The following is a 40,545-nucleotide window of genomic DNA, read 5'->3' as shown; positions in this document are numbered from 1 at the left end:
CTATCTCAACCAAAAGCCTAAAGCCTCTTTCTAAATCCTGGAATGAGGCTTTAGGCTTGATCGCTTTCCTGATGTCTATAGCAATCATTGTAGCATTTGAAATAATCCACGTCGCGTAAAGTTAGAGACAACAGCTTTTGTTCTCGCTGCACTTGTTGCCGTAGAGAAGTGACACGAAAAGGCATGGTATGACGCGGTTGCATCCTTGTATGTGCGATCTCTTCGAGTTACCCGCAAGGGGTCGCTCCAGACCCTGACAGTAAAACCTGGCTTAATGAATCCCGCTTTCTGATCTTGGGATACTCCACTGGGCAAAGACTGCTTCTTGTCGTTCACTGCGATCGCGACAGTAATATTCGGATCATCAGCGCCCGTCCTGCAACCCCATCAGAGAGGCAAAACTATGAACGAGGAACCTAGACACAACGCCAGTGAGGGCGCGATCGCAGACGATGGAATGTTGAATGAGTAAGACTTCAGCCAAGCCGTTTGAGGGAATCCTTATCGACATTTGAGCCAAGCCCCGATCAAAACTAACACCAGCGAAGGTAACCAGGAGATTCAAATCAAAACGGTTGAACTGTTTGCTGCCGGTGCAGCGAGTAGTTAGTGCAGGGTCTGGTGTCTCGAAAATGGCATCGTTGGGCAGGGACACACTCAGCACACCGCAATTCAAAAGCTCAAAGCAGCGATCAACTCAGGTCTAATGGTCTAATGGTCTATGTACTTCTCCAAAGAAGCTGACAACTTATGCCTCTTCCCCCCGGAAAAACTGGGTTACCTTTGATTGGCGAAACGCTGCAATTCGTCCTTGATCCTAACTTTGTGCAGAAACGCTATCAGCAGTATGGGCCAATTTTCAAAAGCCATATTATCGGTAGACCGACTGTGTTTATGGTGGGTGCTGAGGCGGTTGAATTTTTGCTGTCGAGTCACTTTGATCACTTTTCGTGGCGAGAAGGCTGGCCCGATACGTTTAAGAGTTTGCTGGGTCGATCGCTCTTTGTGCAAGAAGGCGAAGAACACCGTCGCAATCGAAAACTGATCATGCCAGCTTTTCATGGAGCAGCACTGGCGCGATACTTTTGTAGCATGGATGACATCACTCAGCGCTATCTACAAAAATGGGAGCAGCAACAAGAATTCATATGGTACGACGAATTCAAAAAGCTCACCTTTGATATCGCCAGCCAAATCTTTTTGGGAACCAATCCAGGAAAGGAAAGCGATCGCCTCAGTCAGCTTTTTACGACACTAACGAATGGCTTATTTAGCTTAAGCAATCTGCCAGGAAGTTCTCTCAGAAAGGGACTCGCCGCTCGTCAGAAATTGCTCGACCATCTAACCACTGTCATCGAACAGCGCAGATCTAACCCCACCGATGACGCGCTTAGTTTGTTGATCGGAGCGATCGACGAAGACGGAAACCGTTTGACGCTAGAAGAAATTCGCGATCAGGCAATGCTGCTGTTGTTTGCAGGTCACGAAACCACCACCTCGATGCTGACCTGGTTTTGTCTAGAGCTTGGTCGCCATCCCGAAGTTTTGCAACAAGCCAGAGACGAGCAGCCACCAGGAAATGTGACCGTTGAGCAGATCAGCAAAATGCCCTACCTGGATCAGGTTTTTAATGAAATCGAACGGCTGCATCCTCCTGTAGGCGGCGGGTTTCGAGGTGTGATCAAACCCTTTGAATTTAACGGCTATCACGTCCCGGCTGGCTGGCTGGCGCAATATTCGATTCTGTTGACTCACCGTTTGCCAGATCTGTATCCTGACCCAGAACAATTTAACCCCGATCGCTTTTACAACACCAAACAAAAGCCCTTTAGTCTAATCGGGTTTGGAGGCGGTTCGCGTATTTGTATCGGACTTGCCTTTGCCAAACTTGAAATGAAACTCGTCGCCGCTCACCTCTTGCGAAATTATCACTGGAAACTATCGCCCCATCAGAGTCTCAAAGCGGTGCTGATTCCCACTCGTCGCCCCAAAGATGGACTCAAGGTGAAATTTGAGCGATTGGGCTGAAGATCCCACACAAACTACTGGCTATGGGGAGAAGGTTCTCTGAGGCGCTGCTGGATGGTGTCACGGCGGGCTTGAGCGATCGTCTGATAAATCTTCTTACGAGCCAGATTGACGCTGCCTAGGGGTTCGTGATCGGGCAGCGTGTGCCACGGTGAAAAAGACAGCCCTTCGTCTAACCGCTTTCGCTCCTCAAAGTCAAACACCTGACTGGGAATTCTCAACGTCGCCACCTTTAAGTAGGGCGCATCTTCAGCTTTCCATTCTTGCATGGGGTCTTCGATCGGCGTTTTCTCCTCATCCACAAATCGTTGTACCAAGAAGTCAAACTGAGCATCTTGCTCACTCAGATGGGCGACCATTGCCTCGCGCAAGTAGTTTTCCGAATCGGGTATCGTGCCGCCTGTGTCTGAAGTGTGAGGTTTTACAGAGAATTTGATCGCTTGGTTACCGAGCTTATAGGGGGTTGTACTCCAATATTCAATGTGGAGCGGATTTGTAACCGTCTTGCTGCCAATCTGCTGCAAAATTGCAAACGTGGGCTGCATTGCTTTGGCCACTTCTGGATCGGTGCTGGCTCTGGCCAGGTCAATGTAACCTTGAACATTTCGCACAAAAAAAACGGGATGATTTAACAGGATAAAGTCCTGCGTTTTTTCTTCATCGTCCAGAACTTTTTCGCCTTCGACATTCATCAGTTTGATAGCCAGACCGCGGGCATCGGGTTCGCGATCGCTCTTCAGTTTGCCCCGTTTTTCAGGCTCCGATCCGTTAGAAAATCGCACCCACGCGGGATAGGTTTGAGCGTTGGCAAAAATCCCGACTTTGAGCGAGTCTGGTAGCGTTTCTGTCACTGTAAATTCTCCCCAGACGCAGCCGTGACTTTTGGAGTGAACTTGCCGCAGGTCAGGCCCTTTTTCTTGCTGTGCTTTTAGATTGGCTGCCAACACTGCGTCGGTCATGACGGATTCAGAGGTCGGATCGCTATCGCTCATCGTCTTTTTCCTCAAGTAAATGGGGTTAAACGCGCACGTTATCGATTTTTGCCAGGTTTCCTCCAAAGGCAAAGTCCTGTACCATCGGACTTTTGAGAAAATCGTGGGGAAACCCTAACTCGATCGCGCTGACTTGATTCAATCGTTGGAGCTGTTCTGATGTTAGCTGAAACTCGGTGCAGGCGAGATTTTCTTTAAGCTGATCAAGCTTGCGCGACCCGACGATCGGAATCACTCCCAACTTTTGCTGAATCAGCCAATTTAACGCTACTTGTGAAGGGGTTCGCCCGATCGCTTCGGCGATGTGAATCACTTCTTGGGCAATGCTCAAATCGCGCTCGCTCACCGGAGAAGACATATTGGGATTGCTTAAGCGTCCGTCGGCAGGTTCGGGTTTGTTGTATTTGCCTGTTAAAAGTCCGCCCGCTAAAGGACTCCAAGCCGTCACGCCAATATCAAACGCCTGCGCCATTGGCAGCAAGTCGCGTTCGGGTGTGCGTTCTTTGAGGGAATATTCGATTTGCAGTCCGATAAAGGGAGTCCAGCCGCGCAGATTCGCGATCGTGTTGGCTTGAGAAATAATCCACGCAGGCGTATCCGAAATGCCAATGTAAAAAATCTTGCCCGATCGCACCAGATCATCAAAGGCACGCATCACTTCTTCGACGGGCGTTGTGGAATCCCAGGCATGTAGCCAGAGTAGGTCAATGTGTTCGGTATTTAGGCGTTTGAGACTCGCTTCGACGGCTTGCACCATGTTCTTGCGGTGATTGCCAGCGGCGTTCATTCCAGCGTTGCCCATATTGAGCGAATACTTGGTCGCGATGACCCATTTTTCACGATCGCTGGCGATAAATTCACCGACATATTTTTCGCTCGTGCCATTCGTGTATAGGTTAGCGGTATCGATAAAATTGCCGCCCGCTTCGCCAAAGGCATCAAACATTTTTCGACTTTCTTCATACGAGCCGCCCCACCCCCAATCTTCACCAAACGTCATCGTGCCGAGACAGAGTTCAGAAACTCGTAAACCACTGTGTCCCAAAAGTTTGTATCGCATCGTGACCTCTAAAGTAATGAGTTTAGGAATGAATCAGACTACATGAGCAATAAACCACCATCAACTGGTAAAACAACGCCAGTCGTATAAGGATTTGTCATCAGATAAATAACACCTTGAGCAATGTCTTCCGCCGTCCCGACTCGACCCACTGGAAGCGACTGCTGCATAGACGTGAGCATAGAATTGTAATCGGCTTCGGGAAGGCTATCCCACACGGCAGTATCGACGACACCAGGAGCCACGACATTTACACGAATGGGAGCCAACTCAACCGCCAGCGATCGTCCCAGGGTGGCGATCGCTCCATTTACTGCGGCCAAAACCGCCATTCCCTCTTTTGCTGGCTTGAAGGCAGACACCCCCGAAAAGAAAGTGATCGAGCCACTCGATGAGAGTTTGGGAGCGGCGGATCTGGCTGCGTAGAAGTGGCCCCAAAATTTATCAAAACTGCGCTGTGCTTGCTCGGTGGTCAACTCAGTCAATCGTCCTCGACGGTCAAGTTCGTTAGCGGCCGCTGTAATCACCAGATGATCGAGGGTGCCAATCTGAGTAAATAATTGAACCACCTCAGATTCCTGAGTCATATCGACTGCAAAGCTTTCGACATTGCCGAGAACGGTCGCTTTTGCCTGATTGAGCGTTTCTGACGATCGGCTACACATGACCAGGTTTGCGCCTTCACGGGCGACCGCATGAGAGACGGACAGCCCAATTCCAGAACTCGCCCCAATGACCACCACTTTTTGATTTGCAAGAGACACAGCATTCCTCACGGAGACGTTTGGAGCCATTCTACAAAGGATCGAGCGGAAGCAGGTTTAGCCGCCGTAGGGGTTGCTCAGGCGATCGACAAAGACATTGTGACTGACGGGGTAGCGACCCGGATCTTTGCGGGGTTCTGCGGCAAATCCAACCGGGATGACGACGGCGATCGCGATGTTGGGCTGGTCGGCTGCCCCGATCACCGCTTTGACCTGATCTTCGACCCAACCGTTCATAAAGCAGGTCGCCAACCCGTAGCTTTGGGCTGCCAGAACGAGATGCGTTGCAGCGATCATGGCATCTTTGACGGCGTACTCTCGGTTCTTTTCGCCCAGGGCGGACTGAAACTGTGGGATCGCGTCTTGCAGATATTCCACCGCTTGAGGAGTCAAGTTTCCGAGTTGAACCGCCGTTTCGTAGAAAGCTGTCCGGTCTTCTTTCCAGGCATCTGAGTCAGCAGCAAACACAAAGGTGACAGGGGCTTGGGTGATTTGAGGTTGTCCCCAACAGGCGGCACTCAGGGCGGCTTTTTGAGCCTCATCTTGCACCAACACAATTCGCCAACTTTGTAGATTAAAACTACTCGGAGCGGCGATCGTCAGGTCTACCAGTTGACGCAGTAAAGCTGGAGGAATTTCGTCTGGCTTAAAGTTTTTGATGGCTCGACGCTGAACGATCGCGGCCGCCACATCAAGCGGGCCGGATTGAGAAGTGGGAAGGTTCATGAGTTGCTCCAGGGGATTGTGAGTTGAAACTGACTGATAGATGCGATCGGGTCTACACCAGTATTAATTCACAATTTTAGATAACCTGCCAAAGAAAATTAGCTGACCAACTGGGTAACTTTAGCTTGCAGCATCGCCACCTGGGGGTCACGTTGAATGGCCCGATAAAGCTGTCGCGCTCCCAGAGTGCCTGTTTGAGACGGTTGCAGGAGCGATCGGGCTTCGTCGATCAGTTGGTTGGCTTGAGCGATCGTCATCGGTTCTTTGGCGCTGGTGGCTTCGTCGATTTTGACGATCAGTTGCGAAATGGGACGCAGCCAATTAAACCATTCGTGCTCGGTTACAAGCTGAAAAAATTCGACGTTGGTTTTGATGCGCCCGTGAAACTGTTCATATACAACCCGCTCTGAGTCGAGCAGTGCTTTGTGAAGGTGCAGCATTGCCAGACGCAGTTCTCGGAGTCGTTGGAAGGGTAAATCAAGCGATGAAGGAGTTGAAGACATCAGACTGTGTTGCCCGCAAAAACTTTCTTCATCTTGTCATAAATTTTTAAGCGTCAGCTTCTCCAAATGCTCTGATTTGTCTGGAAAACCGACCAGCAGCGCAGTCTCTTGTCTGACAAACAACGGGCGTTTGAGCAACATGGCATCTTGAGCAAAAGCGGCGATCCACTGGTCATCTGTCCAGGTTTGTTTGTCGTCTGCGACCCCTTGCGGGTAACTCGAAGAGATCGCTCGATAAGATTGCCCAGAGGTATTTCTCATGGGTTTGCTGCCGAGGGTTTGTACCCAGTTTGTGATTTGTGCTCGATCGGGTGGATGATTTTTGGTGTTGATAAATTCAAATGCGATCTCATTTTCTTGCAGCCATTTAAGTGCTCTTTTGCAGGTGTTGCAAGTCGGAATTCCGTAAACTTTCAGGGTCATGAGTTCGTGTGAATGGATGATTCTCAACAAGGGTCGAAGATTGAATTAAACCGGGCGAATGAATTTGCAATTAGAACAAAATCTGCCTTCGCAGGTTAAAGCATTCTCTCAGAGTCGCTCTCAGGATGGTGAATTCAATAAATCCAGAAGTTCAATCAATTTGCGGCTATCAGAACGAAACCTACACAAGTTAAAACGCTTTTCTGGTCTGTGAGGGCAGACTTCGTTTTGGTGAGCGGTTTTATCGAACTCGCGAAGCTAATCGCCCGCTTGAGTGACTGTCAACTGCCCATCTTGAACTCTGAGCACCCGATCGGCTCGTCGCGCAATGTCAGGATTGTGGGTGGCCATTACCAACGTCTTATTGGTCGCACGAACCAGATCTAGCAGAATCTCTAAAACGCGCTGTCCGGTTTCTTCGTCGAGGTTTCCGGTGGGTTCGTCAGCCAGCACCAAAAGGGGACTGTGCGCCAAAGCACGCGCGATCGCCACCCGCTGTTGTTGTCCACCAGAAAGTTTGTCTGGAAAGGTGTCTTTGCGATCGGCGAGTTCGACCTGTTCTAAAAGCTTCATCGCCGACTGTTGAGCGACCTGCGACGATCGCCCCGCCAATTCTTGAGGCAGCATCACGTTCTCTAAGACGGTCAGCGTCGGAATGAGATTAAAGAATTGAAACACAAAGCCGATTTGGTCTCGACGTAAAAGAGTGCGCGATCGTTCGTCTAGCTCAGTCACCGAAACGCCATTCACTTTGATAATCCCTGACGATGGCTGATCGATGCCGCTAATCAGGTTGAGCAGAGTGCTTTTACCACTACCACTGTGACCCAGCAGCACCACAAATTCTCCCGGCTCAAAGGTCAAACTAACCTGATTGAGAACCGTCCTCTGCATCTCCCCTTCTTGAAAGGTTTTGCTGAGATTCTCGATTTGCACCAGAGCGCCCCCGGTGGGCGTAGAGAATTCTGATGAGTTTTCTGATGAGCTTGAAGAGGACTTTGACCCCGGTTTCACTGTCATGTTGAGCGTTCCACTGATTGAACCTTCATAAATCTTAAGCAAATTTGGTCAGTTCGATCGCGCCTTCTTTAGTCCATCTCGATTTGGAAACCGTTGATCGCGAATCTCAGCTTAGAATAGGAATTCCCCTTATCTTGATCTCGCCGTGATCCCGCAAATTGAGCCATCTGCCAGCTACAAGCCCTTAGTTGGCGCATCCGTTGCAGAACTGACCGATTGGGTGCAGCACTATCAACAACCCGCTTATCGATCGCGGCAGCTTCACCAGTGGATTTATCAAAAAGGGGCGCGATCGCTGACGGAGATTTCTGTGTTCCCCAAACAGTGGCGCGAAAATTTGGCGGACTATGCGATCGGGCGCTCCAAGATTCACTATCAGGCGAAGGCGCTTGACGGCACGATCAAATTTTTGCTGCAACTGCGCGACGGGCAAATTGTCGAAACCGTAGGCATTCCGACTGAGAAGCGGCTGACGGTCTGTGTGTCGTCGCAGGTGGGTTGTCCGATGGCGTGTGACTTTTGTGCGACGGGCAAGGGCGGCTTTACGCGCAATCTAGAACGTCACGAAATTGTTGACCAGGTGCTGACGGTGCAAGAAGTGTTTCAGCAGCGAGTCAGCAACGTCGTGTTTATGGGCATGGGCGAACCGTTGCTCAACAGCGACAATGTTTTGGGTGCGGTCAAATCGATTAACGAAGACATTGGCATCGGTCAGCGGCTGATCACCATTTCCACCGTTGGCATTCCCGGTAGAATCCAGCGACTCGCCGACCATCACCTGCAAGCGACCCTTGCTGTCAGTCTTCATGCCTCCAATCAAGCGCTACGCGAACAGTTGATTCCTAGCGCACGCCAATATCCGCTAGAAGCGCTCCTCGATGAATGCCGCGAATATGTCAAACTCACCGGGCGGCGCGTCACGTTTGAATACATTCTGTTAGCGGGATTGAATGACTGCGAAGACCATGCGATCGAGCTTGCCGATCACCTTCGAGGCTTCCAGAGTCACGTCAATCTGATTCCTTACAATCCAATCAGTGAAGTTGACTATCAAAAACCGGATCAGCGTCGCATCCAAACCTTCGTCAATGCGCTCAAAAATCGACATGTTGCGGTGAGCGTGCGGCGGCCCCGTGGATTAGAAGCAGACGCAGCCTGTGGGCAGTTGAGAGCCTCCAAGACGGGTGGTTAGAGTCATCGCTAGTCTCCCAGAATTGGCGGCTTGGAAGTCAGAAGTGCCTGGTAACGAAGCGAAACCCCTTTGTCGAACTGACGCTCAATAGGCGATCGAGTCCTCAATCAAGGAAGATTGCACTTGGCTCACCATAGAATTTTCACCCTCTGGCATAACGGCACCGCGCAGATGAGCCTGAGTTAGGTTTGCATCCTTGAGATTGGTATCACTCAAATTTGCATTCGTTAAGTTTGCCTTAGTTAAATTGGTTTCGGTTAAGTTTGTCCCGGTCAAAATGGCATTTGTGAGATTTGCTCGACTTAAATTGGTGCGAGTCAAATTTGCTTTGGTGAGGTTTGCTCCAGTCAAATTAACGCCACTCAAATTTAGATTTCTCAAATTTGCGGCCATCAAATTCAGGTCTTTAAAGTCTCGTTGTCCGGCGTGATATCGACTCAAGAATTCTTTGGTATTCATAGGAAATTGGGGATGAGGAATGCAGGATGAATTTTGATTCGCGAATCAGATTTTAGAGCCGCCCTTTTGACCATCACCTAATAACGAAACTTCCGCTTACGTTGTTTGTGCATGGCGAGGGTTTTGCGTTTTCGCTTCTCGATCGGAGTCTCAAAATGTCGATGTTTTCGCATGTCTGGAAAGATGCCTGCTTTAGAAACTTCTCGTTTGAATCGGCGTAACACGGACTCAATCCCTTCACTTTCACCAGGAGTCACTTGGGTCATCCGATTTCCTCATTAAGTTGGCTGATCCGGGTAAGAGGGCACGAATCAAAATCCGAAATCTAACCTCTCCCATCTCCATAAAAAAAGGGCAGACTCTTCGTCCACCCCCAAGACTTTAGAGTAGAGTGCTCTTGGTCTTAATCCTTAATAACGACGAGAAGAACCACCTTTGTTGCCCCAGCTTCCGCCACCTGAAGATCCTCTCTCTTCGCGGGGTTTAGCTTTGTTGACCTTGAGATCGCGACCCATCCATTCAGCGCCATCAAGGGCTTCGATCGCTGCGGTTTCTTCGGCCTCGGTGCCCATTTCTACAAATGCAAAGCCGCGCAGACGACCCGTTTCACGATCAGTGGGAAGCTGTACACGTTTGACATCGCCATACTCAGCAAAAGTCCGCGTGAGATCGTCTTGAGTGACCTCATAAGAAAGGTTACCAACGTAAATAGACATGGAGTATCTCCAGAATCAGTGAATGTAGAGAGTAGATTCGGAGAAACGCTTAAAAAACGGATTACACGGCCGAAAATAATTCCTAACCAACAATCTAACACAAGATTAGGGATCACACGGTTGATAAACTAGATGTAATAAAAGTAAACGTCTCTCATTTTGTCATTTAACGCTTGATTGAATTGCTGTGAAATACTATCGCCAACACTCCAATGCCTTTCCGGTTGCTTACTTGAATGATCTTCGTGGAGAAATTTTAGCTTGTCCTTATTTTGCACTTAACAATTTGAATCGTGATTTTGTCAATACAAAGGGATTTTCTGTGGTATTTCAACAGTCTGGAAAAGAAAAAGTTGAGCGAATGTTTCCCTTTTTCAAACTTTATTTAGACCTGGCGCTTCAGCCCGATTGCAATGCGTTTTATCTCAATCCGTTGCTTCTCAAAGAAGGGTCACGGGTCGATCCTCATATCGATCGCTCCCTACGGTCTTATTGCAAGACAATTCTGCCCCCTGCGATCGTCAGCGTTCTTTATGTGCAGGTAGTTTCAGACTTGCAGGGTGGAGAATTGATCTTACAAAATCACAAGCAACAAGTTGGGCAGATCAAACCTCAAGTCAATCAGCTTGTCCATTTTCAGGGCGACTTAACTCACTCGGTCAATGCGGTCAAATCTACCGGAACTCGGCTCAGTTTGGTTTGTGAACAGTACCGCTTGAGTGATACCGAACTGCAAGAGATCCCCGAATTTACAGTAGAGTCAAGAGCTGTGGGAAAGCGATCGCCTGCGGGTATCTCAAAGCGATCGAAGTCTGAACCATAGACATTACAGAATAAGAGGCAGAGGGACAGCACTCTCTCATCCCTCCTCGCGAAGCGGATTACCCCCACAGGGGGAACAGATCATCGAAGTTCTCCCTCACCGCCGCGCATAGATCCCAGGCGCGTAAGCTTCGATCACTTTGCCCGTCTTCGCGCAGGTGATCATCAAATAATCACAAGTAGGGCACTGAGTACGGGTCAGGTGATTACTTTCGAGGTGGTGACGCTCGGCGTGACTGCCACAATTTGGACACCGAACTGTTTGTACCGTTTGCATTTTAAACCTCAGCAATTTTCAAAAATTTGAACTTGAGAAAGACGATTTCACCCAAAAATGACCCATCTGGATTGTCAAAAACAAAAAATGTATCTAAAACTACTTAGTCGAGCGACTTTCGTGAAAGTTTATTCTGTGTTGACCTCTTTATTATGATAAGTATTTATGCCTTGTGTCAGCAATGTTTATATTAATTTTAAGATTGGCGAATCCTGGGGATCACCTATCAATAGAGTGATCCCCGAATTTATGATCTTACGATCGCTTCTCAGAATCCAGTGACTAAAAAACAGGTATTTGAAGAAATTCTCAATTTTTAACGGGAAGACTACCTACAAACACTTAATCTTAGAATCGAAAAGTCCTTAATATTACTCAGTGTATAAACTCTCTAAATAGATGCAATACACTCAGAACTGAGTAAATTTTTTGACTCATTAAGTTTAACGATCGCTCAGAGTTGGCTGCTGAGTTTCAATGACAACTTCCTGAATTCCTGGCACTTTGACCAGTTGGGTGACGACCAGTTTTGCTCGATCGTTGGCTCTTTGTAGCACTCCGTCGGTCACCGCCGCTGCCTGAATTTTTTTGAGCGCTTCCTTCTGGGCCAGGTCTTGCAGCACAGGCGCGACATCCGGCCCCAACCCCAAAACTCCCCGGTTGTAGTCGTAAACTTTGGAGCGATTTACGTCAATTTTGCTGTCTAACACACGAGGCGGCGGTAATCTTAACTTCAACCTTTGCCCCACAACCTGCACATCTTCAGGCTTTAAAGCACTCAGATCTACGCCCGCCCGCACCTCTCCGTAAGCAATGTAGAGAAGTTTTGTCGTCCCCACTACAAAGCCGCCCACTGTCGCATCTTGCTGTGTTGGCACAACTGCTTCCATTGTGAAGACCGCGGTCGTCAACTCGCTGGCATCTCGAATCTGCTGAATAACAACCGATCGCGCTTCTACCTTCGGCTCAGGCTGAGGATTGCTAAACAGCGTGCCCACTCTACTAAAGAACTGATCGCCTGATCGCAAAACGCCGATCGCGGTCATCGTCCCCACAACCAGCAGGCTACCCGTCACAATCAGCCCCAGATTTTTGAATCGCACAAATCCTTGAGTGCCCCGTTTCTGGCGATCTTTTTGCCGCATTCTCTCGTGCCTCTTACGCCAATCACAGGGCATTGTAACTGTTTAGGCTGAGATTTAGTGTCAAGTGGAGATGTAGAATTTGGTGGAGATTAAGCAATGGATGCTAGACCTTGGACGCTAGAAGACGTTAGAAACTTTGAGGCTGTTTGGTTTAATATCTAGAGTCCCAAGCCCAAATCAAAGCCTTCTAGCTATCACAATTCTTCATCGGGTCGCCACACTCGAATGCCGTCACTGCCACTACTGACGATCGTTCGCCCTCCTAGCCCAAACTCGACCGATACGCTACTGTGCCAAGAGCCTCGTAGAATACCAGAGAGTTGTTCGTTATCGAGCTGCCAGAGTTGCACGGTTCCACCCGTTCCGGTGGCCAGCGTCACGCCATCAGGACTCAATGCCAGATCAGATGCGCCCGAAGAGAACGTGTGTGTCAGGTCTCCCGATCTGACATCCCACTGCTTGATGCGACTGCTGCCCGTTAGTAACGCTTCGCCATCAGGGGTAAAGAGTAGCGCTGTCAAATCACCTGAATTGAGGGTGTGCAAAAGGTTTTGAGTTTTTAGCTGCCAGATTTGAGTTTTGCGATTTCCGATCGCGAGTTGGGTTCCATTGGGGCTGTAGGCGATTGCGGTCACGGGCTGATCTCCCAGACTATCGATCCATTGGCGAGTTTCTACATCCCAAAACTGTACGCCCATCCGACTATAGGAGCCATCTGCCCATTTAGAAAGTCGGCTGCCCGTCGCTAGTGTGCGACCATCGGGACTAAAAGTGAGACAAGTGACGCGCCCAGTGTAGAAGGTCGCCAAAAGTGCGCCCGTTTTGAGGCTCCACAACTTGACGCTGCGATCGAGGCTGGCGCTTGCCAAAATTTGACCATCGGGACTAAACGCGATCGCGCTCACCCAATCTTTGTGCCCTTTGAGCGTGGTAAACCGTTCGGTTTGCAAATCCCATAGATAGATGGTCGATTCGCTGGTGCTGGCCAAAAGCTTGCCATTGGGACTGGTGGCGATCGCCGTGGTTTTCTGACTAAAGAGTAGTTTGGGTTGTCGATAACAGAGAATTCCCGCTTCGTAGGCAGAGACACAGACGCTTTGGGGCAGACGGGCAGCAATACTTTGACCCAACAGGAAATAGGAAACCGTCAAAACTGCGATCGTTGCAACGACTCCTAAAATCAGCCACCCACGTCTTTTAAGCACGTCTGTCTGTATTTCTCAATAAAAGAACCTGAATCTGAGCGATCGCCCCTGTATCTAGAGGATGAACGCTTTCTCAAAAAACGATCGATTACCATCGATCGTTTTGCGCTTCCCAAAGTTAACCGATTTGCTGCAAAAATAAGCCTCTGTCACGGGTCAGATTATGTCACGTTGGCCGATGTTATATTTATATAAAATTATTCAAAAAACTACGTGAAGAAAGCAGGAATATTGACGGCGAGTGCTTTATTCTGCGCGACTTATTTGAGCGTTGCTCTCGTTAATCTGGGGTTAGATAAGTTTCACTACATTTTGGCGGGTGGAAAGAAATTTGCGACTTTTTCGAGCCTGGCCAACCAAATTGAGATCGGAGGCACCTATCTTGTGCTGGCAGTTCTCTATCTAATCTGGTTGTTTGACGACTCGCGATCAACGACTCCCTCTCATTTCTTCACCCTGTTGCGAAAGTCCGCCACTTTTCTTTTACTCGCTTTTATCGCTTATCCGCTGGGGAATGATGTCTATCTTTACCTCCATGCGGGGCTGATGAATCTGAGTCATGCCAACCCATTTTTGGTGAGGGCTGGGGTGTTTGTATCCGAATTGTCTCCCTTTGTGGATTGGGGACAAACCTCGACCTATGGGCCTGTTTCTCAGTTCTTTTTTACACTATCGGCCGCAGTTTTATCGCTCGATCCGACTCTCAGCGTTTACAGTTTCAAAGCGATCTGTTTGGGATTTCATATTCTCAACGGCTACTTAATTTGGCGATCGTTGCCGATGAATTCTCAAGGAAATTTGAGCCGCGATAAAGTCACGATCGCTTACTTAATCAACCCCCTATTGTTGATGGAGCAGATTGCTTCTGCACACGTAGATGTTTTGGTGTCTACGAGTCTAATTGTGTTAGCAGTCAGTCTGCTGCGACAGCACTATTGGGGAAGCTTTGTGGCATTGTGGGCGGGCTTTCTCTCCAAAACCATTCCATTAGTTTGGATGCCTCTGGTAGCTGTTTTTTTGATTCGTCAGCGTCGTTGGCAAGCCTTAATTAACGCAATAGTGTTCTCAATAGTCTTGATCGCCTTGTTATCGGTAACTGCCTTTCCTGAAATTCAAGCCTGGAGCAGTTTGCTTAATCCGGGTGTCGCTGGCCAATATCAGTCGTCGCTGCATACGATCGCTAAGTTTGGGCTAGATCTCGTGAGAATTTTTTCTCCTGAAACGCTGACGCTTGCCCAACAGCAGGTTATTCTTCTGGGAGTTGTCCGGGTGACTCTCGCAGGATTTGCGGGGTTTTATGCCTGGATACTTTGGCGAAGTTGCCGACGCTGGGAGGACACACCGCTGCATCTAACCGAGGATATTGGCTGGGTCACGCTCGTTTTGTTGTTGTTCGCTACGCCCTGGTTGATGCCTTGGTATGCTTCGATCGTGTTGACGATTGCTGCTCTGATTCCTGCTGCTCGCCTGTTTGGGTTGACGAGTCTAGCGTTTGGGCTTTCGAGTAGCGCTCAATACTTACTACAAGGGCACGCCAGTTTGAAAGGATTGGTGTCGATCGGCATTCCTATTACGGTGCTTATTTTAGGAGTCAACCTGCTCAAAAGTGCAAGCCAAAGTCGATACCCGTCTGAGCAAGGGGCGATCGTCAAAATTAGCAATCACTAAGTTTTCCTTTCAAGGAACCTCACAGAAGATCAAAGCTATTTTCTGAAGCGATCATTCTGCATCCAAATTGGTGAATAAGCTGATCGACATTTAGATCGATAGCCCGCTTCTTCATTGTAAAAGGGTTGCAGAGTTAGCTTGTGCAAGTTGAAAGTCGATTAGCTTATCGCTATCCCTTTTGAGTTGTGAAAATTGGCGTTGCTGATTGGAGGGATGAATACGTGGGAAGTGTCAATCTTTTCGCCCCCTAAATCCCCCACAGGTGAGGGACTTTGAACATTGAGTTTCCCTCCGCTTTGAGGCAATTCATCCCACGATTCAGCAATGCCTGAAAATTCTGTGACTGTCCTTTAGTGGTTAGCCCTCTGTTAATGGCCAAGAGCGAGTCACTAAAAACGGACTATTTCAAAATTCTCACAACTGAGTTATGACGGCTATATCTCATTTTCTACGAATAGCGATCGTATAAGACGGTCTTTGTTTGGCTTCACGCTGCGTTTTCACTAAGCGAAAGTCGTGATCTACATAAAGATGTTCAAACTTTGGCGTTGCCAGGTAAGTCTTTTCAAACTTTTTGACCGTGTTTTTGTCTAAGTTTTCTAACTTCAGCGTTTCAGGAAGTTCTGTTTTTTGATTGCTTAGACGAGACTGGACAACCGTGTTAAACCACTCTTCAGCTTTCTCGATTGTCAAAGGCGCTTCTCTTCGTTTGAAAGCCTGCTCGATTCCCACATTTTGGATGTACCATTCCCCTTCTCTAACCTCAAACTTTTGCAGCACCATAAAGTCGTAAGCCGCTAGAAAAGAAGAGAATCGATTGAGCAATTTGACTTGATGACCTGGCGCATAGCGAGCAATGTTGCCATAGTAGCCCCGGTTGCCAAAAATCTGATAAGAAGCGTCGTGAATGCGACCTGGCAAAGCATCATGAAAGGGAATGGTTGACCAGTAGGGAGTCCACACGCCCAACACGACGGGGATTTGTTCGGCAGCGATCGGATAAGGATTTCTTTGCCTCAATTCCTCAAAATAAGGAGACAATTCGTTTTTGTGAAACAGAACTTTCTCGTTTAAGGGGTCAGCATCTCGGTCGTGTGTGAGCGCTAAAATTTCGTTTTTTAACTCCTCAGTTGTCAAACGATTTAGTCTACTTGCATCTACCAAAATCCCAGTCATATTTTGCGCTCCACAAGTGAAAGATTGAGGGCAGAATCAATCTACACGAACTGATTCATTCCTTAATCTGAATGTAGTGTGCTCACGCTAGTTTTCGCTCTATCAAGAGTCACGTCAGGTATGCTTTAGCAGTCTACTTTAAGAGATGTTTCAATCGACAAAACCTATGCCTTTTGGGGGAAGCAATCGGATCTTAGCTTAAGTTTCAAAAGTGCTTCAATCTAGAAATCCCCGCCTTACTTGAGTAGACGAGGAGTGGGCTTGATGTGCGATCGACAAGCTTTAGGTCTAATTTCCCTGCACAGTTAGTCGATAGTTGCGTCGGTTACCGGATTCGATCGAGCCGACCCAAACTCGATAAGTGCCTGGCTGCCAATCCGTATCTTCAAGGTGGGCATCTTTACTATCAGAATCACTGCTACAGCGGATAGTGTTATTAGGGCCAGAAACGACGATTGTGGTGTCATTTCCTCCATTGTTAATACTCAACTTCAGTCGAGAAAAAGGCTGTTGTAATACCAATGTGTGATCCGGTTTGGGGTCAGCAAATCCCAGGCATGTATTATTATTACGATCGCGATTGCTGACGATCGCAGGCAGCGAAGTTGAGCCTCCTGTAGAGCCTGACAAAACTCCCGATCGAGTTTCAGAATTGAGTGTTAGAGTGCCAAAATTTGCGGGTTGTGCCCCAACAGGAACGGCTCCAAAGGTAACGAGTCCTGCCAAGATACTGCTCCACTTAAATCGATTTTTAGCCAAATTTGTCATCATCAACTATCTCACACACTAAAAGTTTTACAAATTGCTTGAATCGTCTATTGAGGTGGGCTTTTTGCCCGTACTTTTTTCTGAACTTAGCTATTTTTAGTTTACTGCTCTTAACAGTTCTATCCGTGTTTATTTCACATAGAAATAATATAAATACTACGCAAAGTAGAAAATAGCTCCGGAGAAACTACTTAGCGTTCAGAGTTAAACCAGCTTGAGCAAATGAGCATTAAAAACGAAGGGTTGCTACAACTAAAAAGACCTCTGACTGATCATCAGACAGCTTTGGTGTTTTGATGCGATCTATGATCAAAGTCATTCTTCAGCAAAACAAGAACGATGCCTTTAGTCGGTTTAGTTGTGGTTCTCTTGGCAGGATTGTCGCTTGCTCAAATTTTGGTTCTAGTTCCCTTAGAATTTGTTTTTGCGCTAAAAGTTCCCCTTTGGCTAACAGGATTGGGAATTTTGATCGGATTCGCCTGGTGCTTTGGTGAGTAAAAGAGTGCTTTGGAGGGACGATCGAGCTTGAAATCGAAAGGTCTGCCGAAAGACGGCTACCTGGATAGTTGAACTTACGACTGCTAAAAACTATCCCAGGTAGGCTTGTCTAATGCGATCGTTGCTCAACAAGTCTTCAGCGCACCCCGATAGGGTGATGCAGCCAGCTTCTAACACGTAACCTCGATCGGCGATTTGTAGCGCGAGATTAGCATTTTGTTCGACTAAGAGAATCGTCATTCCTGTGGTTCTTAGGTTTTGAATGATAGAGAAAATTTCTCGCACGATCGCTGGGGCCAATCCTAAACTCGGTTCATCTAAAAGCAACAGCTTAGGACGACTCATCAGGGCACGAGCGATCGCCAACATCTGCTGTTCTCCGCCGCTCAAGGTGCCTGCAAGCTGATTTTTGCGCTCGGCTAATCGTGGAAACTGTAAAAACTGCTGCTCAATGTCTGACTTGATGCCCAGGCGATCGGCTCGACTATAAGCCCCTAACTCCAAGTTATCCAACACCGTTTGACGAGTCAAAACCCTTCGCCCTTCTGGACTGTGAGCAATTCCTAGTTTGACGACTTGGTGAGGCTGCCGCCGCGTAATTTCTTGACGGTGATAGAGAATGCTGCCCTGACGCGGGTTGACGATGCGCGAAATGGCTCTCAGTGTGGTGCTTTTTCCGGCTCCATTTGCGCCAAGTAGCGTGACTACTTCTCCAGGGTAGATGGTCAGATCGATCGCTTGCAGTGCTTGAATTGCGCCATACCAAACGCTCAGGTTTTGAATCTCTAAAAGCGGCAGATTTTCCATCCGTTCATCCTCCCAGATAAGCCTCGATCACTGCCGGATCGTGCTTGACCTCCGCCGGATCGCCCAGCGCAATGAGTTGCCCAAAATCGAGAACCGCAATGCGATCGCACAGCCCCATCACCAGCGGCACATGATGCTCGATCAGCAAGATTGTCAAATCAAACTGATCCCGAATCGTGCGAATAAAGTCACTCAACTGTTGCTTTTCGGGCGGATTCATTCCCGCAGCAGGTTCGTCGAGCAGCAAGACGGAGGGTTCTAGCGCCAAAGCACGGGCGATTTCTAGCCGACGCTGATCGCCATAGGGAAAATTGCAGGCTTTTTCTTGGGCACGATCGCTCAGTCCGACTAGATTCAACAATTCGCTGGCTCGCGATCGCGTTTGCTGTTCTTCTCGCGGCCCAGGTGACAGCCCCAATACTCCTCGAAAAAGTCCGCTTTTGGTGTGAATATGTCGAGCAATCATGACATTTTCTAGAGCCGACAGGTCTGAGAACAAGCGAATATTTTGAAAGGTTCTGGCCACTCCTTTTTGGGCGATCTGATGGGGTCGCAGGCGAGAAATATCGGTTCCTCGATAAAGCATTTGTCCACTAGATGGCTCAACCAGCCCCGTCACCAGATTAAACAACGTCGTTTTGCCCGCGCCATTGGGGCCAATGAGTCCAAAAATTTCGCCTGTGTTAACGCTGAAAGAAACTTGATTAACCGCGACTAATCCCCCAAAGCGACGAGTCAAGGCTTTTGCTTGTAAAACTGGATGGGGCGATCGGGCAGCAATAGAGTGAGACATTGGTGAATTCTAACCTTAAAAGGATTGTCTCAAAGATCGACAACCTGCGATCGACGAATCTTTCTAGCATTCGCACAAATACAGCAGGTTTTAAGTCTGTGCAATTAAGCAGGCGGCCCCTCGGTTCGGAAGATAGCAGCTCAATTTGAGGTCACTAAAGCTTTTATGCAGAAGATGCTCAAACAACAAGTCGAAGGACATCTCAACCCAAGGAAGCAAGGGAGAGGGATGAAGCGTGAGTTAGCAGGCTGTGAGGCTCAGTTAGCCTTGATCGTAGAGCAACACCCGGATGCGACCCTATCAGAATACTGCGAATATTGGGGGCAGACCCAGCAACAATATAAACCTGAAATCTGCTGTAATTCTTGATCAATTAACTGTACACAAGTAGTAAAGCCACATATCTGTATTAGAAGACAACTCAGTTTCACAAGTAATTTCTAGACAACTTTGCCAGGAATAAATTTGCACATTGCTAAAGTCTATTTCTAGTTGAGTGATCTGTGCTTGAGGTCTAATGTAGTAAGTATTGAGGCGAAAGTTGTGAGATTCATCTTTGATGATTGCATGAGGAGCAGTCTTGAGTTGATCAAGCTCGATCGACCGATTAAAAAAGCGTAGTAGAGCCAACATCACCAGATTGACATAGGTAGCCAAAGGATTGAATTTAATTCGATTTCTCCAATTAAATTCTGGTTCAATTCCATTGAGATTGTGGCTTGAGAAGAAGAAATAGGCTCCTGGCTTACCGACTCTGCTAACTTCTCGGAAAATTGTCAAGCGATCGCTCTGTGGAACATAATCAATTCCATTAAAGCTAAACAAAATAAAGTCAAAAGAGTTGTCTGCAAATTGACTCATATTTCTAGCATCGCAAACCTCAAATTTCAAAGACTGAGGAGAAGCTGAAAAGCGCTTTTGGCAAGCTTTAACCATCTCTGTGGAGTAGTCGATGCCAACATAGTCTCTTACAAGTTGAGAGAAGTGTTGAGTGGTACGTCCCCCGCCTACTCCGATGTCTAGCATCTTCATCGTTGACAGTTGATCTTTCAGCAAATCTAGAATCATTTGTTCGGCAGGCTGGAGCAAATTCAACTGAGTGTAATATTGCACGATGCTACGATCGCCATAGATTTCTCGATTACTTTCACCAACCTGATGAGCCTTATTTAATCGATCGCCGTCATCTTTCTGCATATCATTTTTCAAAGGCAAAGACCCAATAGAGGCTTAAAATGCTGTTGTCCGAAGTCTAATGTTTAATGTCTAATGTTCAATGTCTAACAGTTAATTCCCACGCTCTGCTACTTCGTCTCCATCCAGTTTTGTCCCGCACGAATTTCTACCAATAGCGGCACACTTAATTGCACAGCGTCTTCCATTGTGGATTTGATCTGAGGCTCCAAGCTTCTCCAGTCGTCGGGGTGGATTTCAAACACAAGTTCGTCATGCACTTGCAGCAATAGATTTGCTTGATAGTCTTTGAGTAACTCGTGCAGGCGGATCATAGCAATCTTGATAATGTCAGCACTGGAGCCTTGAATAGGAGCGTTGGCGGCGGCTCGCAACAGTCCCGCATCAAACTGATCGCGTAGTTTAAGTTTATTTAACTCGATCGCATCGGGCTTTCGACCGCGCAGTTTTTGTAATGACTCGCTGGCAAACCTGAAGTAGCGTCGTCGTCCCAAAATCGTCTCGACATAGCCATTGGCGATCGCTTCTCGCTGCATCTGTTGTAGGTAGGCAAACACACGGGAGTAGCGATCGTTAAACCGTTCGATAAATTCTTTGGCAACAGAGGGAGACACGCCTGCCTCTCGTGCAAACCGCTGAGAACCCATGCCGTAAATCACCCCGAAGTTAATGATTTTTGCTAGACGGCGTTCTTCAGAACTGATCTCTTCTTTGTCAAGCAATAGTCGAGCCGTCAGCGTATGAACGTCTTGATTGTTGCGGTAAGTTTCTAGTAAGACAGGCTCTTGACTCAGGTGAGCAAGAATTCTCAACTCGATTTGTGAATAGTCTGCCGCCACCATCAGCCAGCCGTCTTGCGGAATAAATGCCTTGCGAATCTGACGACTAAACGCCGTGCGAATGGGAATATTTTGCAGGTTGGGATTAGAGGAAGACAGTCGCCCGGTTGAAGTCGCCGTTTGGTTAAAGTCTGTGTGAACTCGATGTGTATCGGGTCGAACCAGCGTCGGCAAAGCGTCTACATAAGTCGATTTCAGCTTTGAGAGCGTACGATGTTCTAAAATCAAATCGACGACGGGATGATCGCCCTGTAGCTTCTCAAGCGTTGCCGCATCGGTGGAATAGCCCGTTTTAATTTTGCGTGATTTTTTGCGATCGAGTCCCAGGCGATCGAACAGCAATTCACTCAGTTGTTTGGGCGATCCGAGGCTAAATTTCTCCTCCGCAAACTCATAAGCACGTTGCTCAAGGCTGTGTAAATCCTGCTCCAGATTTTTCGAGAATTCTTTGAGATACGCCTGATCAATTCGCACACCGCACGCTTCCGTTTCTGCCAACACAGGTTCTAACGGTTGCTCAACTTCCAATAACAAGCGATGCAGTTGAGGAAGGGCCTGTAGCTCCGATCGCAGTTTTGGCACGAGATGAAACGTCGTATACACATCCAATCCGCAATAGATGGCGACTTTGGAAACCGGAATATCCGCGATCGTTTGTCCCTTAGACACCAGATCTTCGTAGTCTTGAGATTGGGTACTGAGATAGCGCTGACTCAAATCGCTCAGTTTGTGGCTACTTTCGGGATTGATCACATAGCTGGCCAACATCGTGTCAAAGACGACCCCTTCTAGATGAATAGACTGAAAGCGCAAAACAAGGCGATCGAACTTGGCATTTTGCAACACTTTGGGATATTGACTCCCTTCCAAAATCGGACGCAGCGCTTCGAGGGTCGTGGTTTTATTGAGATTGCCGCCCGACGTGTGCCCCAGAGGAATGTAAGCAACCGAGTCAAACTGATCTGCCCAACAGCAGCCAATTCCCACCAAATCAGCATCTCGCGGCTCTAGAGAATTTGTCTCAGTGTCCCAGGCGACCGGAATTTCTGGATTGGTACAGGTTTGCAGAATTTCGATCAGGTCAGCCAGTTTTTCGGGCGTGTCAATGATCTGAGGTGAAATCGTGACCGCTTCGATCTTTTCGGCATTTTCGGTATCTTCGGCGCTAAAAAACCACAGATCGTCACTCTCAAATCGAGGAACATTAGCAGACGGCTGATCTGGCTCGGCAACAGGCTTGTCTTCCACAAATTCGCCGCTCAACTGTTGTTGCCATTTTTTAACCCGATTGAGAAAGGATTTGAACTCTAATTTCTCGAAAAGAGGTAACACAACCGCTTCATCAAACCCGTGTAGCTGACAGGATTTGAGATCAATCTCCAACGGCACATCGAGATGAATTTGCGCCATCCATTGCGAGTGTCGAGCGTCTTCAATTCCGGTTTCCAGTTTTTTCTTGACGGCTCCTTTGATCTCCTCGATCGACGCATACACATTTTCCAGCGTTCCGTAGGTCGTCAAAAGCTGCACGGCCGTCTTTTCGCCAATCCCTTTTACGCCGGGAATATTGTCCGACGGGTCGCCACACAGCGCCTTAAAGTCCACCACCTGAGACGGCAAAACGCCCAACTTGTCTTTAACCTGCGCGATGCCAAACTCTCGTGGCGGCTGAGTTCCCTTGCCGTAGACCGTACTCATGTAGAGCACTTTCACCTGTTCTTCGGGATCGATGAGTTGAAACAGATCGCGATCGCCACTCAAAATTTTGACTTGAAAGCCTTCCTGCTTGGCCTTGCGAGTCAGCGTCCCAATCACATCATCAGCCTCATATCCCGGCGTGACGACGATCGGCAGATTCATCGCCTTGAGCAATTCCTGAAGGTTTTCCAGGTCAGGCATAAAGTCTTCGGGCGCTTCGGGTCGGCCGGCTTTGTAGGTATCATCGGCATCGTGGCGAAAGGTCGCTCCCCCCAGATCGAAGGCGATCGCTAGATAATCGGGGCGTTCGAGGTCGATCGTTTCGAGCAGCGCTTTGAGAAACCCATAGGAGACGCTAGTCGGAATCCCAGTCGAAGTCCGAAGTCCGCCATCTCGACCTTTGGCAAACGCGAAATAAGAGCGAAAGGCCAGGGAGTGACCATCAACAAGAACAATTTTGGGAGAAGTGGCAGTCAAGGGAAAGGCTCGGCAGGGGACAGATTCTATTTTAGCGAAGAGCGTCCGGGGGAATCGGGGGATTGAAGAAGACGTTAGACGGTGAACAGAGAGCGTTGAAGGTCAAATATTACACATTGAACCTTAGACCTTAAACTAAAATTTGCTCTGTCCAAAGTCCAAGATCCGGCGTTGCTGATTGAAGGGATGAATCTGTGGGAAGTGTCCATCTTTTCGCTCCCTAAATCCCCAATTTTGGGGGACTTTGAACCTTGGGGTTCCCGCCGCTTTGGGGCACACCCCCTGATTCAGCAACGCCCAAGATCCAATGTCCGAGGTTCAGAGTCCGAAGTCCAAAGTCCAACCGTGAGGAGAGGCTGAATGCCAGAAACAGCGAGCGTGATTGCTGCGATGACTCAATATTTGCAGGATGTTTTAGAGCAGCCACATCCCGTATTTGGAGGTTTGCCGATTTGTCCATTTGCCAAGCAGGCCCGGCTGCACCACAAAATTGACTTTCAGGTGCAGCGATTTCGATTGGATGATCTCACGTCGTCTTCGCCGTTGATGCAGATGATTCATCAATTTGCTCAAACCAGACAGCATGACGTTTTGCTGTTAATCCATCCTGACTGCCAGGTGACGAGTTTTGACCGCTTTCAACAACAAGTCGATCGTTTGAATACACACCTTCAGCCACTTGACTTGACTGCATTTGGAGGACACCCCGACGATGCTTTTAACATTCAGGGCGTTCGGACTCGACAAGACCCCTTTCTCAATTTGACCATTCAATCGATCGCCAAACTCACGCAAGCCTCGACTCGATTGGCAACCACCCACTACTACGACAATTGGACACCCGAAGCGCTCAACTCAGTGGGCTATCCGCGATCGACTCCTGCAAAAGAAGATCCTTGAGTCCTGCGATCGGTCTACACAGGAGTTTGCAGCGTTGATCCTTTAAATGTTTCTGTACTTAGTTAAAAAAGCGATTTTTGTAACCTAGTCTGACCCATAAAGCTGTCGATCGTTTCTCACGAAAACCTTGACAGTGTTTTTGAATGAAAGTTAGCTTTTTGGCGTAAAAGCAAGTTTGGACGGTGATGACTATGGGGGCACACAAAACCGAGATTATTCTCAAGTCTGCTGTAGGCTTCTGGTTCAAACAAAATCTCATCGGGTCTGCGATCGCTGGGGCAAATCTTGTCGATTCGATCGGCACTTTGTCCAAACTTCTCAATCTCTACATACTCTCAGGAACCATACCCATGAAGAAGGCTCTTGTTGTCATGTCTGCGCTGTTTGTTGGGTTAGATGTTGTCGCAATGGCGACTTACTTTCCGAGCATAGCCAATGCGACTCCTGTTATTAAGATCAGCCAAACGCGACAACCTTTACCTCCCGCTTCTGCAACCCCGGCTCTGACCTTTGGGTTGGCCGATGGTACTCCAATCAAGCTCAAGTTTAAGCAAACCGTTTCTTCAAAAAATGCGGAGAAGAACGACCCGATCGAGTTTGAAGTCGCAGAAGATGTGATTATCAGCAATGCAGTGGTGATTGCTAAAGGTGCCAGCGCCAAGGGTGTTGTCACCGATGTCAAACGCTCTGGAATGCTCGGACGCAAAGGCAAACTAGAGATCGCCATCAAAGAAGTCACCTTGGTCAGCGGTGAACGGGTGGCCCTGCGCGGCAGTAAAGAAGGCGGCGGCGGTACGTCAGGGGGGATCATTGCAGTTGCGGCGATCATCAACCCACTGGCACTGCTATTCAAGGGCAAAAACATGACCTACGAAGCAGGCACCGAAGTAGGCGCATTTGTGGATGGAGACTTTGCCCTCGATCGCAACAAATTTAGCGCGTCCCCTCGCCGACCGTTCTGAGAAAAAGGAACGCGAGTTTATTAACCTGAAATTTTCCAAATATGCCTGGTTAGCTGATTTTGGCTTCGTTTCAATGGGTTGCAGCCCCCTAAATCCCCCAAATTTGGGGGACTTTGAAGCTCAAACCCATTTTGAATTCCAGAATTTTTTGGTCTCAAAGTTCCCCAGACTGGGGGATTTAGGGGGCGAAGTCACTTGGCAGTAAACGACCTTATTCAATTCTCATTCCAATGCGAGTCATCTTATCGGCGGCGTTCCTGAAGTTTGCGATAGACGGCTTTGAGATCGACGTTGTGGTAAGCGATCGCGACTAATGTGTGATAGAGCAAGTCGGCAGCTTCTCCGGCGATCGCATCGGGATCATCATCTTTACAAGCCATTACGACTTCGGCAGCTTCTTCGCCAATCTTTTTGAGAATTGTGTTGTCGCCGCCATCCAATAGCTTGCGAGTGTAAGAGCCTTCACTGGGATGATCCCGACGATCGCAGATCACCTCAAACACCTGAGACAGCGTATCGGCAGGCGGCGGCGTAATCGTGCCATTCACCTGATGAAAACAACTGCGCTCTCCTGTGTGACAAGCAATCTCACCAATCTGCTCTACAGTCACCAACAAAGCATCGCTGTCACAGTCATACCGAATTGCTTTGACCTTTTGAAGGTGTCCCGACGTTGCGCCCTTGTTCCAAAATGACTGGCGCGATCGACTCCAAAACCAGGTTTCGCCCGTCTCCAAGGTCTTTTGTAGCGAATCCGCATTCATCCAGGCCATCATCAAGACAGTGCCATCAAGATAATCTTGCACGATCGCAGGAACCAGACCCCGATCGTCATACTGAATTTTTTCAACCGGGATCGACTGCGCGGAAAGAAATTCGGAAGCTGACATGGCAAAGAGACACTAATCATTCACCTGCTCACGATATCATTTGCGAGTTTCATTGACTGAGGACGTTTCAGATCGATCACGGCAAAGAGGATTTTCACAATCTCTCCATCTCTTGTTACGATTTGTTTATCCTCCCCAACCGATTCCTCTGGAGCCTCCCAACATGCTGCGACTCGAACACGTCAGTAAGATTTATCCCACTGGCGAAGTATTAAAAGATATTAACTGGGAGGTCAAATCCGGCGATCGAGTCGGTCTGGTCGGCGTGAATGGGGCTGGCAAATCGACGCAGCTGAAGATCATTGCAGGCGAAATGGAGCCGACGACGGGTGAGGTGATTCGTCCGGCGAGTCTACACATCGCTTACCTGACCCAAGAATTTGAAGTCGATCCCACACGCACCGTTCGAGAAGAATTTTGGCGAGCCTTTGGAGAAGCCAACGACGTTCATGAAGCGCTGTCCAAAGTTCACCATGCGATGGAGACGGCTGACCCAGAAGAATTAGATAAGCTGATCCACAAAATGGACAAGCTACAGCGACGGTTTGAAGCCTTAGACGGCTATGGCTTGGAGTCTCGCATTGAGAAAATTATGCCGGAACTGGGGTTTGAGAGCGAAGACGGCGATCGCTTAGTCAGTGCCTTTAGTGGCGGTTGGCAGATGCGAATGAGTTTGGGCAAAATTCTTCTGCAAAAACCCGATCTGCTGCTCTTGGATGAACCGACTAACCATTTAGATTTAGAAACGATCGAGTGGCTCGAAACCTACCTCAAAGGGCTGTCTACCCCGATGGTGATCGTCTCTCATGACCGGGAATTTCTCGATCGCCTCTGCACCCAAATTGTCGAAACTGAGCGCGGTGTATCTACCACCTATCTCGGTAACTATTCCGCCTACTTAGCCCAAAAAGCCGAACTGCGGGATGCCCAAATGAGCGCCTTTGAGCGGCAGCAAAAAGAATTAGAAAAACAGCAAACCTTTGTCGATCGCTTTCGGGCCAGTGCCACCCGCAGTACTCAAGCCAAGAGCCGCGAGAAACAGTTAGACAAAATTGAGCGGATTGAGGCACCTGATTCAGATGTGCGATCGCTGCATTTTCGCTTTCCTCCGGCTCCTCGTAGTGGTCGAGAAGTGGTGATCATCAAGGATCTCGTGCACACCTACGGCGAAAAGATTTTGTTTTTGGGGGCTGAGTTGCTGATCGAGCGGGGCGATCGCATTGCCATTTTGGGGCCCAACGGAGCCGGAAAATCGACCTTGCTGCACTTAATTATGGGTATGGAAAACCCCAGCGACGGCAGCATTAAGTTAGGGGATCATAACGTTTTGCCCAGCTATTTTGAGCAAAATCAAGCCGAAGCACTCGACTTACAAAGAACCGTTGTCGAAACCATTCACGATGAAGTTCCGAAGTGGACGAATGAAGAAGTGCGGACGCTGTTGGGTCGATTTCTCTTTAGTGGAGACACCGTGTTCAAAAAAGTGGAATCTCTCAGCGGGGGCGAAAAAGCTCGGCTTGCGTTGGCAAAAATGCTGTTGCGTCCCGCCAATTTATTGATCTTAGATGAACCGACCAACCACCTTGATATTCCTGCCAAAGAGATGCTCGAAGAGGCGATTCAAAACTACGATGGCAGCGTGATTATTGTGTCGCACGATCGCTATTTCATCTCACAAACCGTCAATAAAGTCGTCGAAATTCGAGACGGAGAACTGCGTCTTTATCGGGGAGATTATCACTACTATCTCGATAAAATTGCTGAAGAAAAAGAGAAAAATAAACTAATGGCGATCGAAGCCGAAAAAACCGCAAAAGTGGAATCTAAGCGAGAAAAACAGAAAGAGAAAGAAAAGGCAAAGAAAACGCAAAAGGCTCGCTGATCTAAGTACAAAGGTAGAGGTTAAACAAAACAGACAGTCTGTAATTTAACCATTTATTAGTGATTGCTAAGATTGCCTTGAGCGATTGGGTTCAATCCTTGTCGCTTTCTTAACCCACTCTTTACTCCTCAAACAGATTAACTTTGTCGGGAGTTTGGGCGTTAAAGGGTCTCAGTTGCAGTGGTATCATTTGCGGAGAAATATTTAGTGGAAGGGCGTTCAACTATGGCGCAGGTGCCTGTCTCTCCTGTAGTGCTAATTATTTTAGACGGCTGGGGTTATCGCGAAGACAAAGACGGGAACGCCATTGCTGCCGCTAACACACCCGTGATGAACAGCTTGTGGGAAGTCTACCCTCACACGTTGATTCGGACTTCTGGCAAAGATGTTGGGCTGCCGGATGGTCAAATGGGCAACTCAGAAGTGGGACATCTCAATATCGGGGCGGGTCGAGTCGTTCCTCAAGAACTGGTGCGAATCTCAGATGCGGTCGAAGATGGTACGCTGCTCAAAAATCCTAAGTTAGTCAAGGTTTGTGAAGACGTGCGGCAGAGTAACGGCAAGCTACATCTGGTGGGCTTGTGTTCTGAGGGAGGCGTACATTCTCATTTGACTCATCTGTTTGGGCTACTTGAATTGGCTAAAGCACAAAACATTCAAACAGTCTGCCTGCATGTGATTACCGACGGGCGAGACACCCAGCCCCACGATGGATTGGAGGCGGTCGGCCAGATTGAAGCCGCGATCGCTCGTATCGGCATCGGACAGATTTCAACGCTCAGCGGTCGTTATTATGCAATGGATCGCGATCGCCGCTGGGATCGGGTACAACTCGCCTATGACACGATGACCCAGGACGGCTCTGGCGATAGGCGTTCTGCTTTGGAAGTACTGCAAGCCTCCTACGACGCAGGCAAAACGGATGAATTTGTATTGCCCACCCGCATTGCCCCTGGCGCACTAGAAGCGGGAGACGGCGTGATCTTTTTTAACTTTCGCCCCGATCGGGCCCGCCAACTCACTCAGGTCTTTGTCGATCCCAAATTTAATAGCTTCGATCGTCAACAGATTCAACCGCTCTCGTTTGCCACATTCACCCAGTACGATCCCCATTTCCCTGTTTTGGTGGCCTTTGAGCCGCAAAATTTGAATAATATTCTCGGTGAAGTGATTTCTCAACACGGATTGCGCCAGCTTCGTACTGCGGAGACTGAAAAATACGCCCACGTCACCTACTTTTTTAACGGCGGACTAGAAGATCCTTTTCCGGGTGAAGATCGAGAGTTGGTGCCGAGTCCGATGGTGTTGACCTACGACAGTGCGCCCGCAATGTCTGCCGAGGCTGTAACCGATGTGGCCGTCGCCGCCGTTGAAAAGAAAGTTTATTCTCTAATTGTGATCAACTACGCCAACCCCGATATGGTCGGTCACACAGGACAAATGGATGCGACGGTGACTGCTCTAGAAGTGGTCGATAAATGTCTCGGTCGTCTATTAGAAAACGTCAATCGTGCTGGGGGAACGGCGATCATCATTGCAGACCACGGCAACGCAGAACTGATGTGGGACGAGCAAGGAAACCCCTGGACGGCGCACACGACAAATCCCGTTCCGTTTATCCTGGTAGAAGGGGAAGGGCTAAAGATTCCGGGACACGGGACGGATGTGGCGCTGAGAGAAGATGGTCGTCTGGCAGATATCGCCCCCACGATTCTCGACATTCTCAGGCTGGATCAACCTTCTGAGATGACGGGGCGATCGATTATCGAGTCTGCCGGGTTTGAGGTTCGTAAAAATCGGACACCTGTGAAGATTGCCAGGTAATCTGGAATTATCAGTTGTTTTGTGGAATTGTGACGATGACAGCAGTTTACGTTTTGAAAGCGATTTGGATGTTTTGTGCGGCGGGGATGATTGTCCTCGTGCTGTTGCATAGTCCCAAAGGGGATGGACTGAGTGGTTTGGGTGGGCAGGCTCAACTCTTTACGAGTACCAAGAGTGCCGAAACGACCTTAAATCGAGCAACCTGGATTCTCACCGTTTTGTTTATCGGAATTACGGTGATCCTCAGTGCTGGCTGGTTAGGAAAATAGGCTTGAACGTCTGGAAAGGGCAATTCTGCAACAGATTTCTCAGAGCAGTTGTGCGTCTGGGAACTTTCTGCTGTCTGGGGTGCCTACTTCTCTTGGGACTGAATCCCTTGGAAGCGAATCTGTTGCCCGCGCCTCAAGTGCATCCGCTACCAAGAACGCTGGCGCAACAGGGCGATCGGTCTCAGGGCGACTATTTTGATCAGATTCAGAAGACTCAGCCAGAGTATTTGGTTTGGTCACAGTTTCCGATCGCGGTTTATATCGAACCTGTCACGGATGGAGACAAGCGGGCCCAAGCCTGGGTAAAAGCGGTACAAACGGCGATTCAAGAGTGGACTGTATTTTTGCCGTTGCAAACTGTGAGCGAACCGGATCAGGCAGATATTCAAGTGTTACGATCGTCCATTCCTTTACGGTCTCAAAATCTTCGTACGGCTCGTGTGCGATCGGCTGAGACGAGATATGAACTGTACACGAAGCAGATTTCTAATTCTTCGGCCATCTTGGCGCATCGCTGTACGGTGATCGTCAAGCCAAATCAGGCGATCGACTATGTGTTGGCCTCTGCCCGCCACGAGTTGGGTCATGCATTGGGAATTTGGGGGCACAGTCCGCTACAAACGGATGCCCTGTACTTTTCTCAAGTCCGCAATCCGCCTTTGATTTCTCCGAGAGATGTGAATACGCTTAAGCGAGTTTATGAACAACCGACGCGATCGGGCTGGCCAATTCCCAAAACGGGAAAAAGCTAACGGTTGCTGTAACAAACTCTCATATCTGCATATCAACCCTTTTTAACTTTCAGCAGGCTGGCTTGATCGCAGGTCTTTCACACTTTTGTCAGGTTTGTCCTCAAGGATCGTGGGTTGAGACGGGGCGTGGGGTTCAGTCAAAATTAGACTTGTGGGACTGGTAGGCGATCGCAGGGCAACCAATGCACTTTTGATCACAACCGCAGTCGGCACCGCAATCACAACTCCCAGCAGTCCGCCGACCCTCGCTCCTGTGAGAATTGCCAAAAATACCCAGACCGGATTTAGCCCCGTCACACTGCCAATAATTCTGGGTGCAATCAGGTTTTCGACAATTTGTTGGACGATTAGCGCAGAAATTAGCACTTCAACGCCCACTCCAATGTCACGCAGCGCCACCAACAAGGTGACCAGGGCAATTCCAACAGAGCCGCCAAAAGGAACAAGCGCCATTGTGCCGATCGTCAGCCCAAACAGCAAGCCAAAGGGCACCCGTAAAAACAGAAAAATGATTGTCAGCGCAGACCCCATCATCGTTGCGGAGATCAACTGCCCGAAAAAGAAGTTTTGAAAGCTAAGGCGCAACGTTTCAGAAAAGGGCTGACGAATCTTAGCGGGCAACCACTCTACCAGGCTGGCCCAAAGTTGGTCGCTGTGCTGCAAGAGATAAAACGTCAAGACCAGTGTTAGCAACACATCTAGCAGACTGGTTACCGTAAAGACGGCCAGATTTAAGACTTCTGAGGTCAGACCTTGTAGCGAACTTTTGAGGCGATCGTTGATCTGTTCTGCCAAAATATCCAAATTGATCGGAAACCCTGCCCCCTCAAGCTGGTCGTTGAGCAAAACTAGCTGTCTTTGACCAGAGTCGATCCATTCTGGCAACCGGACGACGAGTTGTTGAGCCTGCTCGATCGCCAGAGGCACCAGCGTCACGCCCAACCCCAACAGCACCGACAACGCAAACAGAAAGACGACGATCGCCGCCCGTCCGCGCGTTGCCCCATGCTGCTGCATCAACCCCACCGGATAATTGAGCAAAAAAGTCAGCAGGGATGCCGCGATCAAGATGACAATTAACGAGTGGAAGTAGTCAAATATCGATGAGAAAGCCCAGGCATTTAAGACCAAAAGCGGGGCTGTAAGCGCGATCGTGACCACACGGGCCACCGGAGTAATTTCGTTCCACCAATTGAGCAGCTTGTTGCTTTTGTGCATGTTGCAGCCAAAAATAACAGTAGCGATCGATTCACATCAACCTTACGTTTATTATCCCTCTCCTTCACACTCTGGCTCATCCTCCCTAATTCTGACTTTTGGCTATGCGCGATCTTGATTCCTTTGAAGACGACGACATTCAACACCTCAAGCTGTTTTTGTATCTGCTGCCTGTGTTTGGTTTTTTTCCGGCTCTGTGGACGCTTTATCGACATCAAGGAACGAGACAGGAGCGATCGTTGAGTCGGTTGGTGATCAAATTGGCGCTGGGCTGGTTGGTGGCTTATTTTTTGGTCGGTTTTGGGGCAAGCACGTCTGAATCGTTGCAGTTGCCGCTATTGGTCACGGGTAGCCTTCTGACATCGGGCTATTTTTTGGTGAATTTGTGGCTGATGGTGCGCTTGTGGAAACGTAAAGCGATCGAGCTTCCGCTATTGGGACGAGTGGGAAGGCTTCCTTAAGTTGGGTTGTTTGCTTCGTTAAAGGCGCTCCTGCCCCCCAACCCCCCATTCTGACGTGAATTCGATAAGAGGTTTTCCGCTTCGTTGTTCACGGCTTCTGCCCCCCAACCCCCCAATTTTGGGGGACTTTCAGAGAGGAATTCTGGTTCAAAGTCCCTCACTCGTGGGGGATTTAGGGGGCGTTCCTGGATCTAAAAGCGAAGCGAAGCGTTCATCGAACTGACGTCATTCTGGGGGACTTTAAGAGAAGAACTGCGGTTCAAAATCTCTCACTTGTGACCAAAAAATCGAATTCACATTGGAGAAATTACTTTTGTAGCGCTTTTAGTAAGTGTCGCATTCCAATCTTGGGTTCTGAAGAGTCGGCGATCGCCCAAACAGCAGCCGATCGGGCCACCGTTTGAATTTCGCCACCTGTTAAGGGAAATTTGTTCGCTAAAAAATCCCAATCAATATCGTCACTAAGCGGAACTTTTAAGGAAAAAGCTTGGTGCCAAAGGCGCGATCGTGCTTTCGCATCAGGAAATGGAAATTGCAAAATTGAGAGCGGTTTCCAGGCTTGTTGAATTGCAGGCATTCTCTCAACAGTCATAAATGTTAAGTATTGGGGTTCTTGCCGTGCTTTAAGAAATTGATGCACTTCTGATCGAGTTAGGGGCGACTGTCTTCCTAACCAGATGTGAGCCGACTTGATGAGTAGAATTTTGGGCGATTCGGTCAAGATTTCTGTAAGCAATTCAGTATGGTGAGTGATTTCTAATAAGTTGACGGATGTTAAAGGAGTTTGTAAAGTGTGGGCGATCGTTTTAGCAGCGATCGTTTTTCCAGTTCCTTTAGCGCCTACCATCAGAGCCAAGATTCCTTTGGGTGGCCCAAATTCCCAGGCTTCGACTTGTGAAGAAAACTTCATTTGAAAACAAAAATTTTGCAGCGTTTCGATTAGAGAATCTGGCAAAACCAGATCTGAGAAAGTGTGAGGATGTGAGGCGTGAGGCGTGAGGTGTGAAGTGTGGGCTTTTGAATTTAATAGTTGATCTAAATCTGACAGAGTGGGACGATCGCACAGCAAAAAATTCACTAATGAATCTGATAGTTTGATCAGTCGATTTAACAACGGCGCTTCTTGCGAGAAAACCAGTTCTACCAATTGATGCTGAATTAATGGACTGCAATTTGTGAGAGACGATCGCGCTGCTTTCCACTCGTCATCTTTTCGACAAAACAACCGCAACGCCAGATCAACACTGGGAAGATTGGCGTGAGTGCCGTCTTTTCCCTGCAAATATTCATACAACTGGGCATATCGACGATGCACTTCTGGCGCGATCGCCATCAAAATTAGATTCTTCTCAAACGGGGTTAGATTGAGTCGATCGCACAGAGTTGGTAACGCCAAAATGATGCCCTGCTGCTGACTCGCCTTGACTCTCGCCTCAATTTGCTGCTGGTAGTTGCCTTTGGGCGCTTCGGAGGACTCTACTTTTTGGGGCACAGGCGACTCGTAAGCGACCAGTCCATCCAGGCTGACCATGCCTTTCCACCAGTGAGCCGTGGCTCGATCGGCGCGAGTTTGAGCGATTCGATCGACTTCCTTAGACTCCTTTTTTTGTCGCGTCACAGCTAATAAAAGCAACCGTTCTAGCCAACTTAGTTCTACTTTGAGATACGTCCAATTGTCTGAGAAAGGTTCGGGCATGGAAGTTTTGATGAAGAGCAACTCAGGGCGATTTCATTTCACGAATCAATTCTAGAGGCAAGCCATCCGCATCCGCGATAAAGGCGACTTCGTAGACCCGATCGCCAATCATTTGCTGGGTCGGCTCCAAAAGCACCTTCAAAGAATCGTCCTGCTGCTTCAAACTCTCTAACCAATCAGGCAAACTATCCGTGATTTCGCTCAAGTCAAACGAGAGATGATAGTACCCTACATAATGCTCATCTCCAAAGGCATCGGGAGCAGGGTGCGGCTCAGGAATCTGGATCAACTCAATGCGGCCGAGTCCTTCCATCCAGCAGGCCAGCGTATAGCCCGTCGTAAATCGCTCCTGCACGGTGAACCCTAAACGCTCGTAGAAAGCGATCGCCCGAAAGATATCAGCCGTCCGAATCGAAACGTGATGCATAAGAAATAGGGAGGAGGGAGGAGGGAGGAACTTTAAGTTTGGTTTTCGTCCTCGATCGCTGAATCCCTCTGAGTTTTATTCAAATAGTTTTATTCAAAGAGTCGAAAGTAGGGATAGCGGACAGGGGCACCGGGTTCTTTTTCTAAGTCAAAATTGATGACATCCCAACACGGTTCTTCTTTGGGATCGGGGCTAAACTCAACCGGGAGACCATAGAGACGGGGTTTTTGAGCATCGTTTTGTCCACGCCAGGGAGTGCTGCGCTCTAGATAAGTGCTGATTAGCTCTTTGTAGCGCTGGGCGATGATGACTCGTGTGGCTCGATAGCCCTGAGTGTAAAGACGATCGAGGGCCTCATGGATCTCAAATCGAATCCCATCTGGGTGGGTGTGTTGTCGATACCACTCATCTTTCCACAGTCGCCAGTGTCGTCCAGACTGAAGATGAATGAGTTCGCCTGTTTTGGGGTCTGACTCAAATGCACCATGACGCTGGCACAGATAGGTGTCTGTCAGAGTCAACGCCGGGATTGTCTGACGACAGTGAGGGCACTGAATCTCTGGGCCAAAAATTGGATATTGAAAACCTGGGCTGGTCATGAAGTGCAAGCGATCATGTAATTGTGCATGGAGAAGCGTGAAATTATTATAACTAGGGAAGTTTCCTCCTCTAGCCCCATTCTGCCGAACTGTGAATAACTTCAACCAATCTTTTCGATTTACCCCATCTTATTGGTCGCCTCCCGATCTCTCTCAAGCGGCTTTTGTCGCCCCCAATGCGACTGTGATCGGTCAGGTAGAAGTGGCCGCAGGGGCAAGTATCTGGTATGGCGCGATCGTCCGAGGCGATGTCGAACGCATTGTGGTTGGAGCCAGCACTAATATCCAAGACGGTGCAATTTTACATGGAGATCCGGGCAAACCGACGGTTTTGGAAGATTACGTAACGGTGGGCCATCGGGCAGTCATTCATAGTGCCTATGTCGAGCGAGGTAGTTTGATTGGGATTGGGGCGATCATCTTAGATGGGGTGCGCGTCGGAGCAGGGAGCATCATTGGGGCAGGGTCAGTGGTGACGAAGGATGTAGCGGCGCGATCGCTTGTCGTCGGCGTGCCTGCCAAACCATTGCGCGATCTGTCTGAGGCTGAAGTTACTCATCTGATCGAACATGCTCAACAGTACGAAAAGCTGGCTTTAGTTCACGCTGGAAAAGGGAGCGATCTAGGCTTTCATCAGTCAGCTTCACAAAAATGAAAGTACTTTGAAAACGTACCCAAATGCGGTACAACTGAAAGATAACAAAGCCTTTAGAGAGAACACGGTTATGGATTTCGACTTTCGTGTATTGATTGTTTTGTTTCCGATTTTGGCTGCTGGAGGCTGGGCAATTTCTCGAATTCTTCCTGCCGCCATCAAGCAAGTGCAAGCTTTCTTGGCCAAATAGTCAGATTCGCTTACGGTTAGATTGTTGACAGATTATTGACAGATCCGACTTTTCTGAAATTAGGGAGAGCCGGATTTGTCTTATGAGATGGAGTGCAATCTCCTTACCCGCAAGGGGTTGCCCCACGTAAAAAATAATGATCTCCAGGATTTCTAGCTTGTTAAGCTTAATTTTAGAGACTTCAATCAGGTGACTCGATGTTGGATGAACAGGCTAAAAAGACCATGCTCCGCAAAATCCCCCACGGGCTGTATGTGTGTGGTGTAAAGGACGGAGAAGAGGTGAATGGTTTTACAGCAAGCTGGGTGATGCAGGCTTCTTTCACGCCGCCGCTGGTGGTCAATTGTGTTAAGCAGGATTCTGGCTCTAATGCGATGATTCGATCGAGTGGCGTTTTTGCCCTGAGTATTCTCGAAGCGGGTCAGAAAGAAATGGCGCAAAAGTTTTTTAAGCCTCAGCGTCGAGTCGGCAATAAGTTTGAGGATGTTGATTTTTATCTCGGTGAAACGGGCTGCCCGATTATTTCAGACTCGCTTGGCTATGTCGAATGTCAAGTTGTAGGCATGGTGGATAAAGGCGATCACACCGTTTTTGTAGGCGAAGTGATTGCCGCAGGCATTCATCGAGAAGGCGACCCGCTACGACTCGAAAGCACAGGCTGGCAGTACGGCGGTTAGCAATGGGTTAGCAATGGAATGAACGGGTGAAGAGATCTGTATTATTGACATGTATTCATCCCTCATCCTTTGCTTATGCCGTTCATCAAAGTTCAGACTTCGATCGCCTCTCCCAATCCCACGACGATCGCCACTCTACTCAAAACGCTTTCTGCCAGTCTCGCCAAACAAACTGGAAAGCCCGAATCTTACGTGATGACGCTACTCGAACCCAGTGTCGCGATGACCTTTGCGGGCACGACCGATCCAGCTTGCTATATCGAAATTAAGAGCATTGGTTCGATGAGTGCTGTTCAGACAAAAGAGATGAGCCAGACGTTTTGTCAGCAGGTGAATGAGGGGTTAGGTGTGGCGATCGATCGGATCTACATTGAGTTTACTGATGCCAAGGGTGCAATGTGGGGCTGGAATGGCACAACGTTTGGGTAAGTCAGCCCTTAATGGAACGTGAATTCGATAGAGTTTTCTCACTTCGTTATTCAGCACTTCTGCCCCCCAACCCCCCAATTTTGGGGGACTTTGAGACAATATTTCTCGTTCAAAGTCCCTCACTTGTGGGGGATTTAGGGGGCTGAAGCCGATTGAAACGAAGCGAGTCACTCTCATCGAACTGACGTTAATGGAAAATTGAGCCTCTAAAAAAACTGGGGCCGCTTTCGTAGAAGTGCAGTCGCCCAAAGCCTAGAAACTGACCGTGGGACTTTTCTCCAGTTGGAAAGGCCGTCACGCCAAACAGATAAACGCCGCCATAGAGGGGATTTTGGTCAGGGGATAGGGCGATCGTCACCAGTCTTCCCGGTGCCACAGGCGGATCGAAGGTGATGGAAACCGATCGAGCTTTGCGATCAACCGTTGCCTGAAGGGGAATTTTTGCGCCCAAACGGTTTCGTTCTCCTTCAAAGGCCTCAATTCGCTTGGGGTCAAATCGGATGGTGTCGGTGCCTTCGTCCTGGGCAATGGTGACGCGCTGTAACGGCTCGCCTGCATTCTCCAGCAAATTCATCGTGAAGTAATAAGTGGCTGACCACGCTTGCACTGAGTTAAATGTGGTAGAGGCTCCGACCAGTCGAGGGGGCGATGTAAAGTAAACCGTGCCATCAGCCAATTGGACAGCTTGAGCAGGTTGGGTCGCATCTCCCAGATTGGCTCCGATAGACGAAATAATGGTGGCTGCGATCGACAGGGCAAGACGTTTGAGCATGACTGATTTTAAGGTTTGTTTAATTGTAATTTTGGGAAAGTGATCGGTCTAGAAGTGCTGTTTTTAGTCTAAGCGATCGCTTTTTGGACTGCTTTGTGTCGCAGTTTAAGCAAATATTACCTTCTATTAAATTGGATTTTTATCCATTCACGATCGCCAATTTTCCAAATCGTGGATGCTACTGTTTATACAGACACAAAGAGACATCACTTCAGTCTCTCTAACCAACCGCTTTTTGGGACGTGTCTCCTTCCCAAAGCAACTGCAACTCTCAAGAAGTACATGTTGGCTACTGTTCTTATCTAGTTTGTACGATCGTTGATCAGGAGGGATTGAAATTATTTTCAGACCTTTTGAGTTGCAGAAAGCACACACTTAGTAATGTACCTGGCTCTCCAATATTTTTGTAGTAGACCTGACAATCTTCCGTCAGGTTTATTGCTTTTAAAGCTAATCTTTTAACCCAAAAAGAAGAGCCGTTCTTTTACTAAGTTTCTTGTGGATTGTCGCAGTTTCAAACAGATTTTTGTTAGCCTACAAATGAGACATGAAATAGAGGCTTTTATGACGGTTAGTTCTAAGGTTGATTTCAGACCTGCTTCCTCCCAGTCTGTCGCATGGCACAAGATCTTGACCTTAACTTTGGCGTTTTGGTTGGGTGCCAGCCTGTTTTTGGATTTGGTGATCATGCCGAGTCTCTACGCTTCAGGAATGATGTCTCAGCCTGATTTTGTCCCCGCAGGCTATGGGATTTTTTGGATCTTTAATCGAATCGAATTGCTCTGTGCAGCGCTAGTGGTGACGGGCGTACTCGTGCAGCGCAAAATGACTGCAAACAGCAAACGAACTAGTGTGTTGTTATCACTTTTGCTACTGTCGTCGGCGATGATCTGCACCTATTTCATCACGCCAGAAATGGGGGCTTTAGGGATACAACTCGATTTGTTTGAGTCGTCGATCGCGACCCCCGACGGGATGAATCAACTTCACATCAGCTATTGGATTTTGGAAATGATCAAGTTTGTAGCGGGAGGCGTGCTTTTGGGTTGGACGCTTGATCGTCCTTCCGAACCACTCAGATAAGTTTGGTACAACAGAATGCGGTGAAACTCCAAATTGCCTCCGGTTCGCTGGGGGCTTTTATTATGACGTTTCTTCCTTGAATGTTAGGGCGTTTCTTCTGACTCGCGGTTAAACCACAGTAAACGAATGGCTAAAACGGCAAACCCAAAAGCAGCGATCGCCTTGGCGAGACGAGCAGGCAGCACTTGAGCCGTTCCTTCACCGACTATCACCCCAATCAAGCTGGCCAGAATGAGAGCAGCGATCGTCCCTAAGAAAACCGCTTTGGGATACTTGCAGTTGCTACCACTGAGGGCGATCGCTGCTAGTTGACTCTTATCGCCTAACTCTGCCAAAAAAACGGTGATAAAGCTTAAACCTAAAAGGTGCCAGTCCATAAAGCGAATCTCAAAAATAGGGGGCTACGGTTGAATCACGTCGAGCAGCAGCAACAAAGAAATGAAGAGTAAAAGCGTGCCTGTTGCTTTCTCTAATGTTTTGGGGGAGAGGCGAGTGCAAAGCCAGCGACCAATCAGAACCCCGATCAAGCTGGTGGCAATCAAAGCCGTGGCCGAACCTGCAAAAACAACCCAGGGCGCGTGAGATTCGGCGCTCATTAACAGGGTGGCGATTTGTGTCTTGTCGCCCAATTCTGCTAGAAAAATTGTGACGAATGTGGAACCAAAAACGCTCCAGAAACTCCACTTTGAGGGCTGACTGAGATCGGGTCGAGAAACGACAACTGCCGTCGCAATCACCTGATCAGCTTCTAAATCAGACTCAGCCAACTGAGCAATCGAGAGTTCTGTAAGCGCCATAGCTACATTTTGGTTTTCACATTTCTTTCATTATCCAGGACTTCTCTCTGATTGGCAATCTTTCTTCAAATTCCGACAGCTTGATCAAATCGCACCATTTCTAGACTGCGATCGCCATACACGCCCTCAATCTGCTGGCGACAACAGTCGATCGCAAAGTTATTCAGTTCTTCTGGCTCAACGCCATACATTTGCTGAAAGGTTTCAGACTCGACGCGACAAAACCGAGGTCGCTTTTCATAGATCTGACATTCGCGATTGGTCTGGTCGTAGTTGACGCACCAGCCGTCTTCGCCAACCATACTCAGGTAGAGGTCGAGTTCGGGAGGTGAAAGGTAATCGGGCAGTTCGGGGCGATCGGTGGGGTCGAGGTGACAGCAAGCACCGCATTGTTTGACGCAGATCCAGGTAGCCATGATAGTAAGTTTATTTGCTCAGTCTATCAGTCTAACCAGATGAGAGGCTAAAAGGGCATCAATTCGATCAGGTCTTCGCTTCGTTATTCAGAATACCTGGCGATTAATATTAGCTTTGCAAGAGCAGTCGGAGGGCATCTATAGCAATCCTAAATCACTCGTGAAATGCAGCATTGATCGTGCCCCCTAAATCCCCCAAAGTTGGGGGACTTTGAGCCGAGAGACTTCCTAGATTTCAAGACCCATTCCCCAGTTTCAAAGTCCCCCATTCTGGGGGATTTAGGGGGCGAAGCGGACTGGAACGGAGCGACAAAAATCTGTTCATGACTTATTTAGGATTGCTACAGCATTTTTCAAGTAGATGTAGTACGATTAACTAGTCAGTGTCAGTAGAAA

At 48.5% G+C, this 40,545-nt stretch carries 48 protein-coding genes; 19 read left to right on the top strand and 29 right to left on the bottom strand.

The features are described from left to right. Nucleotides 1-50: 50 nt before the first annotated feature. Nucleotides 51-203 (bottom strand): diguanylate cyclase domain-containing protein, encoded by a 153-nt coding sequence (locus tag ACKFKF_RS17690; RefSeq protein ID WP_446860973.1) that lies wholly within the window; start codon nucleotides 201-203, stop codon nucleotides 51-53. On the opposite strand from ACKFKF_RS17690, the gene ACKFKF_RS17685 reads away from it, so the two are divergent. Both ACKFKF_RS17685 and ACKFKF_RS17680 read left to right on the top strand, forming a co-directional pair. Further along, on the top strand, nucleotides 202-420 hold the full coding sequence (locus ACKFKF_RS17685; protein WP_446860974.1) for a BrnT family toxin: 219 nt from the start codon (nucleotides 202-204) through the stop codon (nucleotides 418-420). The two genes, ACKFKF_RS17690 and ACKFKF_RS17685, sit on opposite strands and share 2 nt — an antisense overlap. Before the next feature lie 330 nt (nucleotides 421-750). Then, the gene (locus tag ACKFKF_RS17680; RefSeq protein WP_446868885.1) at nucleotides 751-2,028 is read left to right on the top strand and encodes a cytochrome P450; all 1,278 of its coding nucleotides are present in this window, start codon (nucleotides 751-753) and stop codon (nucleotides 2,026-2,028) included. Between the two features lie 14 nt (nucleotides 2,029-2,042). Here ACKFKF_RS17680 and ACKFKF_RS17675 read toward each other — a convergent pair whose 3' ends face one another. The 7 genes from ACKFKF_RS17675 to ACKFKF_RS17645 form a co-directional block, all read right to left on the bottom strand. Beyond that, entirely contained in the window at nucleotides 2,043-3,020 is a 978-nt protein-coding gene (locus tag ACKFKF_RS17675) for a catalase family protein (protein WP_446868884.1), read from the bottom strand. Nucleotides 3,021-3,045: 25 nt separating this feature from the next. Then, entirely contained in the window at nucleotides 3,046-4,080 is a 1,035-nt protein-coding gene (locus tag ACKFKF_RS17670; protein WP_446868883.1) for an aldo/keto reductase, read from the bottom strand. Between the two features lie 38 nt (nucleotides 4,081-4,118). Next, nucleotides 4,119-4,844 (bottom strand): SDR family oxidoreductase, encoded by a 726-nt coding sequence (locus ACKFKF_RS17665; RefSeq protein ID WP_446868881.1) that lies wholly within the window; start codon nucleotides 4,842-4,844, stop codon nucleotides 4,119-4,121. 57 nt (nucleotides 4,845-4,901) lie between these two features. Continuing rightward, nucleotides 4,902-5,570: a nitroreductase family protein gene (locus ACKFKF_RS17660; protein ID WP_446868880.1), complete on the bottom strand. Its 669-nt coding sequence runs from the start codon at nucleotides 5,568-5,570 to the stop codon at nucleotides 4,902-4,904. A 98-nt stretch (nucleotides 5,571-5,668) separates the two neighbouring features. After that, nucleotides 5,669-6,073 (bottom strand): hypothetical protein, encoded by a 405-nt coding sequence (locus tag ACKFKF_RS17655; protein WP_446860966.1) that lies wholly within the window; start codon nucleotides 6,071-6,073, stop codon nucleotides 5,669-5,671. A 36-nt stretch (nucleotides 6,074-6,109) separates the two neighbouring features. After that, nucleotides 6,110-6,496: a Spx/MgsR family RNA polymerase-binding regulatory protein gene (locus ACKFKF_RS17650; RefSeq protein ID WP_446860965.1), complete on the bottom strand. Its 387-nt coding sequence runs from the start codon at nucleotides 6,494-6,496 to the stop codon at nucleotides 6,110-6,112. 258 nt (nucleotides 6,497-6,754) lie between these two features. Then, nucleotides 6,755-7,516: an ABC transporter ATP-binding protein gene (locus tag ACKFKF_RS17645; protein WP_446868879.1), complete on the bottom strand. Its 762-nt coding sequence runs from the start codon at nucleotides 7,514-7,516 to the stop codon at nucleotides 6,755-6,757. A gap of 145 nt (nucleotides 7,517-7,661) precedes the next feature. On the opposite strand from ACKFKF_RS17645, the gene rlmN reads away from it, so the two are divergent. Beyond that, nucleotides 7,662-8,708: a 23S rRNA (adenine(2503)-C(2))-methyltransferase RlmN gene (rlmN, locus tag ACKFKF_RS17640; protein ID WP_446868878.1), complete on the top strand. Its 1,047-nt coding sequence runs from the start codon at nucleotides 7,662-7,664 to the stop codon at nucleotides 8,706-8,708. A gap of 84 nt (nucleotides 8,709-8,792) precedes the next feature. Here the strand turns inward: rlmN and ACKFKF_RS17635 are convergent, their stop codons facing one another. The 3 genes from ACKFKF_RS17635 to ACKFKF_RS17625 all read right to left on the bottom strand — a co-directional run bounded on the left by ACKFKF_RS17635 (nucleotide 8,793) and on the right by ACKFKF_RS17625 (nucleotide 9,883). Continuing rightward, nucleotides 8,793-9,167 carry a pentapeptide repeat-containing protein gene (locus ACKFKF_RS17635; protein WP_446860962.1) on the bottom strand — a complete coding sequence of 125 codons (375 nt, stop codon included), beginning with the start codon at nucleotides 9,165-9,167 and terminating at the stop codon, nucleotides 8,793-8,795. A 77-nt stretch (nucleotides 9,168-9,244) separates the two neighbouring features. Beyond that, nucleotides 9,245-9,433 carry a 30S ribosomal protein S21 gene (gene rpsU, locus ACKFKF_RS17630; protein WP_446860961.1) on the bottom strand — a complete coding sequence of 63 codons (189 nt, stop codon included), beginning with the start codon at nucleotides 9,431-9,433 and terminating at the stop codon, nucleotides 9,245-9,247. Nucleotides 9,434-9,577: 144 nt separating this feature from the next. Next, a complete protein-coding gene (locus tag ACKFKF_RS17625) occupies nucleotides 9,578-9,883 on the bottom strand; it encodes an RNA recognition motif domain-containing protein (RefSeq protein ID WP_446860960.1) in 306 nt (101 codons plus the stop codon). Nucleotides 9,884-10,070: 187 nt separating this feature from the next. Between ACKFKF_RS17625 and ACKFKF_RS17620 the strand changes: the two genes are divergently transcribed. Then, complete coding sequence (locus ACKFKF_RS17620) at nucleotides 10,071-10,706, top strand: 2OG-Fe(II) oxygenase (RefSeq protein WP_446868877.1); 636 nt, start codon at nucleotides 10,071-10,073, stop codon at nucleotides 10,704-10,706. A 96-nt stretch (nucleotides 10,707-10,802) separates the two neighbouring features. Here ACKFKF_RS17620 and ACKFKF_RS17615 read toward each other — a convergent pair whose 3' ends face one another. The 3 genes from ACKFKF_RS17615 to ACKFKF_RS17605 form a co-directional block, all read right to left on the bottom strand. After that, nucleotides 10,803-10,982, bottom strand: a complete 180-nt coding sequence (locus ACKFKF_RS17615; protein ID WP_446860958.1) for a replication restart DNA helicase PriA — start codon at nucleotides 10,980-10,982, stop codon at nucleotides 10,803-10,805. A gap of 443 nt (nucleotides 10,983-11,425) precedes the next feature. Beyond that, the gene (locus ACKFKF_RS17610; protein WP_446868876.1) at nucleotides 11,426-12,127 is read right to left on the bottom strand and encodes a DUF4230 domain-containing protein; all 702 of its coding nucleotides are present in this window, start codon (nucleotides 12,125-12,127) and stop codon (nucleotides 11,426-11,428) included. Between the two features lie 194 nt (nucleotides 12,128-12,321). Next, nucleotides 12,322-13,332, bottom strand: coding sequence for a WD40 repeat domain-containing protein (locus tag ACKFKF_RS17605; RefSeq protein WP_446868875.1), 1,011 nt, complete (start codon nucleotides 13,330-13,332; stop codon nucleotides 12,322-12,324). 213 nt (nucleotides 13,333-13,545) lie between these two features. Here ACKFKF_RS17605 and ACKFKF_RS17600 point away from each other — a divergent pair, with 213 nt between their 5' ends. Continuing rightward, on the top strand, nucleotides 13,546-15,000 hold the full coding sequence (locus ACKFKF_RS17600) for a hypothetical protein (protein WP_446868874.1): 1,455 nt from the start codon (nucleotides 13,546-13,548) through the stop codon (nucleotides 14,998-15,000). A 441-nt stretch (nucleotides 15,001-15,441) separates the two neighbouring features. Here ACKFKF_RS17600 and ACKFKF_RS17595 read toward each other — a convergent pair whose 3' ends face one another. Continuing rightward, complete coding sequence (locus tag ACKFKF_RS17595) at nucleotides 15,442-16,176, bottom strand: hypothetical protein (protein ID WP_446868873.1); 735 nt, start codon at nucleotides 16,174-16,176, stop codon at nucleotides 15,442-15,444. 288 nt (nucleotides 16,177-16,464) lie between these two features. Next, nucleotides 16,465-16,902, bottom strand: a complete 438-nt coding sequence (locus tag ACKFKF_RS17590; RefSeq protein ID WP_446868872.1) for a hypothetical protein — start codon at nucleotides 16,900-16,902, stop codon at nucleotides 16,465-16,467. Between the two features lie 381 nt (nucleotides 16,903-17,283). On the opposite strand from ACKFKF_RS17590, the gene ACKFKF_RS17585 reads away from it, so the two are divergent. Next, a complete protein-coding gene (locus tag ACKFKF_RS17585) occupies nucleotides 17,284-17,442 on the top strand; it encodes a hypothetical protein (protein ID WP_446860952.1) in 159 nt (52 codons plus the stop codon). A 90-nt stretch (nucleotides 17,443-17,532) separates the two neighbouring features. Here ACKFKF_RS17585 and ACKFKF_RS17580 read toward each other — a convergent pair whose 3' ends face one another. After that, nucleotides 17,533-18,249, bottom strand: a complete 717-nt coding sequence (locus ACKFKF_RS17580) for an ABC transporter ATP-binding protein (RefSeq protein ID WP_446868871.1) — start codon at nucleotides 18,247-18,249, stop codon at nucleotides 17,533-17,535. Nucleotides 18,250-18,253: 4 nt separating this feature from the next. Further along, nucleotides 18,254-19,042, bottom strand: a complete 789-nt coding sequence (locus ACKFKF_RS17575; protein ID WP_446868870.1) for an ABC transporter ATP-binding protein — start codon at nucleotides 19,040-19,042, stop codon at nucleotides 18,254-18,256. A 228-nt stretch (nucleotides 19,043-19,270) separates the two neighbouring features. Here ACKFKF_RS17575 and ACKFKF_RS17570 point away from each other — a divergent pair, with 228 nt between their 5' ends. Next, nucleotides 19,271-19,411 (top strand): hypothetical protein, encoded by a 141-nt coding sequence (locus ACKFKF_RS17570; protein WP_446868869.1) that lies wholly within the window; start codon nucleotides 19,271-19,273, stop codon nucleotides 19,409-19,411. Here ACKFKF_RS17570 and ACKFKF_RS17565 read toward each other — a convergent pair whose 3' ends face one another. Continuing rightward, complete coding sequence (locus ACKFKF_RS17565) at nucleotides 19,412-20,239, bottom strand: class I SAM-dependent methyltransferase (protein ID WP_446868868.1); 828 nt, start codon at nucleotides 20,237-20,239, stop codon at nucleotides 19,412-19,414. A gap of 107 nt (nucleotides 20,240-20,346) precedes the next feature. After that, nucleotides 20,347-23,250 (bottom strand): DNA polymerase I, encoded by a 2,904-nt coding sequence (gene polA / locus ACKFKF_RS17560; protein ID WP_446868867.1) that lies wholly within the window; start codon nucleotides 23,248-23,250, stop codon nucleotides 20,347-20,349. Nucleotides 23,251-23,610: 360 nt separating this feature from the next. Between polA and ACKFKF_RS17555 the strand changes: the two genes are divergently transcribed. Together ACKFKF_RS17555 and ACKFKF_RS17550 are read left to right on the top strand one after the other, a co-directional pair. Next, nucleotides 23,611-24,150 (top strand): DUF1415 family protein, encoded by a 540-nt coding sequence (locus ACKFKF_RS17555; protein ID WP_446868866.1) that lies wholly within the window; start codon nucleotides 23,611-23,613, stop codon nucleotides 24,148-24,150. Nucleotides 24,151-24,341: 191 nt separating this feature from the next. Then, a complete protein-coding gene (locus ACKFKF_RS17550; RefSeq protein ID WP_446868865.1) occupies nucleotides 24,342-25,112 on the top strand; it encodes a hypothetical protein in 771 nt (256 codons plus the stop codon). 242 nt (nucleotides 25,113-25,354) lie between these two features. On the opposite strand, the gene hisIE is transcribed toward ACKFKF_RS17550, so the two are convergent. Next, nucleotides 25,355-26,002 (bottom strand): bifunctional phosphoribosyl-AMP cyclohydrolase/phosphoribosyl-ATP diphosphatase HisIE, encoded by a 648-nt coding sequence (hisIE, locus tag ACKFKF_RS17545; protein WP_446868864.1) that lies wholly within the window; start codon nucleotides 26,000-26,002, stop codon nucleotides 25,355-25,357. A 163-nt stretch (nucleotides 26,003-26,165) separates the two neighbouring features. On the opposite strand from hisIE, the gene ACKFKF_RS17540 reads away from it, so the two are divergent. The 4 genes from ACKFKF_RS17540 (at nucleotide 26,166) to ACKFKF_RS17525 (ending at nucleotide 30,729) form a co-directional block, all read left to right on the top strand. Beyond that, nucleotides 26,166-27,884 (top strand): ABC-F family ATP-binding cassette domain-containing protein, encoded by a 1,719-nt coding sequence (locus ACKFKF_RS17540; protein WP_446860943.1) that lies wholly within the window; start codon nucleotides 26,166-26,168, stop codon nucleotides 27,882-27,884. Nucleotides 27,885-28,109: 225 nt separating this feature from the next. Then, nucleotides 28,110-29,708 carry a 2,3-bisphosphoglycerate-independent phosphoglycerate mutase gene (gene gpmI / locus ACKFKF_RS17535; protein WP_446868863.1) on the top strand — a complete coding sequence of 533 codons (1,599 nt, stop codon included), beginning with the start codon at nucleotides 28,110-28,112 and terminating at the stop codon, nucleotides 29,706-29,708. A 35-nt stretch (nucleotides 29,709-29,743) separates the two neighbouring features. After that, nucleotides 29,744-29,977 (top strand): preprotein translocase subunit SecG, encoded by a 234-nt coding sequence (gene secG / locus ACKFKF_RS17530; protein WP_446860941.1) that lies wholly within the window; start codon nucleotides 29,744-29,746, stop codon nucleotides 29,975-29,977. Nucleotides 29,978-30,084: 107 nt separating this feature from the next. Continuing rightward, nucleotides 30,085-30,729: a peptidase gene (locus ACKFKF_RS17525; protein WP_446868862.1), complete on the top strand. Its 645-nt coding sequence runs from the start codon at nucleotides 30,085-30,087 to the stop codon at nucleotides 30,727-30,729. Nucleotides 30,730-30,771: 42 nt separating this feature from the next. Here the strand turns inward: ACKFKF_RS17525 and ACKFKF_RS17520 are convergent, their stop codons facing one another. Beyond that, a complete protein-coding gene (locus ACKFKF_RS17520) occupies nucleotides 30,772-31,947 on the bottom strand; it encodes an AI-2E family transporter (RefSeq protein WP_446868861.1) in 1,176 nt (391 codons plus the stop codon). Between the two features lie 104 nt (nucleotides 31,948-32,051). On the opposite strand from ACKFKF_RS17520, the gene ACKFKF_RS17515 reads away from it, so the two are divergent. Continuing rightward, the gene (locus tag ACKFKF_RS17515; protein WP_446868860.1) at nucleotides 32,052-32,408 is read left to right on the top strand and encodes a hypothetical protein; all 357 of its coding nucleotides are present in this window, start codon (nucleotides 32,052-32,054) and stop codon (nucleotides 32,406-32,408) included. Nucleotides 32,409-32,715: 307 nt separating this feature from the next. Here the strand turns inward: ACKFKF_RS17515 and ACKFKF_RS17510 are convergent, their stop codons facing one another. The 3 genes from ACKFKF_RS17510 to ACKFKF_RS17500 all read right to left on the bottom strand — a co-directional run bounded on the left by ACKFKF_RS17510 (nucleotide 32,716) and on the right by ACKFKF_RS17500 (nucleotide 35,130). Further along, nucleotides 32,716-34,104, bottom strand: a complete 1,389-nt coding sequence (locus tag ACKFKF_RS17510) for an AAA family ATPase (protein ID WP_446868859.1) — start codon at nucleotides 34,102-34,104, stop codon at nucleotides 32,716-32,718. A gap of 22 nt (nucleotides 34,105-34,126) precedes the next feature. Beyond that, nucleotides 34,127-34,531 carry a VOC family protein gene (locus ACKFKF_RS17505; protein ID WP_446868858.1) on the bottom strand — a complete coding sequence of 135 codons (405 nt, stop codon included), beginning with the start codon at nucleotides 34,529-34,531 and terminating at the stop codon, nucleotides 34,127-34,129. A gap of 89 nt (nucleotides 34,532-34,620) precedes the next feature. Beyond that, nucleotides 34,621-35,130 carry a TIGR02652 family protein gene (locus ACKFKF_RS17500; RefSeq protein ID WP_446860935.1) on the bottom strand — a complete coding sequence of 170 codons (510 nt, stop codon included), beginning with the start codon at nucleotides 35,128-35,130 and terminating at the stop codon, nucleotides 34,621-34,623. Nucleotides 35,131-35,221: 91 nt separating this feature from the next. Between ACKFKF_RS17500 and ACKFKF_RS17495 the strand changes: the two genes are divergently transcribed. From ACKFKF_RS17495 to ACKFKF_RS17480, 4 genes are all read left to right on the top strand, one after another. Beyond that, nucleotides 35,222-35,785, top strand: coding sequence for a gamma carbonic anhydrase family protein (locus ACKFKF_RS17495; protein WP_446868857.1), 564 nt, complete (start codon nucleotides 35,222-35,224; stop codon nucleotides 35,783-35,785). A gap of 70 nt (nucleotides 35,786-35,855) precedes the next feature. Beyond that, the gene (locus ACKFKF_RS17490) at nucleotides 35,856-35,975 is read left to right on the top strand and encodes a photosystem II protein Y (RefSeq protein ID WP_446860933.1); all 120 of its coding nucleotides are present in this window, start codon (nucleotides 35,856-35,858) and stop codon (nucleotides 35,973-35,975) included. 197 nt (nucleotides 35,976-36,172) lie between these two features. Beyond that, nucleotides 36,173-36,652 carry a flavin reductase family protein gene (locus ACKFKF_RS17485; RefSeq protein ID WP_446860932.1) on the top strand — a complete coding sequence of 160 codons (480 nt, stop codon included), beginning with the start codon at nucleotides 36,173-36,175 and terminating at the stop codon, nucleotides 36,650-36,652. A gap of 75 nt (nucleotides 36,653-36,727) precedes the next feature. Continuing rightward, nucleotides 36,728-37,081 (top strand): phenylpyruvate tautomerase MIF-related protein, encoded by a 354-nt coding sequence (locus ACKFKF_RS17480; RefSeq protein ID WP_446868856.1) that lies wholly within the window; start codon nucleotides 36,728-36,730, stop codon nucleotides 37,079-37,081. 187 nt (nucleotides 37,082-37,268) lie between these two features. Here the strand turns inward: ACKFKF_RS17480 and ACKFKF_RS17475 are convergent, their stop codons facing one another. Beyond that, a complete protein-coding gene (locus tag ACKFKF_RS17475) occupies nucleotides 37,269-37,853 on the bottom strand; it encodes a DUF2808 domain-containing protein (RefSeq protein ID WP_446868855.1) in 585 nt (194 codons plus the stop codon). Between the two features lie 564 nt (nucleotides 37,854-38,417). Between ACKFKF_RS17475 and ACKFKF_RS17470 the strand changes: the two genes are divergently transcribed. Continuing rightward, nucleotides 38,418-38,936, top strand: coding sequence for a DUF4149 domain-containing protein (locus ACKFKF_RS17470; RefSeq protein ID WP_446868854.1), 519 nt, complete (start codon nucleotides 38,418-38,420; stop codon nucleotides 38,934-38,936). Nucleotides 38,937-39,019: 83 nt separating this feature from the next. Here the strand turns inward: ACKFKF_RS17470 and ACKFKF_RS17465 are convergent, their stop codons facing one another. From ACKFKF_RS17465 to ACKFKF_RS17455, 3 genes are all read right to left on the bottom strand, one after another. Further along, nucleotides 39,020-39,313, bottom strand: a complete 294-nt coding sequence (locus ACKFKF_RS17465; RefSeq protein ID WP_446868853.1) for a TMEM165/GDT1 family protein — start codon at nucleotides 39,311-39,313, stop codon at nucleotides 39,020-39,022. Between the two features lie 24 nt (nucleotides 39,314-39,337). Then, on the bottom strand, nucleotides 39,338-39,733 hold the full coding sequence (locus ACKFKF_RS17460; protein ID WP_446868852.1) for a TMEM165/GDT1 family protein: 396 nt from the start codon (nucleotides 39,731-39,733) through the stop codon (nucleotides 39,338-39,340). A gap of 65 nt (nucleotides 39,734-39,798) precedes the next feature. Beyond that, nucleotides 39,799-40,149 carry a YkgJ family cysteine cluster protein gene (locus ACKFKF_RS17455; protein ID WP_446868851.1) on the bottom strand — a complete coding sequence of 117 codons (351 nt, stop codon included), beginning with the start codon at nucleotides 40,147-40,149 and terminating at the stop codon, nucleotides 39,799-39,801. Nucleotides 40,150-40,545: the final 396 nt, after the last annotated feature.

It is taken from the genome of Phormidesmis sp. 146-12 (assembly GCF_052939495.1).
Note: the sequence above shows the minus strand (reverse complement) of the source record. Positions and strands in the feature narration are given on the sequence as shown.

What these genes read in the sequence shown, in the direction of transcription:
- ACKFKF_RS17690 (WP_446860973.1), bottom strand. Translation starts at nt 203, where the DNA reads ATGCAACCGCGTCATACCATGCCTTTTCGTGTCACTTCTCTACGGCAA.
- ACKFKF_RS17680 (WP_446868885.1), top strand. Translation starts at nt 751, where the DNA reads ATGCCTCTTCCCCCCGGAAAAACTGGGTTACCTTTGATTGGCGAAACG.
- ACKFKF_RS17675 (WP_446868884.1), bottom strand. Translation starts at nt 3,020, where the DNA reads ATGAGCGATAGCGATCCGACCTCTGAATCCGTCATGACCGACGCAGTG.
- ACKFKF_RS17670 (WP_446868883.1), bottom strand. Translation starts at nt 4,080, where the DNA reads ATGCGATACAAACTTTTGGGACACAGTGGTTTACGAGTTTCTGAACTC.
- ACKFKF_RS17660 (WP_446868880.1), bottom strand. Translation starts at nt 5,570, where the DNA reads ATGAACCTTCCCACTTCTCAATCCGGCCCGCTTGATGTGGCGGCCGCG.
- ACKFKF_RS17655 (WP_446860966.1), bottom strand. Translation starts at nt 6,073, where the DNA reads ATGTCTTCAACTCCTTCATCGCTTGATTTACCCTTCCAACGACTCCGA.
- ACKFKF_RS17650 (WP_446860965.1), bottom strand. Translation starts at nt 6,496, where the DNA reads ATGACCCTGAAAGTTTACGGAATTCCGACTTGCAACACCTGCAAAAGA.
- ACKFKF_RS17645 (WP_446868879.1), bottom strand. Translation starts at nt 7,516, where the DNA reads ATGACAGTGAAACCGGGGTCAAAGTCCTCTTCAAGCTCATCAGAAAAC.
- ACKFKF_RS17635 (WP_446860962.1), bottom strand. Translation starts at nt 9,167, where the DNA reads ATGAATACCAAAGAATTCTTGAGTCGATATCACGCCGGACAACGAGAC.
- rpsU (WP_446860961.1), bottom strand. Translation starts at nt 9,433, where the DNA reads ATGACCCAAGTGACTCCTGGTGAAAGTGAAGGGATTGAGTCCGTGTTA.
- ACKFKF_RS17625 (WP_446860960.1), bottom strand. Translation starts at nt 9,883, where the DNA reads ATGTCTATTTACGTTGGTAACCTTTCTTATGAGGTCACTCAAGACGAT.
- ACKFKF_RS17615 (WP_446860958.1), bottom strand. Translation starts at nt 10,982, where the DNA reads ATGCAAACGGTACAAACAGTTCGGTGTCCAAATTGTGGCAGTCACGCC.
- ACKFKF_RS17610 (WP_446868876.1), bottom strand. Translation starts at nt 12,127, where the DNA reads ATGCGGCAAAAAGATCGCCAGAAACGGGGCACTCAAGGATTTGTGCGA.
- ACKFKF_RS17595 (WP_446868873.1), bottom strand. Translation starts at nt 16,176, where the DNA reads ATGACTGGGATTTTGGTAGATGCAAGTAGACTAAATCGTTTGACAACT.
- ACKFKF_RS17585 (WP_446860952.1), top strand. Translation starts at nt 17,284, where the DNA reads ATGCCTTTAGTCGGTTTAGTTGTGGTTCTCTTGGCAGGATTGTCGCTT.
- ACKFKF_RS17580 (WP_446868871.1), bottom strand. Translation starts at nt 18,249, where the DNA reads ATGGAAAATCTGCCGCTTTTAGAGATTCAAAACCTGAGCGTTTGGTAT.
- ACKFKF_RS17575 (WP_446868870.1), bottom strand. Translation starts at nt 19,042, where the DNA reads ATGTCTCACTCTATTGCTGCCCGATCGCCCCATCCAGTTTTACAAGCA.
- ACKFKF_RS17570 (WP_446868869.1), top strand. Translation starts at nt 19,271, where the DNA reads ATGAAGCGTGAGTTAGCAGGCTGTGAGGCTCAGTTAGCCTTGATCGTA.
- ACKFKF_RS17565 (WP_446868868.1), bottom strand. Translation starts at nt 20,239, where the DNA reads ATGCAGAAAGATGACGGCGATCGATTAAATAAGGCTCATCAGGTTGGT.
- ACKFKF_RS17555 (WP_446868866.1), top strand. Translation starts at nt 23,611, where the DNA reads ATGCCAGAAACAGCGAGCGTGATTGCTGCGATGACTCAATATTTGCAG.
- ACKFKF_RS17550 (WP_446868865.1), top strand. Translation starts at nt 24,342, where the DNA reads ATGGGGGCACACAAAACCGAGATTATTCTCAAGTCTGCTGTAGGCTTC.
- hisIE (WP_446868864.1), bottom strand. Translation starts at nt 26,002, where the DNA reads ATGTCAGCTTCCGAATTTCTTTCCGCGCAGTCGATCCCGGTTGAAAAA.
- ACKFKF_RS17540 (WP_446860943.1), top strand. Translation starts at nt 26,166, where the DNA reads ATGCTGCGACTCGAACACGTCAGTAAGATTTATCCCACTGGCGAAGTA.
- gpmI (WP_446868863.1), top strand. Translation starts at nt 28,110, where the DNA reads ATGGCGCAGGTGCCTGTCTCTCCTGTAGTGCTAATTATTTTAGACGGC.
- secG (WP_446860941.1), top strand. Translation starts at nt 29,744, where the DNA reads ATGACAGCAGTTTACGTTTTGAAAGCGATTTGGATGTTTTGTGCGGCG.
- ACKFKF_RS17520 (WP_446868861.1), bottom strand. Translation starts at nt 31,947, where the DNA reads ATGCACAAAAGCAACAAGCTGCTCAATTGGTGGAACGAAATTACTCCG.
- ACKFKF_RS17515 (WP_446868860.1), top strand. Translation starts at nt 32,052, where the DNA reads ATGCGCGATCTTGATTCCTTTGAAGACGACGACATTCAACACCTCAAG.
- ACKFKF_RS17510 (WP_446868859.1), bottom strand. Translation starts at nt 34,104, where the DNA reads ATGCCCGAACCTTTCTCAGACAATTGGACGTATCTCAAAGTAGAACTA.
- ACKFKF_RS17505 (WP_446868858.1), bottom strand. Translation starts at nt 34,531, where the DNA reads ATGCATCACGTTTCGATTCGGACGGCTGATATCTTTCGGGCGATCGCT.
- ACKFKF_RS17500 (WP_446860935.1), bottom strand. Translation starts at nt 35,130, where the DNA reads ATGACCAGCCCAGGTTTTCAATATCCAATTTTTGGCCCAGAGATTCAG.
- ACKFKF_RS17490 (WP_446860933.1), top strand. Translation starts at nt 35,856, where the DNA reads ATGGATTTCGACTTTCGTGTATTGATTGTTTTGTTTCCGATTTTGGCT.
- ACKFKF_RS17485 (WP_446860932.1), top strand. Translation starts at nt 36,173, where the DNA reads ATGTTGGATGAACAGGCTAAAAAGACCATGCTCCGCAAAATCCCCCAC.
- ACKFKF_RS17480 (WP_446868856.1), top strand. Translation starts at nt 36,728, where the DNA reads ATGCCGTTCATCAAAGTTCAGACTTCGATCGCCTCTCCCAATCCCACG.
- ACKFKF_RS17475 (WP_446868855.1), bottom strand. Translation starts at nt 37,853, where the DNA reads ATGCTCAAACGTCTTGCCCTGTCGATCGCAGCCACCATTATTTCGTCT.
- ACKFKF_RS17470 (WP_446868854.1), top strand. Translation starts at nt 38,418, where the DNA reads ATGACGGTTAGTTCTAAGGTTGATTTCAGACCTGCTTCCTCCCAGTCT.
- ACKFKF_RS17465 (WP_446868853.1), bottom strand. Translation starts at nt 39,313, where the DNA reads ATGGACTGGCACCTTTTAGGTTTAAGCTTTATCACCGTTTTTTTGGCA.
- ACKFKF_RS17460 (WP_446868852.1), bottom strand. Translation starts at nt 39,733, where the DNA reads ATGGCGCTTACAGAACTCTCGATTGCTCAGTTGGCTGAGTCTGATTTA.
- ACKFKF_RS17455 (WP_446868851.1), bottom strand. Translation starts at nt 40,149, where the DNA reads ATGGCTACCTGGATCTGCGTCAAACAATGCGGTGCTTGCTGTCACCTC.